Annotated in this window: 56 protein-coding genes and 1 riboswitch (2 of these 57 only partly in view); of the genes, 36 read left to right on the top strand and 20 right to left on the bottom strand. The window is 63.0% G+C overall.

Translation table 11 applies throughout. The features are described from left to right. Positions 1-693: the 5' portion of a cysteine--tRNA ligase gene (gene cysS / locus GHT07_RS08825; protein ID WP_153584717.1), read on the bottom strand. Its footprint begins 684 nt before the window's first position; the window shows 693 of its 1377 coding nt (coding positions 1-693); the start codon lies at positions 691-693; its stop codon lies off the left edge, out of view. Positions 694-861: 168 nt separating this feature from the next. Here cysS and GHT07_RS08830 point away from each other — a divergent pair, with 168 nt between their 5' ends. The 6 genes from GHT07_RS08830 to GHT07_RS08855 all read left to right on the top strand — a co-directional run bounded on the left by GHT07_RS08830 (position 862) and on the right by GHT07_RS08855 (position 5868). Continuing rightward, positions 862-1908 carry a tetratricopeptide repeat protein gene (locus tag GHT07_RS08830; protein ID WP_395685860.1) on the top strand — a complete coding sequence of 349 codons (1047 nt, stop codon included), beginning with the start codon at positions 862-864 and terminating at the stop codon, positions 1906-1908. 67 nt (positions 1909-1975) lie between these two features. Beyond that, positions 1976-3226, top strand: a complete 1251-nt coding sequence (locus tag GHT07_RS08835) for a L,D-transpeptidase family protein (RefSeq protein ID WP_153584718.1) — start codon at positions 1976-1978, stop codon at positions 3224-3226. After that, positions 3226-3801: a peptidylprolyl isomerase gene (locus GHT07_RS08840; protein ID WP_153584719.1), complete on the top strand. Its 576-nt coding sequence runs from the start codon at positions 3226-3228 to the stop codon at positions 3799-3801. Before GHT07_RS08835 ends, GHT07_RS08840 begins: the two co-directional genes overlap by 1 nt. A 14-nt stretch (positions 3802-3815) precedes the next feature. Then, positions 3816-4322 (top strand): peptidylprolyl isomerase, encoded by a 507-nt coding sequence (locus GHT07_RS08845; RefSeq protein WP_153584720.1) that lies wholly within the window; start codon positions 3816-3818, stop codon positions 4320-4322. 14 nt (positions 4323-4336) lie between these two features. After that, positions 4337-5095, top strand: a complete 759-nt coding sequence (locus GHT07_RS08850) for a UDP-2,3-diacylglucosamine diphosphatase (protein ID WP_153584721.1) — start codon at positions 4337-4339, stop codon at positions 5093-5095. Next, positions 5095-5868, top strand: a complete 774-nt coding sequence (locus GHT07_RS08855; RefSeq protein WP_153584722.1) for a M90 family metallopeptidase — start codon at positions 5095-5097, stop codon at positions 5866-5868. The genes GHT07_RS08850 and GHT07_RS08855 overlap by 1 nt, the downstream gene beginning before the upstream one ends. On the opposite strand, the gene GHT07_RS08860 is transcribed toward GHT07_RS08855, so the two are convergent. Beyond that, positions 5865-8582 carry a DUF349 domain-containing protein gene (locus GHT07_RS08860; RefSeq protein WP_323740850.1) on the bottom strand — a complete coding sequence of 906 codons (2718 nt, stop codon included), beginning with the start codon at positions 8580-8582 and terminating at the stop codon, positions 5865-5867. The genes GHT07_RS08855 and GHT07_RS08860 overlap by 4 nt on opposite strands. An 860-nt stretch (positions 8583-9442) precedes the next feature. Between GHT07_RS08860 and GHT07_RS08865 the strand changes: the two genes are divergently transcribed. The 3 genes from GHT07_RS08865 to nrdR all read left to right on the top strand — a co-directional run bounded on the left by GHT07_RS08865 (position 9443) and on the right by nrdR (position 12172). Next, positions 9443-10270 carry a lytic transglycosylase domain-containing protein gene (locus tag GHT07_RS08865; protein ID WP_153584724.1) on the top strand — a complete coding sequence of 276 codons (828 nt, stop codon included), beginning with the start codon at positions 9443-9445 and terminating at the stop codon, positions 10268-10270. A gap of 37 nt (positions 10271-10307) precedes the next feature. After that, positions 10308-10447, top strand: a riboswitch (ZMP/ZTP riboswitch). 19 nt (positions 10448-10466) lie between these two features. Then, positions 10467-11711: a serine hydroxymethyltransferase gene (glyA, locus tag GHT07_RS08870; protein WP_153584725.1), complete on the top strand. Its 1245-nt coding sequence runs from the start codon at positions 10467-10469 to the stop codon at positions 11709-11711. 11 nt (positions 11712-11722) lie between these two features. Next, a complete protein-coding gene (nrdR, locus tag GHT07_RS08875; RefSeq protein WP_153584726.1) occupies positions 11723-12172 on the top strand; it encodes a transcriptional regulator NrdR in 450 nt (149 codons plus the stop codon). Positions 12173-12195: 23 nt separating this feature from the next. On the opposite strand, the gene GHT07_RS08880 is transcribed toward nrdR, so the two are convergent. Then, positions 12196-12768 (bottom strand): GspH/FimT family pseudopilin, encoded by a 573-nt coding sequence (locus GHT07_RS08880; RefSeq protein ID WP_153584727.1) that lies wholly within the window; start codon positions 12766-12768, stop codon positions 12196-12198. Positions 12769-12812: 44 nt separating this feature from the next. Here GHT07_RS08880 and ribD point away from each other — a divergent pair, with 44 nt between their 5' ends. From ribD to tolA, 16 genes are all read left to right on the top strand, one after another. Next, on the top strand, positions 12813-13949 hold the full coding sequence (gene ribD / locus GHT07_RS08885) for a bifunctional diaminohydroxyphosphoribosylaminopyrimidine deaminase/5-amino-6-(5-phosphoribosylamino)uracil reductase RibD (protein WP_194792886.1): 1137 nt from the start codon (positions 12813-12815) through the stop codon (positions 13947-13949). A gap of 76 nt (positions 13950-14025) precedes the next feature. Beyond that, positions 14026-14610, top strand: coding sequence for a GspH/FimT family pseudopilin (locus GHT07_RS08890; RefSeq protein ID WP_153584728.1), 585 nt, complete (start codon positions 14026-14028; stop codon positions 14608-14610). Continuing rightward, the gene (gene pilV, locus GHT07_RS08895) at positions 14607-15158 is read left to right on the top strand and encodes a type IV pilus modification protein PilV (RefSeq protein WP_153584729.1); all 552 of its coding nucleotides are present in this window, start codon (positions 14607-14609) and stop codon (positions 15156-15158) included. The genes GHT07_RS08890 and pilV overlap by 4 nt, the downstream gene beginning before the upstream one ends. Beyond that, positions 15155-16129: a PilW family protein gene (locus GHT07_RS08900; RefSeq protein WP_153584730.1), complete on the top strand. Its 975-nt coding sequence runs from the start codon at positions 15155-15157 to the stop codon at positions 16127-16129. Before pilV ends, GHT07_RS08900 begins: the two co-directional genes overlap by 4 nt. Before the next feature lie 8 nt (positions 16130-16137). Beyond that, positions 16138-16728, top strand: coding sequence for a pilus assembly PilX family protein (locus tag GHT07_RS08905; RefSeq protein WP_153584731.1), 591 nt, complete (start codon positions 16138-16140; stop codon positions 16726-16728). Positions 16729-16738: 10 nt separating this feature from the next. Further along, positions 16739-21661, top strand: coding sequence for a PilC/PilY family type IV pilus protein (locus tag GHT07_RS08910; protein ID WP_153584732.1), 4923 nt, complete (start codon positions 16739-16741; stop codon positions 21659-21661). Between the two features lie 32 nt (positions 21662-21693). Further along, positions 21694-22143, top strand: coding sequence for a type IV pilin protein (locus GHT07_RS08915; protein WP_153584733.1), 450 nt, complete (start codon positions 21694-21696; stop codon positions 22141-22143). Positions 22144-22209: 66 nt separating this feature from the next. Then, positions 22210-22842: a riboflavin synthase gene (locus tag GHT07_RS08920; RefSeq protein WP_153584734.1), complete on the top strand. Its 633-nt coding sequence runs from the start codon at positions 22210-22212 to the stop codon at positions 22840-22842. Then, positions 22839-23960, top strand: a complete 1122-nt coding sequence (ribBA, locus tag GHT07_RS08925; protein WP_153584735.1) for a bifunctional 3,4-dihydroxy-2-butanone-4-phosphate synthase/GTP cyclohydrolase II — start codon at positions 22839-22841, stop codon at positions 23958-23960. The genes GHT07_RS08920 and ribBA overlap by 4 nt, the downstream gene beginning before the upstream one ends. 3 nt (positions 23961-23963) lie before the next feature. After that, positions 23964-24425: a 6,7-dimethyl-8-ribityllumazine synthase gene (gene ribH / locus GHT07_RS08930; protein WP_153584736.1), complete on the top strand. Its 462-nt coding sequence runs from the start codon at positions 23964-23966 to the stop codon at positions 24423-24425. Next, on the top strand, positions 24425-24970 hold the full coding sequence (gene nusB / locus GHT07_RS08935; protein WP_228488257.1) for a transcription antitermination factor NusB: 546 nt from the start codon (positions 24425-24427) through the stop codon (positions 24968-24970). Before ribH ends, nusB begins: the two co-directional genes overlap by 1 nt. A 41-nt stretch (positions 24971-25011) precedes the next feature. Then, the gene (locus tag GHT07_RS08940) at positions 25012-26151 is read left to right on the top strand and encodes a pyridoxal phosphate-dependent aminotransferase (protein WP_228488267.1); all 1140 of its coding nucleotides are present in this window, start codon (positions 25012-25014) and stop codon (positions 26149-26151) included. A gap of 8 nt (positions 26152-26159) precedes the next feature. Continuing rightward, the gene (gene ybgC, locus GHT07_RS08945; RefSeq protein WP_153584738.1) at positions 26160-26561 is read left to right on the top strand and encodes a tol-pal system-associated acyl-CoA thioesterase; all 402 of its coding nucleotides are present in this window, start codon (positions 26160-26162) and stop codon (positions 26559-26561) included. Then, positions 26558-27250, top strand: coding sequence for a protein TolQ (gene tolQ, locus GHT07_RS08950; protein ID WP_153584739.1), 693 nt, complete (start codon positions 26558-26560; stop codon positions 27248-27250). Before ybgC ends, tolQ begins: the two co-directional genes overlap by 4 nt. A 12-nt stretch (positions 27251-27262) precedes the next feature. Further along, positions 27263-27688, top strand: coding sequence for a biopolymer transporter ExbD (locus GHT07_RS08955; protein ID WP_153584740.1), 426 nt, complete (start codon positions 27263-27265; stop codon positions 27686-27688). A gap of 14 nt (positions 27689-27702) precedes the next feature. Then, complete coding sequence (gene tolA, locus GHT07_RS08960; protein ID WP_153584741.1) at positions 27703-28653, top strand: cell envelope integrity protein TolA; 951 nt, start codon at positions 27703-27705, stop codon at positions 28651-28653. Between the two features lie 37 nt (positions 28654-28690). Here tolA and dnaE read toward each other — a convergent pair whose 3' ends face one another. Both dnaE and GHT07_RS08970 read right to left on the bottom strand, forming a co-directional pair. Then, complete coding sequence (dnaE, locus tag GHT07_RS08965) at positions 28691-32149, bottom strand: DNA polymerase III subunit alpha (protein ID WP_153584742.1); 3459 nt, start codon at positions 32147-32149, stop codon at positions 28691-28693. Between the two features lie 42 nt (positions 32150-32191). Next, complete coding sequence (locus GHT07_RS08970) at positions 32192-33895, bottom strand: 7TM diverse intracellular signaling domain-containing protein (RefSeq protein WP_194792887.1); 1704 nt, start codon at positions 33893-33895, stop codon at positions 32192-32194. A 68-nt stretch (positions 33896-33963) separates the two neighbouring features. Between GHT07_RS08970 and GHT07_RS08975 the strand changes: the two genes are divergently transcribed. Then, positions 33964-34692, top strand: coding sequence for a sulfurtransferase (locus GHT07_RS08975; RefSeq protein WP_323740852.1), 729 nt, complete (start codon positions 33964-33966; stop codon positions 34690-34692). Positions 34693-34704: 12 nt separating this feature from the next. On the opposite strand, the gene GHT07_RS08980 is transcribed toward GHT07_RS08975, so the two are convergent. The 4 genes from GHT07_RS08980 to GHT07_RS08995 are packed head-to-tail and all read right to left on the bottom strand — an operon-like array spanning position 34705 to position 37544. After that, the gene (locus tag GHT07_RS08980; protein WP_153584745.1) at positions 34705-35403 is read right to left on the bottom strand and encodes a DUF599 domain-containing protein; all 699 of its coding nucleotides are present in this window, start codon (positions 35401-35403) and stop codon (positions 34705-34707) included. Between the two features lie 37 nt (positions 35404-35440). Further along, complete coding sequence (locus GHT07_RS08985; RefSeq protein ID WP_153584746.1) at positions 35441-36337, bottom strand: pirin family protein; 897 nt, start codon at positions 36335-36337, stop codon at positions 35441-35443. Beyond that, positions 36334-36792 carry a DoxX family protein gene (locus GHT07_RS08990; protein ID WP_153584747.1) on the bottom strand — a complete coding sequence of 153 codons (459 nt, stop codon included), beginning with the start codon at positions 36790-36792 and terminating at the stop codon, positions 36334-36336. Before GHT07_RS08990 ends, GHT07_RS08985 begins: the two co-directional genes overlap by 4 nt. Before the next feature lie 50 nt (positions 36793-36842). Beyond that, complete coding sequence (locus tag GHT07_RS08995) at positions 36843-37544, bottom strand: pirin family protein (protein ID WP_153584748.1); 702 nt, start codon at positions 37542-37544, stop codon at positions 36843-36845. Positions 37545-37657: 113 nt separating this feature from the next. Here GHT07_RS08995 and GHT07_RS09000 point away from each other — a divergent pair, with 113 nt between their 5' ends. Genes GHT07_RS09000 through trmB form a run of 4 tightly spaced genes read left to right on the top strand, consistent with a single transcriptional unit; the run spans position 37658 to position 41289 of the window. Beyond that, complete coding sequence (locus GHT07_RS09000) at positions 37658-38593, top strand: LysR family transcriptional regulator (protein ID WP_153584749.1); 936 nt, start codon at positions 37658-37660, stop codon at positions 38591-38593. Positions 38594-38617: 24 nt separating this feature from the next. After that, positions 38618-39661, top strand: a complete 1044-nt coding sequence (locus tag GHT07_RS09005; protein ID WP_153584856.1) for an NAD(P)/FAD-dependent oxidoreductase — start codon at positions 38618-38620, stop codon at positions 39659-39661. Positions 39662-39664: 3 nt separating this feature from the next. Further along, a complete protein-coding gene (gene gluQRS, locus GHT07_RS09010; RefSeq protein WP_323740853.1) occupies positions 39665-40546 on the top strand; it encodes a tRNA glutamyl-Q(34) synthetase GluQRS in 882 nt (293 codons plus the stop codon). After that, the gene (gene trmB / locus GHT07_RS09015) at positions 40543-41289 is read left to right on the top strand and encodes a tRNA (guanosine(46)-N7)-methyltransferase TrmB (protein ID WP_323740854.1); all 747 of its coding nucleotides are present in this window, start codon (positions 40543-40545) and stop codon (positions 41287-41289) included. Before gluQRS ends, trmB begins: the two co-directional genes overlap by 4 nt. Here trmB and GHT07_RS09020 read toward each other — a convergent pair. Beyond that, positions 41255-42358, bottom strand: a complete 1104-nt coding sequence (locus GHT07_RS09020) for a transglutaminase-like domain-containing protein (RefSeq protein WP_153584750.1) — start codon at positions 42356-42358, stop codon at positions 41255-41257. The genes trmB and GHT07_RS09020 overlap by 35 nt on opposite strands. Before the next feature lie 21 nt (positions 42359-42379). Next, on the bottom strand, positions 42380-42826 hold the full coding sequence (locus tag GHT07_RS09025) for a TlpA family protein disulfide reductase (protein WP_323740862.1): 447 nt from the start codon (positions 42824-42826) through the stop codon (positions 42380-42382). A 177-nt stretch (positions 42827-43003) separates the two neighbouring features. Here GHT07_RS09025 and GHT07_RS09030 point away from each other — a divergent pair, with 177 nt between their 5' ends. Together GHT07_RS09030 and GHT07_RS09035 are read left to right on the top strand one after the other, a co-directional pair. After that, a complete protein-coding gene (locus GHT07_RS09030) occupies positions 43004-44170 on the top strand; it encodes an ABC transporter substrate-binding protein (protein WP_323740855.1) in 1167 nt (388 codons plus the stop codon). Positions 44171-44409: 239 nt separating this feature from the next. Beyond that, a complete protein-coding gene (locus tag GHT07_RS09035) occupies positions 44410-45822 on the top strand; it encodes a hypothetical protein (RefSeq protein WP_153584751.1) in 1413 nt (470 codons plus the stop codon). Between the two features lie 33 nt (positions 45823-45855). Here GHT07_RS09035 and alaS read toward each other — a convergent pair whose 3' ends face one another. Further along, complete coding sequence (gene alaS / locus GHT07_RS09040; protein WP_153584752.1) at positions 45856-48480, bottom strand: alanine--tRNA ligase; 2625 nt, start codon at positions 48478-48480, stop codon at positions 45856-45858. A 116-nt stretch (positions 48481-48596) separates the two neighbouring features. Here alaS and GHT07_RS09045 point away from each other — a divergent pair, with 116 nt between their 5' ends. Next, positions 48597-49556 carry a DUF2268 domain-containing putative Zn-dependent protease gene (locus GHT07_RS09045; RefSeq protein ID WP_153584753.1) on the top strand — a complete coding sequence of 320 codons (960 nt, stop codon included), beginning with the start codon at positions 48597-48599 and terminating at the stop codon, positions 49554-49556. Between the two features lie 21 nt (positions 49557-49577). On the opposite strand, the gene GHT07_RS09050 is transcribed toward GHT07_RS09045, so the two are convergent. From GHT07_RS09050 to GHT07_RS09060, 3 genes are read right to left on the bottom strand one after another with little or no spacing between them, the layout of a single operon-like run. Continuing rightward, positions 49578-50030, bottom strand: coding sequence for a type II toxin-antitoxin system VapC family toxin (locus tag GHT07_RS09050; protein ID WP_153584754.1), 453 nt, complete (start codon positions 50028-50030; stop codon positions 49578-49580). A 7-nt stretch (positions 50031-50037) separates the two neighbouring features. Then, positions 50038-50289 (bottom strand): type II toxin-antitoxin system Phd/YefM family antitoxin, encoded by a 252-nt coding sequence (locus GHT07_RS09055; RefSeq protein ID WP_153584755.1) that lies wholly within the window; start codon positions 50287-50289, stop codon positions 50038-50040. Positions 50290-50329: 40 nt separating this feature from the next. Next, complete coding sequence (locus GHT07_RS09060) at positions 50330-50971, bottom strand: helix-turn-helix transcriptional regulator (RefSeq protein ID WP_194792888.1); 642 nt, start codon at positions 50969-50971, stop codon at positions 50330-50332. A 233-nt stretch (positions 50972-51204) separates the two neighbouring features. Between GHT07_RS09060 and GHT07_RS09065 the strand changes: the two genes are divergently transcribed. The 3 genes from GHT07_RS09065 (at position 51205) to GHT07_RS09075 (ending at position 52437) form a co-directional block, all read left to right on the top strand. Further along, positions 51205-51663 (top strand): hypothetical protein, encoded by a 459-nt coding sequence (locus tag GHT07_RS09065; RefSeq protein WP_153584757.1) that lies wholly within the window; start codon positions 51205-51207, stop codon positions 51661-51663. Positions 51664-51844: 181 nt separating this feature from the next. After that, entirely contained in the window at positions 51845-52132 is a 288-nt protein-coding gene (locus tag GHT07_RS09070) for a YlcI/YnfO family protein (protein WP_153584758.1), read from the top strand. Then, positions 52129-52437, top strand: coding sequence for a type II toxin-antitoxin system RelE/ParE family toxin (locus tag GHT07_RS09075; protein WP_153584759.1), 309 nt, complete (start codon positions 52129-52131; stop codon positions 52435-52437). Before GHT07_RS09070 ends, GHT07_RS09075 begins: the two co-directional genes overlap by 4 nt. Here GHT07_RS09075 and GHT07_RS09080 read toward each other — a convergent pair. The 5 genes from GHT07_RS09080 to GHT07_RS21715 form a co-directional block, all read right to left on the bottom strand. Next, complete coding sequence (locus GHT07_RS09080; protein ID WP_153584760.1) at positions 52434-52757, bottom strand: nucleotidyltransferase family protein; 324 nt, start codon at positions 52755-52757, stop codon at positions 52434-52436. The two genes, GHT07_RS09075 and GHT07_RS09080, sit on opposite strands and share 4 nt — an antisense overlap. Before the next feature lie 343 nt (positions 52758-53100). Then, complete coding sequence (locus tag GHT07_RS09085; RefSeq protein ID WP_153584761.1) at positions 53101-54498, bottom strand: hypothetical protein; 1398 nt, start codon at positions 54496-54498, stop codon at positions 53101-53103. A gap of 5 nt (positions 54499-54503) precedes the next feature. Next, positions 54504-54803 (bottom strand): hypothetical protein, encoded by a 300-nt coding sequence (locus tag GHT07_RS09090; protein WP_153584762.1) that lies wholly within the window; start codon positions 54801-54803, stop codon positions 54504-54506. A 520-nt stretch (positions 54804-55323) separates the two neighbouring features. Beyond that, entirely contained in the window at positions 55324-56208 is an 885-nt protein-coding gene (locus GHT07_RS09095) for a GTPase family protein (RefSeq protein WP_194792889.1), read from the bottom strand. A 46-nt stretch (positions 56209-56254) separates the two neighbouring features. Then, positions 56255-56299, bottom strand: the 3' end of a protein-coding gene (locus GHT07_RS21715) for an ATP-dependent DNA helicase (RefSeq protein ID WP_194792890.1). 3522 nt of this gene lie beyond the right edge of the window; only the last 45 of its 3567 coding nucleotides appear in the window; the start codon falls outside the window, past its right edge — the gene reads right to left on this strand; the stop codon is at positions 56255-56257.

Consider the following 56299-nt stretch of genomic DNA (forward strand, 5'->3'; position numbering starts at 1 on the left):
GCCACCGGCGTGGATGTCGAAGGTCTTGCCCAGGATCTCCTCGCACATGGCCGAGCACTCGATATGCCAGCCCGGCCGGCCCTTGCCGTATTCGCTGTCCCATTTGGCGTCGTCAGGCTCGGTGGCCTTGGCGCTTTTCCAGAGAACGAAGTCCAGCGGGTCTTCCTTGCCTTCGAGCACGGCCACGCGCTCACCGGCGTGAAGCTCGTCGAGCGACTTGCCCGAGAGCTTGCCGTAGCCGGGAAAGCGGCGCACGGCGTAGTTCACATCGCCACCTTCAGCGCGATACGCCAGGCCCTTGTCTTCCAGGCGGCGGACGATGTCGAGCATCTGAGGCACGTAGTCGGTGGCCCGGGGTTCATGCGTGGGCCGCTCAATCGCCAGGGCATCGAAGTCCACGTGCATTTCGGTGATCATCCGGTCGGTCAGGGCGCGAACGGCTTCGCCGTTTTCAACGGCACGCCGGATGATCTTGTCTTCGATGTCCGTGATGTTGCGCACGTAGGTGACGCGATAGCCGCTGGCCTTGAGCCACCGCTGCACGATGTCGAATGCGATGTTGCAGCGCGCATGGCCGACGTGGCACAGGTCATACACGGTGATGCCGCACAGGTACATGCGCACGTGCCCCGGCTCCATCGGGGAAAAAACTTCCATGGCACGCGAAAGCGTGTTGTAGATGCGAAGGCTCATGGGTGTTCGAGTGCGCCCTGTCGCTGGGCTGGGAGAGCGCTTTTTACGGATTCTCTTTGATGGACTTGCTTCGATGAACGCCGTGATCGCCGGGGCCCGCCGCTACAATGCAGCGCAGTATATAGCCCCGTGTCGGGGCTTGTCACAAGGCGAAAGACCCGAGGCTAGATGATGTATCACGGCTCCACGATTCCTTCCTCCATTCGTAAGATCGCGCTTGCCGCTGCCGTTGCCGCCATGGCGACGCTGCCGGCCATGGCATGGGCTGACGACTATGCGGAAGTGACGAAGCTGCTGCGCGCAGGCAAGCCTGCCGACGCCATTGCAAAGGCTGACCAGTACCTGGCGGCCAAGCCCAAGGATCCGCAGATGCGCTTCCTCAAGGGTGTTGTGCAGGCAGAAGCGGGCCGCGTGCCTGATGCGATCAGCACCTTCACCAAGCTCACCGAGGAATATCCCGAGCTGCCTGAGCCCTACAACAACCTGGCTGTGCTGTACGCAGGCCAGGGCCAGTTCGAAAAGGCGCGCGCCACACTCGAAGCTGCGATTCGCACCAATCCCAGCTACTCCACTGCGCACGAAAACCTGGGCGACGTCTACGCGAAGCTGGCCAGCCAGGCCTACAGCAAGGCCCTGCAGCTCGATGCAACGAATACCGGCCTTCAGCCCAAGCTCGCGCTCATCCGTGAGCTGTTCGTGACCACCAGCAAGGGCGCACCTGCCAAGGCACCGCCACCGCAAGCCGCCGCACCGGCACCGGCCACACCTGCTCCAGCGCCTGCCGTCGTTGCGAAAGCACCGGCGCCCGCTCCTGCCCCTGCAGTCGCTGCCCCTTCACCGGCTCCTGCTCCTGCAGCACCTGCTGCAGCGGCAGCCTCGTCTGGCGAAGTGGAAGCCGCGGTGCAGGCATGGGCCAATGCCTGGTCAGCCAAAGACATGGGCGGCTACCTCGGCTCCTACGGCAAGGAATTCGACCCGCCGGGCAAGCTCACGCGCAAGGCCTGGGAGGACGAGCGCCGCTCACGCATCCTGGGCAAAAGCCGCATCAGCGTGAAGATCGAACAACTGGCCGTCAAGGTCAACGGCAACACGGCAACAGCCAAATTCAAGCAGAGCTACAGCGCGGATAGCCTGGCTGTGTCCAGCCGCAAGACGCTCGACATGGTCAAGGCCGGCGATCGCTGGGTGATCGTCAGGGAAAGCACAGGCGGTTGAACGCACAGGCGTTGCGCGGCATCGGCATGCCGCTTGCATTGGCGTTGGAATCTATCGGAATGACCGAATGAAACGGGCTTCGCTCGCGCTCTGCTTGATGTGCCTGGCAGCTGCACTGCCGGGCACTGCGCTGTCGTCAGCGCATGTGCGCAAGAAGCCCGCAAGCGCCGCCAAGGCCGCCAAGGTCGCGCGGCAGGTCGTCCTGCAGGACGGCCACGCCGAAGCGCGCCTGCTCGAGATCTACCGCCTGATCGCGCAGGCCAAGCCGCGTGATGCGCTCGCCAAGGCCGAGTCGCTCGTGAGGGATCACCCAAATTTCCAGCTGGCCCAACTCACCTATGGCGACCTGTTGTCGTTGCAGGTGCGCCCTATCCGTGCCATGGGCGACGTGCCCGATTTCGCGGCCAAAAGTGGCAGCCAGTCGTTGAGCGACCTGCGCGAGGAGTCGCAGTTGCGCATCCGCGCGCTGCTCGAAAAGCCGCCTGCAAACACCATTCCCGCTCAGTTCCTGCAGCTGTCGCCGCAGAACAAGCATGCGATTGCGGTGGACACTTCGCGGGCGCGCCTGTACCTCTTCGAAAACACCTCGACGGGCCTGAAGCTGCTGGGCGACTACTACATCTCGGTCGGCAAATCGGGCATCGACAAGGTGGTCGAAGGCGATTTGCGCACACCACTGGGCGTGTACTTCATCACCAGCAACCTCGACCCGAAATCCCTGAAGGATTTTTACGGCGCAGGTGCACTGCCCATCAATTACCCCAATCCGTATGACGCGCGTCGCGGCAAGACCGGCAGTGGCATCTGGCTGCACGGCACACCGCCATCGCAGTTTGCACGCGCGCCCAAGGCCACCGATGGCTGCGTCGTGCTCGCCAACCAGGATCTGCAGCGCATCATCAGCACCGTTGAAGTGCGCACCACACCCGTGGTGATTGCTCCGGCGCTGCACTGGGTGGCGCCGCAGAGCGTGCAGCCGCAGAGCAGGCAGTTTGCCGATGTGATGCAGGCGTGGCGCGCCGCCAAAGTGTCTGGCGACCCGGCGCGTATCCTGAGTTTCTACTCGACCGATTTCAACGGCTACGGCAAGACACTGGCGGAATGGACACCCACCCTCAAGGCAGAGCTCGACCGCGCACGCGGGCGGAACCTGCAGCTCAAGGATCTGTCCTACCTGCAGTGGTCGGACAACGTGGACACGATGGTCGTGACGTTCGGCGAAGTCGTCGACGGTGACCGCACCGGCGCAGTCAAGCGCCAGTACTGGATGCGCCAGGGGGCGCAGTGGAAGATATTTTTCGAAGGAGTAATTGGTTAATGAAATTCAAGACAATGCTCGCAGCGACCCTGCTCGCCACCGGCCTGAGCGCCATGGCAGCTGACGCGCCCAAGGTGAAGTTCGCCACGACAGCTGGCGACATCGTGATCGAGGTCTATCCGGACAAAGCGCCCAAGACGGTCGACAACTTCCTGAAGTACGTCGAGTCGAAGCACTACAACGGCACGATCTTCCACCGGGTCATCGGCAACTTCATGATCCAGGGCGGCGGCTACGACGAGAAGTTCTACGAGAAGCCGACACGCCCGCCAGTCGCCCACGAAGGCGAAGTCGTGCAGGCCAACAAGGGCCCACGCAACACGACGGGCACCATTGCCATGGCCCGCACCAATGACCCGAACTCGGCCACGGCCCAGTTCTTCATCAACGTGAAGGACAACGCCAGCCTTGACTACGCGACGCGCCCGCCGGGCTACGTTGCATTCGGCAAGGTCGTCAGCGGCATGGATGTCGTCGACAAGATCAAGTCCATGCCCACCGGCGCCGGCGGCCCCTTCCCGACCGACGTGCCCAAGACAGCCGTCGTGATCACCTCGGCCACCATCGTCAAGTAATCCAAGGAAGCCGAATGAGCAACCCCCAGGTGGACCTCCACATCAAGGACTACGGCGTCATCAAGGTCGAACTCGATGAAGCCAAGGCGCCCAAGACCGTCGCCAACTTTCTCGCATACGTGAAGAAGGGTCATTACGACAACACGGTGTTCCACCGCGTGATCCCCGGCTTCATGGTGCAGGGCGGCGGCTTCGAGCCAGGCATGAAACAAAAGCCCACCGATGCACCGGTCGAGAACGAAGCCAACAACGGCTTGAAGAACAACCTGTACACGCTGGCCATGGCACGCACACAGGCCCCGCACTCGGCGAGCGCGCAGTTCTTCATTAACATTGCCAACAACGACTTCCTCAACCACACAGCGCCCAGCCTGCAAGGCTGGGGTTATGCGGTCTTCGGCAAGGTAGTCGCCGGCACCGATGTGGTCGACAAGATCGCCGGCGTCAAAACGGGCAACCGCATGGGTCACGGCGACGTGCCCACGGCCGACGTCGTGATCGAGAAGGCCGTCCTGGCCTGAAGCAGCCCAGCGCCATGCCCCCACTGATGGAGCTGCAGGCTCCTGGCGCATGGCGCGCAGTCGACTTCGTGTCTGACCTGCATCTCGATGCGTCAGATGCGCAGACATTCCAGGCATGGAGCCGCTACATGCGTGACACACCTGCTGATGCGGTGTTCATTCTTGGCGATCTCTTCGAGGTGTGGGTCGGCGATGACTCAGCAGCCCGCGCGGGCTTTGAAGCCGACTGTGTTGCCGTGATGAAGGCCTGTACTGCGCATGCAGCGCTGTTCTACATGCATGGCAATCGCGACTTCCTGGTGGGCGAGGCGGCATTGCGTTCCTGCAATGCCACGCTGCTGAGCGACCCGACTGTCTTCGGCTTCCTGGGCGATCGCTACCTGCTCTCGCATGGCGACTCGCTGTGCCTCGCAGACACCGATTACCTAGTCTTTCGCGACAAAGTCCGCGCACCCGCGTGGCAGCACGACTTCCTGTCCCAACCGCTTGAGCGGCGCGAGGCCATCGGCCGAGACCTGCGCGCGCAGAGCGAAGCGCGCAAGGCAGCCGGCATCGAGTATGTCGATGTCGATGAAGCTGAAGCCGTTCGCTGGCTGGAGGCCGCGGACGCCAGGGTACTTATCCACGGGCACACGCACCGGCCGGCCACCCACGCCATGGCAGGCGATTGCACGCGCGTCGTGCTCAGTGACTGGGACGCACGCGCCACACCACCGCGACACGAAGTGTTGCGGCTGACCAAAGGCGGCTTTCAGCGCCTGCCGCTGGCCTGATGTTCGGCTGGTTGCGGCGGCGGCCCGCTAGCCGCCCGGTACCCGAGGCGCTTTGGCAGACGGTCCTGCAGCGCTTTGCGTTTCTGCGCGCGCTGCCCGGGGATGAAGCACTGCGACTTCGCGAGCTCACCTCGCAATTTCTTGCCGCCAAACAGTTTCATGGTGCACAGGGCTTCGTCATCACCGATGAAGTCGCCGTCTGCATTGCTGCCCAGGCCGTGTTGCCGGTGTTGTACCTGGGGCTGGACTGGTACGACGACTTCGTCGGCATCGTGGTCCACCCCGATGAAGTCGTCGCCAAACGCGTGGTCACCGACGACGCGGGCGTGGTGCACGACTGGGACGAAGTCCTCAGCGGCGAGGCCATGGACGGTGGGCCGGTGATGCTCAGCTGGCGCGATGTGGCAGACGCTGGCCAGTCTGCTGCGCAGGGCTACAACGTCGTGATCCATGAATTCATCCACAAGATCGATATGCGCGATGGCGCTGCCGACGGTTGCCCGCCGCTTCGAGACAACAGCGCCAGGCGCGCATGGTTCGCCGTGATGCAAGCCGAGTACGCGCGATTTCGCGAGCAGGTCATCATCGCCGAGCGCTTCGGCGGCCCCGCACCCTGGCTGGATCCGTATGGCGCCGAAGCGGTCGACGAGTTTTTCGCCGTCGCGTGCGAGGCCTACTTCGTCAATCGCGCTCGTTTCGAAGCCGACTTTCCTGCGCTGGCGCCTTTGTTCGACAGCTTCTTCAAACAACAAGCCGCCGGCCGGGGCGGCTAGCCGCGCAGCAGCGTTTTCAGCACAGTCTGCAGCCGGCGCGCATTGGCCGGGTCGTGCGCAGTGGCCAGCACACGCGCCGCGTCGTCGCCCCACGTCTGCGCGGGTGACGGATCGTTGCGCTTGGTCAGCAACTTCAGCTGCAGTGCACGGCGCGCATTGATGTGCTCGGCTGGCGTCGGCACTTCGGCGGCCATCTCCAGCCGCAACAGCGACTCGGATGCATCGCCCGATGGTGCGGCAGCGACGGCCTTCGACCAAGCACCGCGCACCGCGGGCGTGACTGACTTGCCGAATTCCTGCATCGCCGGGACTTGCTCGGGCGAGCGCTGCTCCCACGCGGTCATCAGCTGGGTCAGCGCCTCTCCGTGCGCCTGCGCGGCGAGCTTTCGCAGCGCCTGCTGCGCGTGTTCGATCGCGTCACGCTGGGCGCGGAAGGCTGCATCGCCCAGACGCGGGCCGCGGTCTTCCATCGCCGGGCGGTCGCCAAAGCGCCCACCACCAAAGCGGCCATCGCCGCGGCTGTCGCCACCGCGGCCGGCATCGCGGGAAGGTGCGCCCTTGCGGTCGCCGAACTTGCCACCGCGCATGGGCGCAGCGGGCTCTGTTTTCTTCATGCCAGGCCGGTCGTCGCCGCGCATCGCGACAACCGGTTTTGCCTTGGGCTTTGGCGCTGCTTGCGGTGCCGGCGGGGTTTCGGCAGTTGCTTCGGCATGAGTTTCCGAAGGAGCGTCCCCAGCGGCAGCGCCTTCAGGCGACACCGCTTCGGTTTCAGCTGGCGGCATCTGCGTGGCAGGTGCCGGTTCGGCCGGGCCTGCTGCTGCCACTGCCGCTTGTGCTTGGGCCTGGCCGCTCAGGGCTGCCTCCAGGCCGGCCATGGCGGCTTTGATCTTCTGCGCGTCGCCGCTGGCATTGGCTGCCTCTAGCGCCTTCGACGCGTCGAGCACCGCGCGATCGCGCTCGCTCAACGCTGCCGACGCCTTCTCGCGCTCTTCGGTCTTGCGATTGAACGCATCGTCGATCGGTTTGCGGAACGCGTCCCACAGCTTTTGCTCATGCTTGCGATCAAGCGGAATGCGCTGCGCCTCAGCCTGCCAGTGCTGCTGCAACGCCTTGACGGCGTCGATACGCAGCTGCGGCGCTGCACCCAGCACCTTGGCCTCTTCGATCATGGCGTGGCGCTGCTCGAGGCTGGCCTTCTGCACGGCATGCAGCGGTGCTTCAGCGGCCTGGATCGTCTGCTTCCACAGAGGTTGCATCTCAGCGAAAGCCTTCTCGCTCAGGTGCCCGGCCTCACGCCAGCGCGACTCGAACTGGTGAATGATTCGCGCAAAGCCCTTCCAGTCGCCGTCCTTCGCGGTTGTGTTTTCCGCGGCCCATGCTTTCACTTCATCGATCAGCGCCAGGCGATGGGCGCGGTGCTCCGCCGCTTCGGACTTGATCTTCTCCAGCCAGGCTTCGACGACCTTGTAGGCCTCGTTGCAAGCGTCGTCGAAACGCTTCCATAGCGCGTGGTTCGGCACGCCGCCCTGGTCGGTCTGCTTCCATTGCTCGCGCAAGGCGCGCAAATTTTCCTGCATCTTGCGGCCGCCAAAACGCGGTTTGCGGACAGGTTCTTCACCTTCGGCCGCCGGGGCCTGCATCTCAAACAGCGACTCGGCCTTGGCCACGAGTTCATTGCGCAACTGGTCTGCGCGCCAGCGCTGCCAGCCTTGCAGTTCGCCCGCCGCGTTCAACGCAGCTTGCGCGTGGCTCTCCAGCTTGTCATCGACAAAACGGCCATGCTCTTTCAAGACACCGCGCAAGGCCGTCGCCGCGCCGGCACTGGCCTTGCCGTGGCCCTGCGCCATTTCTTCCTCAAGCTTGGCGAGCGCCTCGCGTACCTGCGCACTGGCCTTGGCTCGCACTTCCGGATCGACCTTTGGCCGCGCCGGCTTGGGTGCGGCGTCCACCGGAACACCACGTGCCACGCGCAGTTCGTCCGCCCAGACGGGCACGGGTGGCAGAGGCGCAGCACCGTCGGCAGCGGCCGCCACCGCGAGCGACAACGCTGCAGAGAAGGCATCCCACACTGCATTGAGCTGCGCACGCGAGGCCTCCAGCAAAGGCGGGAACTTCGTGTCCACACTGCCCCAGTTCGGATCCTGCAACAGCGCCTGTGCCTGCGATTGCCAGTCGGGCACATCGACACGCAGCGATTCAGCGGCGGCCTGGGCGTCGCGCCATGACTTGGTGGACAGCACCTCGATGCGCTGGGCCAGCAGCACCGCTGCTTCGCGCTGGACCTGCACCCGGTGCTGCAAGTCTTCGATGCCCTTGATGCGATCGGCAAGCTGCGCCTTCATACCAGCGAGCGGTTCGCGGCTGAGGGGCGCTCCTGCCTTGGCTGCATCGCGCTGCCACGCCATGGCGTCTGCAATATTGAGTTTGGGCAGTGCGAGCAGACTCTGGGCCTTCTCGGCCCACTCGGCGGCGATGACCTCCTGGCCTTTGCTGCGCTTGATCTCGTCAAGGCGTTCGCGCAGAAGCTTCGCCGCGCCCTTGTCGCGCCCGCTCAGCTCCCGGAACACCTCCTGCATCTGCTCGGTGGCGGGGTTGCTGGCGAGCCAGTCGCGCACACGCGAAGCGCGCTCGCCGGACGTCGCAGCCGAAAAGGCGCCGCCGGTGAGGGTGTCGAGGGCTTGGGTATCGTGGGTCTTGAGGGTAGCTTGGGTCACTGCGATATCTGTCTGTATATATTTGTGGTTCGCCTGGGGCGCAGACGACTCCGCGCCGTGGCACAGGAACCCCCTATTCTCGCCGCGATTGGGCAGCTGCCGCGACGCGCAGTATCCCGCACTGAATTTTCCAGCTGCAAATGAGAAAGCCCGGACGGGCAGCTAAACCACCCGCCGGGCTTGGCGGCTGACACGAGGCCGGCGCCGCCTGGATTCGCGGCCAGGGAGTTTTGATGTCCAAGGCCGCGATGGAGGCAAGGGATTGCCTCCGATGTGGGCCGGGGCTGCCACCACAAGAGTGGCCCTACCGGCTGGTTGCCCGATCACTCAGGCCTGGTGAAGTTAGGCGATGTGAGGCCGGATTTCAAATCCGCGTTTCAATCGCCACCGCATGAGCGATTGACTGAATTGGCTTGACTTGCCGGGCCAGTTAGTGCGGCGCGCCCAGCACTTGTTACGTTTTGCCCGCACAGCGATCGAAATCATCGGCAACGAGTAGTTACGAACTACTCGTCGTGCCCGGTCTGACCTTGGCTTACGACGTTCTCTTACAGAAAGTGACTCAACAGACCTCGACCGACTGGCATTTAAATGCACTTATTTGCATATTAATTAACGTTGATATTCTTGACTTGATATTAAGAGGGCACCTAGAATCCGCCCGTCCCTGGCAAAAGTACTGGGGACAACCCGAACCCGCTGCCGACCCCGGCTAAGTTGAATTCAGCGTTGAGCCTCCAGAACATGGCTCCCGGAATTTGATGGCGTACCAATCCAAACGATGTGCCCGCGATTTTTGGTGGCGCTTTTCCGGAAAGCGACACACCCCTTCGTGGAGCCGCGCGTAGAAAGGAAGTGCTATGACAGCGTTAGGAAAAGTAGCTGACGGCCTGCGAACCTTCGCAGCAGATGTGGCCCAAGGCTTTTTCGAGATTACGCACAACAGCTTTGCCCTCGTGGGGCTGGCTTGCGTGTTTTGTGTTCTCACCCTGACTGCCCGCCCTGACCTTCGTCAGGCAGGCGAGACCCGTTTGATGTCCTGGTTGCAATCGCGCCAGGAGGCCATGGTGGGCATGCCGGTCCAGCTTGAGGCGATCGACCGCGCCACCGCCACAGACTTGAAGGACCTGCCCAAGCAGCAGGCAGCCGTGGCCTATTGGCTCAGCAAAAAATACCGCGTTGCGGCTGAACCCGTCGGCGCCCTGGTTGCCGAGGCTTACGACATCGGCGAGCGTTCGCACCTCGATCCCATGCTGATCCTGGCCGTGATGGCCGTCGAGTCGGGTTTCAACCCGTTCGCCCAGAGCCCCGTCGGCGCCCAGGGCCTCATGCAGGTCATGACCGGCGTACATAAAGACAAGTACGAGCACTTTGGCGGCAAGCTTGCCGCGTTCGATCCGGTCAGCAACCTGCGCGTCGGCACCAAGGTCTTGCAGGAATGCATCAGCCGCGCCGGTGGCCTGCAGGCAGGCTTGAAGTTCTACGTGGGCGCAGGCATCAGCGGCGAAGACGGCGGCTACGCTGACAAAGTGATGGCCGAGTACTCCCGCCTGAAGCTGGTGGCAACCGGCCGTGCAGTGCCCCTGCCTGCAGCCGCGCCCGTGATTCGCACGATTGCGCCGCTCGCCGTCGAACCGGCACCGGTTGCACCGTCCGAAGAGAAGATCGCCTTCGTTTCAGTTTCCTGAAACTTGCGCCGGATGCGCGGAACACGTCCGCTACACTAGCGCCGTACGCGACTGGCGATAGGCGCGGCCACCCGGCCGGCGCTGACGTGGGAACCACCACTGGGGAGCGTGCCGCTGGCAAACCTGTCGAGCCTGTCAGGTCCGCCCAGTGTTGAGCCGTTCGCCTGGGCAGCCAATCCCGTTAACAAGGACTGCCATGTTCCACCGAAACATCCTCGTCGAGCAAACCGATCCCGAACTCTGGTCCGCCATCGTGCGCGAGAACCAGCGCCAGGAAGACCACATCGAGCTCATCGCGAGCGAGAACTATGCGTCCCCTGCCGTCATGTTTGCGCAGGGCACGCAGCTGACGAACAAGTACGCCGAGGGCTATCCCGGCAAGCGCTACTACGGCGGCTGCGAATTCGTCGACATTGCCGAGCAACTCGCGCTCGACCGCGTCAAGCAATTGTTCGGTGCTGCGGCGGCTAACGTTCAACCCCACTCGGGCGCACAGGCCAATGAAGCCGTGTTCCTGGCCTTCCTCAAGCCCGGCGACACGATCATGGGCATGAGCCTGGCCGAAGGCGGCCACCTCACGCATGGTATGCCGCTGAACATGAGCGGCAAGTGGTTCAACGTTGTCTCTTACGGCCTCGACGCAAACGAAGCGATTGACTACGACGAGATGGAGCGCAAGGCGCACGAGTCACGCCCCAAGCTGATCATCGCGGGCGCTTCGGCTTATTCGCTGCGCATCGACTTTGAGCGCTTCGCCAAGGTTGCCAAGGATGTCGGCGCAATTTTCATGGTCGACATGGCGCACTACGCGGGCCTGATCGCTGCCGGCGTGTATCCCAACCCGGTACCTTTCGCTGACGTCGTGACCTCCACCACACACAAGAGCCTTCGCGGCCCGCGTGGCGGCATCATCCTGATGAAGCCCGAGCACGAAAAGGCCATCAACAGCGCCATCTTCCCCGGCCTGCAAGGCGGGCCGCTGATGCACGTGATCGCCGCCAAGGCGGTCGCTTTCAAGGAAGCACTGCAGCCTGACTTCAAGGCGTACCAGCAGCAAGTCGTGAAGAACGCGCAAGTCATGGCCGAAACACTCGTGCAGCGCGGCCTGCGCATCGTGAGCGGCCGCACCGAAAGCCACGTGATGCTCGTGGACCTGCGCTCCAAGGGCATCACCGGCAAGGATGCAGAGGCGATCCTTGGTGACGCCCACATGACCATCAACAAGAACGCCATTCCCAAGGACCCCGAGCGGCCCATGGTCACGAGCGGCGTGCGCATCGGCACACCGGCGCTCACCACGCGTGGCTTCAAGGACGAGGAAACGCGCATGACGGCGAACCTGATTGCCGACGTGCTCGACAACCCGCGCGATGCAGCCAACATCGCCGCCGTGCGCGAGCGCGTGCACGCCCTCACCAGCCGGTTCCGGGTTTACTCGTAATCGCCTGACTGATGAAGTGCCCTTTCTGCGGCCACAGCGAAACCCAGGTGGTGGAAACGCGCGTGTCCGAAGACGGGGACTTCATCCGCCGCCGACGGCAATGCCACAGCTGCGAAAAGCGCTTCACCACCTATGAGCGGCCCGACGTCACGTTTCCTGCGATCGTCAAGAAAGACGGCCGGCGCATTGAGTACGAACGGGTCAAGCTTCGTGCATCGATGAACCTGGCGCTGCGCAAACGCCCCGTCAGCACCGAACAGATCGACAGCGCTGTCGAGCGCATTGAAGAAAAGCTCCTGAGCCTTGGTGTGCGCGAACTGCCGTCGAACCGTATCGGCGAGCTGGTCATGCGCGAACTCAAGAAGCTCGACAAAGTTGCCTATGTGCGCTTTGCCAGCGTCTATCGCAGCTTCGAGGACATCGACGAGTTCAAGACGCTGGTTGACGAAGTGCGGCGCTGAAGGCGGGCCCTGCGCGGCCCATGTCAAACGCACTGGCCGTCACGCACCTGATGCGACCTGGCACGGCCACCGCTGCTGATCACGATCTGCCGGCCGTCTGCAGAAGAGCCTGAGACATGGCACAGCGTCAAGGTGCCGGCGAGCAAGGCACCCGTCGCCATCCGCGCAGGGCCTCCCGACACGTAGCCGATATAGCGCGAAACATTCTGGTTGCCCGTCAAGCGGATGCCGGAGCTCAACGCGTCGGCCCGCTCGATCAGTTTCTCGCTCGCATCCATCTCGCCATTGCCGTTGACGTCCAGAAACACGATCCAGCCCTGGTCCCAGCCGCCGGTCGCGCTGCACGAAGCGCCGTCAGCCGATTTGCACAGCGCCACACGGCCGCCTCGCTTGAGCGACTCGGCGCGCGCCAGGCGCATGCTCGACATGAACGCATTGGTCGCCGTGCTCAGACGCACGGAATCGACGAGGGAAGTCATCGATGGCAGCGTGATGGACATTAAGATGCCGATGATGGTCACCACCACCATCAACTCGATCAGCGTGAAGCCGCTTTGCTGGCGGGCCGGTGCATGAATGTTGTGTTGTGTTTTCATGACCGGAATTGTTGGATTCGCATCCTTGAGCGGCCCTTCGCGCCATGACAACTACGCCCATTGGTTTCGGTGAAGAAATTGCCCCGCACATGGCGCGCGCGCTCGCGCTTGCGCGCCTGGCTATCGGCCTGTCGGAGCCGAATCCGCGAGTGGGCTGCGTCATCGTTTCAGCCGACGGATCGCAGCTGCTCGGCGAAGGCCACACACAGCAAGCCGGCGGGCCGCACGCCGAGGTGATGGCGCTGCGCGACGTCGCCCAGCGCGGCAACTCGGCGACGGGCGCAACCGCCTATGTGACGCTCGAGCCGTGTTCGCATCACGGCCGCACACCGCCGTGTTGCGATGCACTCGTGCAAGCCGGGGTCTCCCGCGTCATCGCGTCGATTGCAGACCCGAATCCGCTGGTCAGCGGCGCGGGTTTCGCCCGGCTGCGCGCTGCTGGCGTCCAGGTCGAAACAGGCGAAGGCGCGCAGGCGTCGCGTGAGCTGAACCTCGGTTTTTTCAGCCGCATGGTGCGCAGGACACCCTGGGTTCGACTGAAGATCGCCGCGTCGCTCGATGGACAAACAGCACTTGCGAACGGCGCGAGTCAATGGATCACCTCAGAGCCGGCGCGCGCCGATGGACATGCGTGGCGCGCGCGGGCGACCGCCGTGCTGACCGGCATCGGCACCGTGCTCGAAGACAACCCCCGCCTGGACGTGCGTCTGGCCGAGACAAAGCGGCAGCCAACGCTGGTGGTGGTCGACAGCCGGCTGCAGTTGCCGCCGGACGCGAAGCTGTTCATGCCCGGCCGCGCCTTGCTTGTCTATCACGCCACCCCCGATCGCGACGCACGGCACACCGCGCTCGAAGCCGCAGGCGCGCAGCTGGTCTGCCTGCCCGGACAAGGCGGCAAGGTTGACTTGGCCGCCATGCTGCAGGACCTCGCCCGGCGCGAGGTGAATGAGCTGCACGTCGAAGCCGGCCACCAGCTCAATGGCTCGCTCCTGCGCGAAGGGCTGGTCGATGAACTGCTCGCCTACCTGGCGCCCAAGCTGCTGGGACCAGGACGCCCGATGGCCGCATTCGGGCCGCTGGACGACCTGGGCGATGCCCTGGCCCTGACTTTCACGTCCGTCGAGCCGATCGGCGCTGACCTGCGCGTTGTCGCCCGCGTGACCGGCCGCGACCGGTTCTGAACCGCCGGTCGGTACGGCAGCGCCACCTGTCAGGGCGCAGGCGGTGGGTCTTGCGGGCGCGACCATACTGCGCCATATGCAAAAACAGCGCGGCTTCACCCTGATCGAGCTGCTGATCGTCCTGGCGATCACGGCGATCCTGATCATGCTCGCGGCTCCATCGTTCAAGACGATGATCCAGTCGAACGCGATTTCCAGTTCGGTGAATGGTTTCCAGGCAGACCTGCGATACGCCCGAAGCGAAGCGATTCGACTGGGCGGCAACGTCGTCATGTGCCGCAGCGATGCGCCAGACGCTTCTCCGCCCGTTTGCGGCGCTGGCGCTGGCCCCGGCAATAACGGATGGGTCAGCGGCTGGATCATCTTTCACGACCGCACCGACCCGATCGTCTCGCCCGCTGCTTACGACTCCGGCACCGACACCCTGCTGCGAGTGCAGGCAGCTTTGACGAGCCCCGGCTCCATCATTGACGACCCCGCCGGGACAGTGTTCAGGTTCACCGCGACCGGGCGTTTGCAGAGCGCTGCGGCCACTGCCAAGCTTACCTTCGGTGGAAGCGGATATGCATCTTCTGTCCAGCGCGTCGTTTGCGTGGGCGTAGGCGGACGCGCACGAATCGCCGGCGACGGCACCAAGTCCTGCGGAGCGGACAACGAATGAAAACCACCGCGCAACGCCAGGCCGGCGCCTCGCTCATCGAGGTGCTCGTCGCTGTCCTGATCCTCTCGTTCGGCATGCTCGCGCTCGGCGGAATGCTGGCGTATGCGGTGCAGTTGCCCCGCTTGTCCGCCTACCGCGCCGCCGCGGTGACGATTGCAGCAGCACACATCGAACGCATGCGGGCCAACACCGTCGGCTTCGCAAATGGCTCATACAACGAAACAATGAGTTTCCGCCAGCCGCTAGCGCCGTCCGCCTGCGCTTATCCGAATTGCACTCCGGACACCATGGCCACCGCAGACAGGTACGACACGAATCTTTTGTTGCGCCATGACCTGCCCGGCGAGGCCGGCTTGCGCATGGTCTGCAACGGCGGCGACTGCTCCACGCTCGAAGGCGATGTCTGGGTCATGTGGACAGAGCCGGCCACGCTCGCATCGCTCAGCGCCGCGAATTCCGACGAGTGTCCGCTTCCAGGTTCCGCCCCTGCCTTCGCGGCATTCATTGCACCCGCGCCGCGATGCCTGCACATCAAGTTCAAGCTATGAAACGCGATCCCAACTTCAATTCGCCGCGCGCACGCATGCAGGGCTTGTCCCTGATCGAGCTGATGGTGTCGCTCACCATCGGGCTGATCCTGATGGTGGCAGTGGTGTCGGGCTACCTTGGCACCGCCTCGGCCAGCCGCATGGCCGACGCGCAGGCCCGCATGAACGAGGATGCACAGGCAGCCCTGAACATCCTGACGCAGCACCTGCGAATGACCGGCAACAACCCCAAGCAACCGGATTACGCACCCGCCACCGACCGAAACCCCGTTTTCACCGGTGGCGGCGTCGACATCATTGGCTGCGACGGCACCTTCACCAACACGGCAGCAGCGGCCGACCTGGCAACGCTCACTTGCCCGGTCGTCTCGCCTGGCGCCACGCCCTCCGACTCGATCGCCGTGGCGTATGAGGCCGACGCGTTCAATACTGTCAAAGACGCTGCGGGTGTGCCGACGGATTGCCTGGGCCAGGCTATCCCTGCCACGACGATAGCGGCGGCCGTCAACCGCTATAACGCGGCGCTGCCAGCGCCGAAGCTCGAAGCCATCGACGTGACCTTCCGGCTGGCCGACAACCGTTTTTATGTGGCGAACCTGTCGGGCATTCCCAATCTCTATTGCAAGGGCAACGGCTCGGCGACCCCTCAGCCGCTCGTCGAGAACATCGAGAGCATGCAGATCAAGTACGGCCTGGACCAGGCCGCTGCGGCCACGAACGCGGTCGTTGGCTACCTCAGCGCGACAGACATGGCCACGACGCTCGCGGCCCTGACGCTCGACGCTCGTGCCAGGAAGGTGCTTTCTGTTCGCGTCTGTGTGATTGCGCGCAGCGAATCGCCCGTCAATCCCACTGCAGACCCCCTGTCGTACTGGGACTGCGAAGGCACGCTCACGACGTCGACAGACCAGTACCTTCGTCGTGCGTACATGACCACGGTGGTCCTGCGCAACCACGTCTCAGGCTCATGAGGCATCGCATGAACAGCATCACTTCCCAACGACGCTCCACACCACGCGGCAGCTCCACGCCGCGCGTCAAGCAGGACGGCGTCGTCCTGATCATCGCGCTCATCATGCTGGTGGTCGTGTCGATGCTTGCGACGCTGAGTATCCGCAATGCAACTTCCAGTGAGGCCGTGTCGGGCGCCGTCCGCACGACGCAACTGGCCAGCCAGTCCGCCGAGATTGCACTGCGCTATTGCGAGGACACGCTGTATGGCGTGCAGAAGGGCACTATCGCCGCCCCTGCCAACTGGGCGGCGGCGGTCCGTGCCTATGACGGCACGGTGCATTACAGCGACCCCAAGAACAATTGGGACAAAGTCACGGCCGAAGTTTTTGTCGTGCCACTTACCTCGGTCAACGGCGGTTCGGCGACGTTCAAGCGCGCCCCTGAATGCATGATCGAGAACATGCGAGTCGCGACAAGCACGCCTCCGTACAACTCGACCTCCACCACGTACATCATCACGGCTCGCGGTTTCGGCCCCGAAGTCTCCAATGACGCGACGCGCGGCCGTCCTGACGGCACAGAAGTCTGGCTGCAGTCGACAGTCGAATTGAATTAGGGAGCTTTTCATGTTCCAACGAACACTCAAACTGATCGCGGCAACGCTGGTCATGGCCGGCACGGCACTATCGCTCCATGCGCAGATGGCGCAAGACCCGCTGCTGTCGCGTACAGCCACCGTCCAGCCCAACATCGTCTTCATGTTCGACGATTCGGGTTCGATGAGTGCCACGGCTATTTACCAGTACGGCGGTGGCACGGGTTACCAGGGCCAGCGCGGCCCGAACAACGACTCGGAATGCACATCCGGCAGCGGGTGCGTCTGGATCCTGCCCCCCACCACGTTCCATGGCCGCTCTCCCGACGTGAACCTGATCTACTACGATCCGCGCGTTACCTATTCCAGGCGCATCAACGCCGACGGCACGTTCCAGGCGGCCGGCTCGACTTCCGGCATTTCGAGCTTCAACGTTTACTTCTACAAGCCTGCGTCCTTCAACACCTATTCCGTCTCGGGCGTGAACGTCGTGAACCGCGGCAGCAACTACCCGGTCGGCTCCAGCATCGTCGCGTCCTTCCCGGCGCCACCGGCAGGCGGCTCGCAAGCCACGGCGACGGTGCAGACGGCATCGACGCAGAATGTTGCATCGGTCACCGTCGATGCGGGCGGGCGCGACTACAACGCCGTGCCGACTGTCACTTTCGGTGCGCCACCAGCCGGTGGCATCCAGGCGACGGGCACGGTTCAAACCAGTTCATCGAGCAAGATTTCGACCATTGCCGTGACGGACGTCGGACGCGATTACGACCCGGCAACAACCGCTACGGTGTCCGCTCCTGGGGCAGGTGGCACGCAAGCGACCGTTACCCCTGTATTCGGGTCCACCAGGAAGGTAACTGGCGTTTCGTTCTCGGACATCGGATGGGGCTATCCCGCAGGTTTGACGGCCACGTTCGCCGCAGCACCGGCAAACGGCCTGCGTGCCACTGGCACGCCCGTCATCATTCCAACTCAGCGCATCCTGAGCGTTGCCTGCTGCGGCACAGGGGGTGCTGGCTATCCGGCCGGCGTGACGGTGACGTTTTCCCTTCCGCAAATCCCGGGTGGCGTGCGCGCGACCGCAACCCTGTCGAGAAACGGTTCCGGTCGCTTGACCGGTGTCACCATCACCAACAAGGGCTCAGGCTACACAAGCCCTCCCACGATGACGTTTTCGGGGGGCTCGGGTGCAACCGTCACCTTGACGATGCAAACGGGCAACAGCATCACCGGCATCAATATGACGGAGGAGGGGTACGGCTATACGGGCGTGCCCGCCTTGACGCTGTCCAGCTCGGCCACCGATGCCGCCGCGTACACAGTCGACACCGTCAACACCAATTCGATCACAGGCTTCAATATCACCAACGCAGGCGCGGGGTATTCGGGAACACCGGTCATCACGCTGAATGGCGTTGGCGCGGGAAACAGCGCGGCGTGGACCGTGACGCCAGGCGGCACCAACAGCATCAGCGGCATCACGATCACGAATCCTGGTGCGGGCTACACGAGTACGCCCAGCATCAACATCGGCAATGCGGGTAGCGGCACCGGGTTCGCTGGCACCGTGAACATGGGCACGACCAACCAGATCACCGGCATCACGGTCACCAGTGCCGGTGGCGGGTACGTCACGCAGCCTGCGCTCACGTTGTCGAACACCGGGTCTGGAGCGGGTGCGACCTACACGGTTACCTACACCTCGACACCCGTGTCACCCGCAAATATGCCCTGGAACGGCGCGGGCACGCCCACCACTGCGGCGAGCTACTTCACGCCGAGCTATACGCCCGACAGCGGCAGCCCGCTGGCCGCGAGCGCCACGCCAGGGGTGGTCTATCCGAACACTGCGTCATCCTCTACCGCGGACTATCCGCTGTTCAAGAATCGTACCGATTGCACGAGCACGGCAGGCGTCTGTACGTGGAGCGAAGAGCAGCAGAACTACGCGAACTGGAAGACTTATCACAGCAACCGGCTCGACCTGGCCAAGACCGGCATCGGCCTGGCGTTCCAGCCACTGAACCCGACGTTCCGCCTGGGCTGGGGCACCATCAACCGGCTCAACAGTACGAGCGCGCTCGACAAGGGCGTGCGCACGTTCTCGGGCACCGTGGTCAGCGACTTCATGACGTGGCTGTATGCGCGTACGCCAAACGGCGCCACGCCCAACCGCATTGCGCTCGACAAGGTGGGCCAGTACTACCAGCGCAAGGACACGAACGGCCCGTGGGCCGACTCGCCCAACGGCGACGGCGCCGTGAGCAGCGCAGGCACCGAATCGACACATGCCACTTGCCGCCGCTCGTACTCCATGCTGATGACGGACGGCTACTACAACGACACGTTCACCAGCCTGGGCGACGTCGATACCACCAACGGCCCGTCGATCACCTCGCCGACGTCGTACCAGTACATCCCGATCGGCCCGTACAGCGATACGAACAGCACCAAGGTGCAGAACTCGTTTGCCGACGTCGCCATGAAATACTGGGTGAACGACCTGCGCCCCGACCTGACCAACGCCGTCAAAGCCGTGCCGGGGGACGAAGCGTTCTGGCAGCACATGAACTTCTATGCGATCGGCCTGGGCCTGATCGGCACACTCGACGCGACCAACCCCGCCGTGCTCACGAGCCTGACCGGCAATGCCGGCACCACCCCGCCGCGCTCGCTCAACTGGCCCACCGCAGCGCCCGATGACCCGCGTTCGATCGACGACATGTGGCACGCCACTGTCAACGCCCGCGGAAAGATGCTGAACGCCAAGACGGCCTCGGAGCTGAACTCCGCCATCGCGCAGATGATGTCCGACATCGGCGGCAAGGAAGGCGTGCAGGCCGGTGTGGCCGTCTCGACCGCCACCCTGACCAAGGACACAAAGAAGTACACGCCGACGTACACGCCGATCACCTGGAACGGCAACGTCACGGCCTACAACCTTGACCCCACTACAGGCCAGCAGATCGGCACGGCGTGGCAGGTTGAAACACTGACGGCGATCGATCCGACGACCGGCAAGAAGACCTTCAGCTCAATCATCCCGCCCTTCGGCACGCGCAACATCGTCGTCGGCAATGGCGCCACGAGCGGCGCGCGCGCCGTTCCCTTCACGCTGGCATCACTCACCTCAGCCGGTTTGAACACCAAGATGACCGGCACGGTCAACTCGAACCTGATCGATTACCTGCGCGGCGACGCGACGAATGAGGACACCAGCGCCGCATCGGCCAGCGCTACGGCGATTTACAGGGAACGCCTGACGCGCCTGGGTGACATCGTGAACTCCACGCCGACGTTCGTGAAGGACAGCTTCGATGGCCATTACGAGAAGCTGCCTGTGGGCACAACGGGCCAGTCGACGTACCAGACGTTCGTGGCTCAGAAGAAGGCGCGTGGCGAAGGCGTGCTCTTCGTGGGCGCCAACGATGGCATGCTGCACGGCTTCCGCGACGGTACCTTCGACCCGCTGACGGGTGCTGTGGCCGACCCTGGCGGCATCGAAATCTTCGCGTACATCCCGTATGCCCTGTTGCCAACGATCAGCAATCTGGCCGACAAGGCGTATGTGCACCGCTACTACGTCGACGGGCCGACCGTCGAGGTCGACGCCTACCTGGCCGGTGCCGGCCGCTGGGCAAACCTGCTGGTTGGCTCGACAGGCGGCGGCGCAGGCGCTGCCAGTGCTGCAGGCGTGAGCCCGAAGGCTGCGGTCTTCGCAATCGACACGACCTCGTTGAACAGCTCGGTCTCGACGATGAGCTCTTCCAGTGTGCTGTGGGAAATCAGCTCCAACCTGGCCGCTTTCTCCGAACTGGGCTACATGCTCACCGATGTGCAGGTCGGCATGACGATGGGCGGCACCTGGGTTGGGATTTTCGGTAACGGCTACGAAAGCAAGTCGTGCCAGGCTCGCCTCTTTGTGGTGAATATCGAAACAGGCGCGCTCATCAAGGAAATCAATACGGGCTCAGGCAGTTGCGGCTCCGCATCGACCAAGAACGGCCTGGGCGGTGCGCGCATCGTGCTGGACGACAAAAAGCGCATCCTGGGCGTGTATGCCGGCGACCTGCTGGGCAACGTGTGGAAGTTCAACCTGAACAACGCATCGTCCGGCTCGTGGACCGTTGATCTCGCAGGCCAGCCGTTGTACAAGACCGGCTCGTCGCAACCCATCACGGCAGCGCCTTCGGTGTTCACATTGCCGCTGGTCGGCACGAGTGATCCGGCGACTGGCTACATGGTCGTGTTCGGTACCGGCAAGTTCTACGAGGTGGCCGACATCACCACGACGGCGACACAAACCATCTATGGCGTGTGGGATCCGGTGGCATTCGGTGCTGGCACGATTCCGCCAGGCACAGCTCTGACGTCGAACGCCCTGCTGGTCGGCCAGACGATTGGTTCGGCCCAGACAGGCGTCGACGGCAACACTTACTTCGGCGTCTCGAACAACACCGTTGACTATGTCGGCTCGACCACACCGTCTGTCGTCCCGCCGCGCCGCGGCTGGTACTTCGACCTGCCAAACTCCGGCCAGCGGCTCGTGTATCCGCTCGACACGCTGGTAGACCGCTTCGTCATCGCCGACACGATCTCGCCATCGAACGTTTCGCTCGACCCCTGCGCGAACGTGACAGGCGGCGCCGGCTTCGTGTACATCGTCGATGCACTCAACGGAGGCGGCCCGACTGGGGCGATCCTGGACACCAACGGCGATCAGGTCGTTGACGAAAACGATCTCGTGGTGAGCGGCTACTCAAGCAGCGCAGACGGCCGCAATAAGGTGGTGAACACCAAGTCGGAACGCGACTTCGTGATCCTGAGTAGCGACGTCGGTGGCAAGCAGCTGGAGTTCAAGTGCGAGATGATCGATCCGTCGAAATGTACGCCGCCCCCAGGCGCTGGCAACTTCAAGAGCCGCCAGTGGCGCCAGCTCTTCTTGCGGTAGGCTATGCACTTGATGTCAAGGAGCGATGCGCAATGAAACAACGAGTGCTGTCCAAAGGGTTCACGCTGATCGAAATAATGATCGTGGTCGCCATCATTGCGATCATTGCTGCCATCGCGCTGCCTTCGTACACGAGCTACGTAGCTCGTGCGCGCCGCGCCGACGCGAGGACCACCCTGCTCCAGGCAGCCCAGTTCATGCAGCGCTTTTACTCCGCCAACGACCAATACGACAAGACGCGCGACGGCACGAAAGACGCGATCGACGTCATTCCGGACAACCTCAAGCGTTCGCCGATCGATGGCACCCAGCTGTACACACTCTCATTCAGCGGCACGCCCACTGCCTCGACCTACGTCCTGCAAATGGTCCCTGTTGCCGGCTCCAGCATGGCGTCGGATGAGTGCGGCACGTACACCATCAACCAGGCAGGCGCGAAGACCGTGAGCGGCAGCAAGAGCGTGGCAGAGTGCTGGAAATAGCGCCTGCCTGACCGGTGGTGACCCCTTTGCGCGGGGCTCGCCCCTTTCCTGCGAAAATGCGGGGATATGTTCACCGGAATCATCACCGGCGTGGGGCGCATCGCCGCCGTGCACGCCTTGGGAAGCTCATTGCAGCACGGCAAGCGCCTCGACATCGAGGCGCCCGCTGGCTGGCTCGATGACACAGGCTTGGGTGACAGCATCGCCATCAACGGCGCCTGCATGACGGTCACCTCCTTCGACACCGCCTCCCACCGCTTCACCGTCGACATATCGGCCGAATCGCTCGACAAGACATCAGGCCTGGGCGAGCCCGGCCCCGTCAACCTCGAAAAAGCGCTGCGCGCCAACGACCGGCTCGGCGGGCACATCGTGTCCGGCCATGTGGACGGCATCGGCACCGTCACCCACTTCGAACAAGTCGGCGAAAGCTGGCAGTTGCGCGTGCTGGCACCACCCGGCATGGGCAAGTACCTTGCCTACAAGGGCTCCATCACGATCAATGGCGTCAGCCTCACCGTCAATACCGTGAGCGATTCGCCCGCCGGCACCGAGGCGAGCATCAACCTCATTCCCCATACGGTGCAAAACACTGCGCTCGGCCAGCTGCGTGCAGGCAGCACCGTCAACCTTGAAATCGACACCGTCGCGCGCTATGTCGAGCGCATGTTGTCGAGCGTTGGAGACTCCACTCAATGACAGCGCCCATCTCGCCTGTGCAGGACATCGTGGCCGACCTGCGCGCCGGGCGAATCGTCATCCTTGTTGACGAAGAAGACCGTGAGAACGAAGGCGACCTGGTGCTCGCCGCCGAGCACGTCACGCCCGAGGCCATCAACTTCATGGCGCGCTACGGCCGCGGGCTGATCTGCCTGACGCTCACGCGTGAGCGCTGCGAGCGGCTGAACCTGCCGCCCATGGTCGCGCGCAACGGCACAAAGATGGGCACGGCCTTTACCGTGTCGATCGAGGCGGCTGAAGGCGTGACGACGGGCATCTCCGCCGCCGATCGCGCGCGCACCGTGCAAGCCGCTGTCGCGCGCGATGCGCACGCGGGCCACCTGGTGCAGCCCGGGCACATCTTTCCGCTGCAGGCTGTCGATGGCGGTGTGCTCATGCGTGCGGGCCACACGGAAGCGGGTTGCGACCTGGCTGCGATGGCCGGGCTGGAGCCCGCCGCCGTGATCTGCGAAATCATGAAAGACGACGGCACGATGGCGCGCCTGCCCGACCTGCAGCAGTTTGCTGCCGAGCACGGCCTGAAGATCGGCACGATCGCCTCGCTGATCGAATACCGCAGCGCCAATGAATCGCTGGTGCAGAAAGTCGGCTCGCGCCCCCTGAAGACTGCCTATGGCGACTTCATCGCCCACGCCTGGAAAGACCAGCCCAGCCAGGGCCTGCACCTGGCGCTCGTCAAGGGCGAATGGGCTGCGCACGAGACCGTTCCGGTGCGTGTGCATGAACCACTCTCGCTGCTCGACGCGCTCGAAGTCAACCGCTCGATGCACTCGTGGAATCTCGACGCGAGCCTGCGTCACATCGCGGCCGAGGGCAAAGGCGTGGCTGTGTTCCTCAATTGCGGCGAAGACGCTGCACAACTCTTCGCTCAGTTCGAAGGCACTGCACGCTCAGCGCAGGCACCCGAGCGCGGTCGCATGGATTTGCGCACGTATGGCATTGGCGCGCAGATCCTGCGCGAGTGCGGCGTGCAACGAATGAACCTCATGGGCAATCCGCGCCGCATGCCCAGCATGACGGGCTACGGCCTGGAAATCGTGGGCTATGTCGCCCCCGACACACAACCAAGAAAGTAAAGAATGTTTGGCGCAGACAAAGGCAAAGCCGGGGAGCTTGACGGCAAGGGCCTGTACATCGGGATCGTGCAGGCACGCTTCAATGAAAGCATCACGAACGCGCTGCACGAGGCGTGCGTGGCCGAGCTGAAAGCGCTCGGCGTCGAAGAAGACCGCATCGATCACTTCACGGTGCCGGGCGCTCTTGAAATCCCGGTGGCGCTGCAAGCGCTCGCCGAGAAAGACCACTACGACGCGCTCATCGCGCTGGGCTGCGTGATTCGCGGCGAGACCTATCACTTCGAACTCGTTGCGAACGAGTCCGCTGCTGGCGTGACGCGCGTCGCGCTCGACTACCACCTGCCCGTCGCCAACGTGATCATCACGACCGAAAACCTCGAGCAGGCCGTTGCCCGCCAGAGCGACAAGGGCCGCGATGCGGCGCGCGTCGTCGTCGAGATGTGCAACCTGCTGGACGAAATCTGATGAGCACTGAAGAGAAATCGCCCAACGCCGCAGGCTCTGCCGCCACGGCAGCTGTCCAGCAACCGGGCCGCACCGCCACAGGCGCGCGCAAGGCATCGGCCAAGTCGTCGCGCAGCCGCGCTCGCGAGTTCGCGTTGCAAGGCCTCTACCAGCACCTGGTGGGCGGCAATGACGCGCAGGCGATCGACCTGTTCACGCGTGACCTGTCGGGCTTTCACAAGGCAGATTCGGTTCACTACGACGCGCTGCTGCACGGCTGCATCACGGAAGGCGCCGAGCTCGACGCACTGATCGTTCCCCTGCTCGACCGCAAGCTCGCCGAGATTTCACCGGTCGAGCATTCGATCATGTGGATAGGCGCTTACGAGTTCAAGCATGCACGCGACGTGCCGTGGCGCGTCGTGCTCAACGAATGCATCGAGCTCGCCAAGGAATTCGGTGGCACCGATGGCCACAAGTACGTCAACGCCGTGCTCAATGGGCTCGCCGCCACGATGCGGCCTGCCGAGGTGCAGGCCGACAAGGCTTCAGGCAAGGCACGGTGAGAGTCTCCAGCCTCATCGAGCGCATCGAGCCCTTCTACGTGATGGAAGTGGCCAAGGCCGCGTCGAAGCTTGCGCGCGAAGTCGCCCATACGAGCAAGCCGATGATCTTCCTGAACATCGGCGAGCCCGACTTCACGGCGCCGCCGCTCGTACAGGAAGCTGCGGCGCGCGCAGTGAGCCAGGGCCTCACGCAATACACACACGCCACCGGTCTCGATCAGCTACGCGAGCGCATCAGCCAGTGGTACAGGCAGCGCTTCAACGTCGATGTGCCCGCGCGCCGCATTGTCGTGACAGCGGGCGCATCGGCCGCGTTGCAGCTCGCGTGCCTGGCGCTCATCGAGCAGGGCGAGCAAATCCTCATGCCTGACCCGAGCTATCCGTGCAACTGCCACTTCGTCACGGTTGCCGGCGGCGAGCCGGTGCGCATTCCGTCCACTGCGGCAGAGCGCTTCCAGCTCACGGCAGAGAAGATCGAAGCGCATTGGGACCCCAAGACGCGCGGCGTGCTGCTCGCCTCGCCTTCCAACCCCACAGGCACGTCAATCCACCCCGGCGAGCTGCGCCGCATCCATGAGTTCGTCAAGAGCAAAGGCGGCATCACGCTGCTCGACGAGATCTACCTCGGCCTGTCTTACGACGACACATTCGGGCATTCGGCGCTTGCGATCGACGACCAGGTCATCAGCATCAACAGCTTCTCGAAGTACTTCAACATGACGGGCTGGCGCTTGGGCTGGATCGTCGCGCCTGACGATGTCGCGCTCGCCATCGAGAAGCTCGCGCAGAACCTGTACATCTGCCCCAGCACGATTGCGCAGCATGCGGCTGTGGCCTGCTTCGCGCCGGACAGCATTGCCGAGTACGAGCGCCGCCGCGCCGAGTTCAAGGCGCGGCGCGACTGGTTCATTCCGCAACTCAACGCCATGGGCCTGAAGGTGCCGGTGATGCCCGACGGCGCCTTCTACGCCTGGGCCGACTGCACCGAAGCCTGCCGCCGCCTGGGCGTCAAAGACAGCTGGGATCTAACGTTCGAGCTGATGAAGCGCGCGCATGTGGCAGTGACACCGGGGCGCGATTTCGGCGTCGCGGAAACGGGCCACTTCATCCGCTTTTCCACAGCCAGCTCGATGGAGCACCTGCAGGAAGCGGTGGCGCGCCTGCGGCAGGTGCTGGCCTGAACCATACGATGTTCGAATTCCCGATCCGCGTTTACTGGGAAGACACCGACGCGGGCGGCATCGTCTTCTATGCCAACTACCTGAAGTTCTTCGAGCGCGCGCGCACTGAATGGCTGCGCTCGCTGGGCGTCGAGCAGGGCAAGCTGCGCGAGGCGACCGGCGGCATGTTCGTGGTGGGCGAGACGGCGGTGAAGTTCCACCGCCCTGCCCGGCTGGACGACGAACTTCTTGTTACGGCCTCGGTCGAAGAAACAGGCCGTGCGTCTTTGATAATCGCGCAACAGGCTTTGCTCAAGCACAGCAGGCAACTCCTTTGCGAGGGCACCATCCGGATTGGCTGGGTAGAAGCCGCCACCGTCCGGCCCTCGCGAATTCCTCACACCATTCTGGAAGCACTACAAACACGATGAATCAGGAACTGTCGATCCTGCAGCTGGTCCTGCATGCCAGTTGGGTGGTGCAGCTGGTGATGCTGCTGCTGGTCGGCATCTCGATCGCCAGCTGGGCCGCGATTTTTCGCAAGCTCGTCACGCTGCGCCGCGTGAAGACGCTCAACGATGACTTCGAACGCGAGTTCTGGTCGGGCACGAGCTTGAATGACCTGCTCGCAGCCGCAGCGCAGAACGCGAAACACTCCGGCCCGATGGAACGCATTTTTGCCAGCGGCATGCGCGAATACCAGAAGCTGCGCGAGCGCCGCATTGTCGATGCCGGCACGCTGCTCGACGGCGCGCGGCGTGCCATGCGCGCGAGCTACCAGCGCGAGCTCGATGCCATCGAAACACACCTTTCCTTCCTCGCATCGGTTGGCTCCGTGTCGCCGTATGTGGGCCTCTTCGGCACGGTGTGGGGCATCATGCACGCCTTCATCGGGCTGGGCGCGCTGCAGACAGTCACGCTTGCCACCGTTGCGCCCGGCATTGCGGAAGCGCTGGTCGCGACAGCCATCGGCCTCTTCGCAGCGATCCCGGCCGTCGTGGCCTACAACCGTTTCGCGCGCGACATTGACCGCGTCGCGATCAAGCTGGAGACCTTCATTGAAGAGTTCTCCAACATCCTGCAGCGCAACCTGGGGGCCCAGTCGGCCTCCGGCCACTGAAGCCCGCACGCGATGCCCTCCATGGTCTCCCGCGGTCGCGGCCGCCGCACGATCAACGAGATCAACATGGTCCCGTTCATCGACGTGATGCTCGTGCTGCTGATCATCTTCATGGTCACGGCGCCGCTCATCACGCCCAGCATGATCGACCTGCCAAGCATGGGCAAAGCCGCGAAGCAGCCCGACCAGGTGATCCAGATCGTCATCGGCAAGGACGAGCAGCTCGAAGTGAAGGTCGCGGAAAAATCAACGAAGGTCTCGCTGGCCCAGATTGCCGCGCAGGTCACGCAACTGCAGCGCGGGCAGACACCCGGTTCGAGCGCCGTGGTGATCAGCGCTGACCGCAACGTGCGCTACGAAAACGTGGTGAAGGTGATGGACACCCTGCAGCGCGCGGGCGTGCAGCGCGTGGGCCTGTCGGTGCAACTCGCGAAGTAACGACAACGATGGCGATGGACACACACGCCGAGCGTCTTGAATTTGCGCCACCGCAAGAGCCTGCGGCTATTCGCGCCTTTGTGGTGGCCGTTGCCGTTCACCTGCTGCTGGCTGCGGCGTTGACGTGGGGCATCAACTGGAAGAAAGACGTCGAGAACGTCACGGCTGAGGCTGAGTTGTGGACGGCGATGCCCAGTGCGGCAGCGCCTGCGCCGCTCGTTGTCACACCCCCCGCCGTTGCGCCGCTGGTGCCAGAGCAGCCACCTGCGCCCGAGCTGAAAGTCGAGGCACCACCACTGCCGCCGCCGGTCGTTGCCGAGCCTGACATCGCCCTGGAGCGCGAGAAGCGCAAGCAGGAACTCGCCCGGCAGCGTGCGGAAGAGATCGAGCAGCAAAAGAAGCTCGAGGCGAAGCAGCGGCGCGAAGAGCTGGAGCGCGAGAAGAAAGAGCTGCTCGCGCAGGAGAAGGCGGCTGCCAAGAAGGCTGCGGAGAAGGCCGCAGAGAAAGCGTCGCAAGACAAGCACCGCAAGGAAGAACTCGCGAAAGCGCAGGCGAGCGAGAAGACAGCAGCGGCGCTGCGCAAAGATCAACTCGATCGCATGCGCAAGCTGGCAGGTGCCGACCCGAACGCAACGGGTGATTCAAGTCCCACACCTTCGGCAGGCAAAGGCAAGGGCAGTTCGGCAGGCGCCCCGTCAGCCGCTTATGCCGCCCGAATCGCCGCGCGCATACGCCCGTACATTCGCCATCCGCAGGAAGTGCCGGGCAATCCGCCCGTCGAGATCGAAGTCAGGACGTCGCCTGACGGCACCATCGTTGGCCAACGCGTGACGAAGTCGAGCGGCAATGAGGCGTGGGACGAATCGGCCATTCGCGCCGTGATTTCCGCGACGACGCTGCCGCGCAATGAAGAGGGGCGTGTGATCTCGCCCATCACGGTGATCTTGCGGCAGCGGGATCAGTAGCGCCTTTTTCAGGGCGCTCGTCGCGTACAACTGCAAGTCACTCGTAAACGATAGAAACTTGCCCCTGCCCCGCCTGCGCCATCCAGCTCGCCAGCGCCGCGTCGCTCGGGAAAAACTTCGCCTCATCGCCCAGCTGCAATTCAGCCGTCGCAGCGTCGCGCTTCAAGGCCAGCCGCACATTCAGGCCGCGCAAAAACTCACCCTGCTCCGACTGCACGCGATGCGGCGGGAACTCCTTGACCAGCCGCTTCACGTCAGGCGCCTTGCCGTTGACCGACACCCGCAGGAACTTGCCAAAGCGGCAACGCGCCGTCGCCAGGTCCCACACCTGGCTCACGTTCAAGCGATAGCCGCCGTTGAACCGATCAGGCTGCATCTTGGCCATCACCACCACAAACTCGTCATCCTTGAGCAGGTTGCGCGCGGCGTTGATCACGGCCTCATCAGCAGTCGCCTCCAGCGTGCCCGACTTGTCGTCGAGCTTGAAGATGGCGAGCTTGCCGCGCTGGCCATTGATCACACGCATGTCGTTCACGATGCCGGCCAGCAGCTGCGGCTCGCGCGAGTCGATCAGGTCGTCGATGCGGCGCTTGACGAAGCGGCGCACCTCCAGCTCCACCTCGTCGAACAAGTGGCCCGACAGGTAAAAACCAATCGCCGTCTTCTCCAGCGTGAGCCGCTCTTTCACGCCCCACGGCATGGCCTCGACCAGCGGCGGCTCTTGCGTGCTGGCCGCGTGCGAGTCGCCCGAGTCGAACAGCCCGCCCTGGTTCGCATTGGCCTGCGTCGCGTTCGCGAAATCGAATGCCCTGTCGAGTGACGCCGACAGCGAAGCGCGATTGAGCTGCAGCGAATCGAATGCGCCCGCCTTGATCAACGCTTCGACCGTGCGCTTGTTAATGCGCGTGCGGTCCACGCGAACGCAAAAATCGTAGAGGCTCTTGAAGGGCCCGCCCTCTTCCCGCGCCGCCACGATCGCATCAATCGCGAGGTGCCCCGTGCCCTTCACCGCACCCAGCCCGTAGCGAATCACCTTGTCGGAGATCGGCTCGAAGCGGTACACGCCGCGGTTCACATCTGGCGGCTCGAACGTCATGCCGAAGTTCTTGATGGCGTCTTCGAACAAGGCCTTGAGCTTGTCCGTGTCGTCCATTTCCACCGTCATGTTCGCGCAGAAGAACTCGGCCGTGTAATGAACCTTCAGCCAGCCCGTGTGATACGCGAGCAGCGAATAAGCAGCGGCGTGCGACTTGTTGAAGCCGTAGCCCGCAAACTTCTCCATCAAGTCGAAAATCTCGTCGGCCTTGGCTTCGCCGATGTTCTGCTTGGCCGCGCCATTGCGGAAGATCTGCCGGTGCTCGGCCATCTCTTCGGCCTTCTTCTTGCCCATCGCGCGGCGCAGCAAGTCCGCGCCGCCGAGCGAGTAGCCGCCCAGGATCTGCGCGGCCTGCATCACCTGCTCCTGGTACACCATGATCCCGTAGGTTTCCGAGAGCACGGGCTCGAGCAGCGGGTGCGGATACAGCACATCCTCGCGCCCATTTTTGCGTGCGCAAAAACTCGGGATGTTCTCCATCGGGCCGGGCCGGAACATGGCGTTCAGCGCAATCAGGTCTTCCAGCCGCGAAGGCTTCGCGTCTTTGAGCATGCCCTGCATGCCGCGCGATTCAAACTGGAACACTGATTCGGTCTTGCCATCCGCAAACAGCCGGTAGGTATGCGGATCGTCGAGCTTCACGGCTTCGAACGTGAAGCCCTCTTGCCCCGCATGCCGCGCACGGATCATGTCCTTGGCGATCTCCAGAATCGTGAGCGTAGCCAGACCCAAGAAGTCGAACTTCACGAGGCCTGCGGCCTCCACGTCGTCCTTGTCGTACTGACTCACCGCCGACTCACTGCCCGGCTGCTGGTACAGCGGCGTGAAGTCCGTGAGCTTGCCCGGCGCGATCAACACACCGCCCGCATGCATGCCGACGTTGCGCGTCATGCCTTCCAGTTTTTGCGCGAGCGCCAGCAGCGTCTTGACGTCGTCTTCCTTCTCCAGCCGCTCGGCAAGCACGGGCTCCTGCGCGATGGCTTGCGCGATCGTGATGTGCGTGCCGGGCTTGTTCGGGATCAGCTTGCTGATGCCATCGCAGAACGTGTAGCTCATGTCGAGCACGCGGCCCACGTCGCGAATGGCAGCGCGTGCGGCCATCGTGCCGAAGGTAGCGATCTGGCTCACTGCCTCCTTGCCGTACTTGTCCTTCACGTAGTCGATCACGCGGTCACGATTGCCCTGGCAGAAGTCAATGTCGAAGTCAGGCATCGACACGCGCTCCGGATTCAGGAAGCGCTCGAACAGCAATTCGTATTGCAGCGGATCAAGGTCTGTGATCTTCAGCGCATACGCGACAAGCGAGCCCGCACCCGAACCGCGGCCCGGCCCCACCGGGCAGCCGTTGTTCTTGGCCCAGTTGATGAAGTCGCCCACGATCAGGAAGTAGCCCGGAAACCCCATCTTCACGATGGTGTTGATCTCGAACTCCAGCCGCGCCACATAGCGCGGCATTTCTTTCTCTCGCGCTGCCGCGTCGGGGTAAATGACCTCCATGCGCTCGACGAGACCCTCATGCGAGAGCTGCTTGAAGTAATCGTCGATAGGTATGCCGCCGGGCGTGGGGTAATCGGGCAGGCGCGGCTTGCCGAGTTCGAGCACCAGGTTGCAACGCTTGGCGATCTCAGCGGTGTTGGCAAGCGCAGAAGGCACGTCCGCGAACAGCGCCTCCATTTCCTTGCTCGACTTGAAATACTGCTCGCGCGTGAACTTGCGAACGCGCCGCTGGTTGCCCAGGATCTCGCCTTCGGAGATGCACACGCGCGCCTCGTGCGCTTCGTAGTCGTCCGCTTCGGTGAACTGAACCGGGTGCGTCGCGACCACCGGCAAATTCAAGCTGGCAGCCAGTTGCACGGCTGCGACCACATGCGCTTCATCATCCGTGCGGCCGGCACGCTGCAGCTCGATGTAGAAGCGGTGCGGGAAGATCGACGCCAGCTGCAGCGCCACTTCGCGCGCGCGGTCAGCGTCGCCTTGCACCAGCGCCTGGCCCACCGGCCCCGCCTGCGCGCCCGCCAGCACGACAAGGCCTTCGTTGAGCTCACGCAGCCACTCCAGTTTGCAGATGGCCTGCGCCTTCACCACGTTGCGCGTCCATGCGCGCGCGAGCAACTCACACAAATTGAGATAGCCCTGCCGGCTTTGCACCAGCACGACGATGCGCGAGACCACCAGCGGGTCTTTGCCAAGCCCCTGCACCATGACTTCGGCGCCGATGAGCGGCTTGACGCCCGCACTGCGCGCGGCCTTGTAGAACTTGATGGCGCCGAACAGGTTGCTCAGGTCGGTGATCGCCAGGGCCGGCTGCTTGTCGCGCGCTGCCGCTGCAACGATCTCGTCGATCCGGTTGGTGCCGTCGACGACGGAGAATTCGGTGTGCAGGCGCAGGTGGACAAACATCGCCTCATTTTACGGTCGCGACTGTCACGCAGACCGTGCATCTCATGCCATCGCGATTCGCCTGCCGCCAGCCAGGCCGCTCGCGACTTCATCGAGCTGGCGCCACACATCAGCGAACGTATTGCCCTCAAGCCCTCGCAGGCGAAACACGATGCGCAAATCAAAATCTGTCAGCGCTGCAGGCAACTCGGATTGCCTGGACGACCTGCTGAGAATCAGCGTTGCCAGCTCAACCAGCTCCTCCTTCTCGCGGGGGCGCACGCTGATGGCACCGAAGCGCGTCTTGCTGAGCCGGCCGATCATCCACTCCTGCCCCAGTCGTTCCTGCAACGTTGCTGCAAATCGCACAAGCGCGCGTTCGGTCAGCACGTGGCCGTACTCTGCGCCAGTGCGGTCCAGCCCCGGCAGCAGGAACAGCATGACGGCGGGATGCCCCTGCCCCGCCGCCTCGCTCAACAGCGCCTGTGAGTAGCTTTGCTCCAGTCCGGCGTAAGACAGCATGGCTGTGAGTGGATCGCGATCTGCCCTGATCGCAGCACGGCTCATCACATCGCGCCCGTAGCGCGCGCGCAGGAACTGGGTATGCCGCATCAGCAGCGCGGCTGCGAACAACATCAACGCACTGGTCGCCGCCGACCAGTCCAGTCCGGCATAGAGAGGCAAGCGCAGCCACCCCAGCACGGCCGCGCACACAATGGTGATGACCGAGGCGGTCATCCACACCGCATAGCGAGCACCGTTGCGATAGCTCGCGATGCACATCCCCAGCGCCAGCGCGGCTGCCACACCAGAGGCTGCGATGACGCCGACGCCGCGCCAGTTGCCAGGCAGCAGCGTCGCCTGGACAGTTGCATACGTCAGGGCCAGCGCGGCAGTCACCGGGCCGGCCAGCTGCAGCAATTGCGTTGCCTCCAGGCGATCGAGCAACTCGCCCACCGTCCATACCGTCAGGCCCGCGAGCACGATGACGCAGAAGGCCTTGCTTTTGTCGGTGAGCTCGGGCCAGTCCGGCAGGAGCCAGATGGGTGCATAGCCATTGGCGCAGACGACCGTGAGCATCACCCAGACTGAGAACAGCAGCAGCAACCAGCCCGGCCGCACGCGCAAGGACGCTGCCGAAAGCAGGCAGACCACGCACGTCATCAGGCCCATGCCCGTGACGAATCCGGTGAGGTTCGCCTGGCGCAGGCGCCCTTCCTGGAAGTCCTTCTCGGTCTTGAGCAAAACCGGCACACGAATCGTGCCGTTGTTACGCAAGACGATGATCACATCGATATCGCGATCATCGACAGCAATACCGAATGCCGGAAACTGGCCGTAGAAAGGCCACTTCGCAAGCGGCACGGTATCGCCCGCTTCCGCACTGCTCCATGCTCCGCCAGAAGGACGCGTCCAGAGCTGGACGTGATCAACGCGACTGGTAGGCACCTGCACGAAGAAGATCGACTTGCTGCGCCCGGCGCTCAGTGTCGCGCGGCCAATGACTGACATGTCCGGCTCGACCTCAATTGCTTCCTGCGCCTGCGGGCCCGGTGGCTTCACCGCGGTCGCCCCCCACAGCTGGTCGGGATTGATGGCAGCGCTGGCGGGCAACGCATGCAGACTCAGGGCTGCCGCCAGATTCAACTCGCGAGTTGCCTCCGACAAAGCAACGACGGGCATACTGGATTGAGCCAGGGCTTCAGGCACCATACCCAGAGCCGAGACCACGCCGATGAGGAACACGATAATGGAGCGAAAGGCCACTGCGGCTCCTGGTGAATCTGACTCGAATCTAGTTGGTTGCTGTGCCCCCATCAAGCGAAAACTCTCCTGTGCTCAATATTGCGGGCTACCGCTTCGTCACGATTGACGATGCGCCCGAGCTGCGCGATCGCCTTCATGGCCAAGCCCGGCATCATGCACTGCTCGGCACCGTGCTGCTCGCGCAAGAAGGTATCAACTTCTTTCTCGCGGGCGCGGCCGACAGCGTGCGCGCCTTTCTTGATGAGCTTGGCGCAGACCCGCGTTTCACGGGGCTCGAAGTCAAGGAAAGCTGGTCTGCCAAGGCGCCCTTTCGCAAGCTGCTCGTGAAGGTCAAGCGCGAGATCATTCGCATGAACCATCCGGCCATCCAGCCCGCCTCTGGCCGCGCGCCGGCGGTCGATGCAACCACCGCCAAGCGCTGGCTCGACCAGGGCCATGACGACGACGGGCGCGAAGTGGTCACGCTCGACACGCGCAATGCGTTCGAGGTTGATCACGGCACGTTCGAAGGCGCGATCGACTGGCGCATCGACAAGTTCAGCGAGTTTCCGCAGGCGCTTGACGCCCACAAGGCGCAGCTGGAAGGCAAGACCATCATCAGCTTTTGCACCGGCGGCATTCGCTGCGAGAAAGCGGCGATCTACATGCGTGAAGCCGGGCTCGACCATGTGTGGCAGCTCGATGGCGGCATCCTGAAATATTTCGAGGAAACCGGCGGCGCACACTTCAAAGGCAACTGCTTTGTGTTTGACGAGCGCCGCGCGCTCGATGCGGATCTGGCACCGCCTGCGAATTAGGGGCCGTTGAGGCTAGTCGTCGCGCAGCACGTGCAGCACCTGCGAGCCGAATTCGCGGGAATACAAAATGCCCACGACAACTGCTGTCGCAATAGCAAAGACGAGCGGCGAAAAAATCCACGCCATCGCCGCGAATGAAAAGTAATAGGCGCGAATACCGTCGTTGAACGTTTCAGCGGCCAGGCCGAGCAGCGTGCCCGCGCGATTGGCATAGTGCTCACGCGCGAATTTGCCTGACTCGAATTCGGCGGGCGGCGGCATGGCGCCCAGCACAAGCGAGGCAAAGGTGTACTGCCGCATCGACCACGTGAAGCGAAAGAACGCATTGACGAAAATGCCCAGCAGCACCAGCACCTTCAGCTCGAAGACGAGCATCGATGTGCGCGTGACGAACGGAATCTCGCGCACGAACTCCGCTGCCTTGTCGGTCGTGCCGAGTGCGGCCAGCAAACCGCCAATCACGATCATGGTGGCAGAGGCAAAGAACGACGGGCTGCTTGCCAGGCTCTGCGTGATGATGCCGTCGATCATGCGCGGGTCGCGATAGGTCGCCTGCAGCATCCAGTAGCGGCGATAGCGATTGGTCGTCGCCAGCAACGACGGCCGCTTGCCGCCCCAGTACCTGGCAAACCACGCGTAGCCCATCCAGGCCGCGAAGAAAAACAGCAGCGCGAGCCAGTCGTACCAGGGAAGGATGGCAAAAACTTGCATCGCAGGATGATAGAGAGTCGGCGCGTGCCCGCCGGCCTCAGGACATCGGCTCTGGCGGTATGAACCTCACCGGTGGCAACGGGATGAATTCAGCGTCGCCCGCGACAGCGCCCATGCGCTGCGCCTCCCAGTCTTCGCTCGCCTGCACGATGCGCTCCTTGCGGCTGGACACGAAGTTCCACCACATGTGGCGCGGCGCATCGAGCGGATCGCCGCCGATCACGACGAAGCGCGCGCCTTGCGCGGACTCGATGTGCGCGGGCGCCGCCGTGTCGAGCACGCCCAACGCGCGCAGCGGCAACGCTTGCCCGTCAACGGCGACTTCGCCTTCAACAACATAGATCGCCATCTCGGGCACCAGCGGCGGCAGTTCAAGCCGGCCGCCCGCTGCAAGCGCTACATCCAGATAGAGCGTGCGCGAAAACGCCTTGACGGGCGACACGGCGCCAAACGCTTCTCCGACCATCACACGAATGCGTGCGGTGGCAAGTTCAACTTCAGGAATGTCTGCCGCAGGCGTGTGGGTGAACGACGGCTCGATCTCTTCGTATTCGACGGGCAGTGCCGTCCAGAGTTGCAGGCCGTGGTTCACGAATGATTTGCCCCGCAGGTCGTCGGGCTTGCGCTCGGAATGCACGATCCCGCGGCCCGACGTCATCCAGTTGATCGCGCCGGGCTCGATGCGCTGCTCGCTGCCCAGGCTGTCGCGATGCATCATCGCGCCCTCGAACAGATACGTGACTGTCGCCAGGCCGATATGCGGATGCGGCCGCACATCGTGATTGGCTTCGGGCCGCTCAGTGACCGGCCCGAAGTGATCGAAGAAGATGAAAGGCCCGACGCTGCGCTGCCTGGCTGCTGGCAGCACGCGCCGGACGACAAACCCGCCGCCCAGGTCTTTTTCATGGCCGGCGAGTTGGAGCGATAGCGTCATGCCGCCATTGTCGCTCGACGCGCGCCGGTGCCGCGCATGCCGTCCAGGCTCCAGCCGCCGGCGCCGAATGTGGCGATCGCCAGCAGGCCACCCACCACCGCGATGTTCTTGAAGAACGCCTGCTGCTGCATCATCACCTGCGCTGCATCGGCGGACCAGTAAGCGTGGAAGATCGGCGTGATCACCGCGACAAAGATTGCGAGGCCCAGTGCGGCCCAGCGCGCCTGCCAGCCGACCAGCAGCAGCAGGCCCAGCCCCAGTTCGGCCACGATGGCAATCGCTGCGCAGACTTCCGGCAGCGGCACACCCATCGACTGGATGTAACCCACCAGGCCCGAGAAGCCGGCGATCTTGCCCCAGCCGGCGGGCACAAACAGCAGCGCAATGAGCGCGCGGCCAATGAGTGCAAACAGGTCCTGCACGGGCGGTTTGGAGAGCGGGTGGGTGGTGTTCATGAAAAATTCCCTTTGAGGTTGGTGAAGAAAAAAACAGGTGGCAGAACTGATCAGGCTTCCAGGTCGAAGACCAGCACTTCTGCCTTCTGGCCGTTGGACAGCGCAATGCGCGTTTCGTTCTGGAGCATGGCGGCGTCACCGGCGCTGAGCTTCTGGCCATTGACTTGCAGCTCGCCCTTGACAAGGTGCACGTAGCCCTTGCGGCCCTCGGCAATTGCCAGCTCGGCATGTTCGCCACCATCGAAGAGCCCGGCATACAGGCGCGCATTGGCGTGGATGAGCACCGAGCCTTCAGCGCTGTCGGGCGAGGCGACCAGGCGCAGCTTGCCGCGCTTGTCGCTCTCGGGGAACGACTTCTGCTCGTAGCTGGCAGGAATGCCTGTGACGTTCGGCATGATCCAGATCTGCAGGAAGTGCGTCACCTGGTTGTCGGCGTGGTTGAACTCGCTGTGCTGCACGCCCGTGCCGGCGCTCATGCGCTGCACATCGCCAGGCGGGATGCCCTTGACGTTGCCAATCGTGTCCTTGTGCGCCAGATTGCCTTCGAGCACGTAGCTGATGATCTCCATGTCGCGGTGGCCGTGCGTGCCAAAGCCGGTGCCCGGCGCGATGCGGTCTTCATTGATCACGCGCAGGTTGCCCCAGCCCATGTGCTTGGGGTCGTAGTAGTTGGCGAACGAAAAGCTGTGGAACGACTTGAGCCAGCCATGATCGGCAAAACCGCGATCGTTCGATTTGCGAAGTGTGAGCATGGCGGGGTTCCTTTCGTCTCTGTGAAGCACCCACTGTAGGTGCGCGCTGGCACGCCGTGTGTCACCCGGCTTTGATGGCATCATTCAAAAAATCTGAACGCGCCAACCCATCCATGCAAAAAGCCAGAGAAGCCCTCACGCCCGACGCGCTCGCGTTGCTGCAAGCCGTTGCGCAAGCGGGCAGCTTTGCATCGGCCGCACGCGAACTCGGGCTTGTTCCCAGCGCCGTGACTTATCGCATCCGGCAGATTGAAGACGCGCTGGATGTGCTGCTCTTCGATCGAAGTTCGCGGCAGGCCCGCCTGACGGACGCCGGCATTGAGCTGCTGCGTGAAGGCGGCCGCCTGTTGCAGGAGATGGACGCTGTCGCCAATCGCGTCAAACGCGTGGCGACAGGGTGGGAGTCGCAGTTGACGATCGCAGTGGACACCGTGATTTCGTGCTCGACGATGATGGAACTCGTCCAGACGTTCTTCGGGCTCGCCCCCACCACACGCGTGCGGCTGCGCGACGAATCACTCTCCGGCACGCTGGAAGCCGTGACGACCGGCGGCGCCGATCTGGCCATCGGCATTCCTGTCGAGCCGGGCAATGCGCTGGGCGTTCAAACCGCCGTGCTCGGTGAATTGCCTTTCGTCTTGTGTGTTGCGCCGCACCATCCACTGGCGGCCATGAGCGATCCGCTGTCTGATGAGTTGCTGCTCAAGCATCGCGCCATCGCCGTGGCTGACTCGGTCAAGCAAGGCACTGCCGTGACGTTTGGCCTGCTCGCCGGACAGGATGTGCTCACGGTGCCGACGATGGCTGCCAAGCTCGACGCGCAGTTGCGCGGGCTCGGTGTCGGCTTTGTTCCCGAGCCGATGGCGCGCGCGCATGTGGAACGCGGCACGCTGGTCGTCAAGCAGGTCGTGCGCAGCGAACGCATTCCACGTATGAGTTACGCCTGGCGCACCACGCCGCCGCCTGGCCGCGGGCTGCAATGGTGGCTGCGGCAGCTGGAAAGCCCGGCCACGCGCCGCGCACTGCTCGAAAGACATGCGCACGCCTGATCGTGGTGCACAATGACCCGCATGATGGGAAAGAGGAACATCGCCGTTATCGGCGCCGGCATCGCGGGTCTCGCGTGTGCCCGCACGCTCATGCAGGGCGGGCACAACGTCACTGTCTTCGAACGCAGCACACACGTGGGGGGTCGCGTCGCCAGTCGCGAGACACCCTTCGGCAGTTTCGATCACGGCGCGCAGTACTTCACGATTCGCGATCCCCGTTTTGAGCAAGCGATTGCCACAACGCGTGGCTCTTGCAAACCGTGGAGCGCCAATGCCGTGCGCGTGCTCGACCCGCATGGCCGCGTCGCGGAAGCCGCGCTGCCCACGCGTGAGGCGCATTGGGTGGGCGTGCCCTCCATGAGGTCGCTGCCCGAACGTTGGGCCGAGCCGCTGGCCGCTGCCGACCGGCTTGTCTTGCAGACGCGCGTGACGCGCATCGAGCGCGATGCGATTGATGCCAAGCGCTGGCAATTGCAGACGAGCGGCCCGGAAGATTCGGTGCATGTGTATTCCGGCTTCGACCACGTGCTGGTGGCAACGCACCATGCGGTGACGAGCGCCATCCTCTTGGAGTCAAAGGCCACTGCACTGCTGCAGCAAATTTCGGGCGTCGAAGTCTCGCCCTGCTGGACGCTGATGCTGACCTTCCCGCAGGCGATGCAGGCAACGCTCGGCCACCTCGGCCCGCAGTGGAATGCGGCGCTCAGCACGCACCACCGCGTGGCCTGGCTCGCGCGCGAATCGTCCAAGCCGGGCCGCGCCCCCATCGAGCGCTGGACAGTGCAGGCCAGTGCCACATGGTCTGAAGAACACCTCGAAGATGACGCACCGCGCGTGCAGGCCAAGCTGCTGAAGGCGTTTGCGGAAATCACCGGCATCCTGACCGAGCCTGACGACGCACACGTGCACCGCTGGCGCTGGGCCAAGACACGCACACCACTGGGCCGCAGCCACCTGTGGGACCGCAAGAGCGGCATTGGCGTGTGCGGCGACTGGTGCCTGGGCCACCGCGTTGAAGACGCATTCGTCTCTGGCCTGGAACTCGCGCTGCACGTCCACAAGGGCTGACGCGTGAGCGGCCGGCGTTACGTCGGCCGGTTCGCGCCCTCGCCAACCGGCCCCCTTCATGCGGGCTCGATGGTGGCCGCGCTGGCCAGCTGGCTCGATGCCCGCGCCAGCAATGGCCTGTGGCTCGTGCGTATCGAAGATGTCGATACGCCGCGCTGTACACCGCATGCGGCAGCAACAATTCTTCGCCAGTTGTCAGACTGCTCGCTCGTGGCCGACGAACCACCGCTGTGGCAGTCGCAGCGCGGGCATCTCTATCAACACGCGCTGGACCAACTGGTTGCCGGGCACCGCGCCTACCCATGCAGCTGCTCGCGCAAGGATATCGAGCTGGCACTGGTCGCCATGGGCCGCACACGCGAGCGCAACACCGAATTGATCTACCCCGGCACCTGCCGCGACGGCCTGCACGGCAAGCCCGCACGCGCGTGGCGTTTTCGATGCGATGGTGGCGTGGTGCACTGGCTCGACAGGCGCATGGGCGCGCAATGGCAGGACGTCGCGCAAGACGTGGGCGACTTCGTGCTCAAGCGTGCGGACGGCCTGTGGGCTTACCAGCTCGCCGTGGTCGTTGATGATGCGGACCAAGGTGTCACGCACGTGGTGCGCGGTGAAGACCTGGCGGACAACACGGCGCGGCAAATCCAGTTGCAGCAAGCGCTCGGCCTGCCATTGCCCTCGTACCTGCACACACCGCTTGTGCTGGGCGACAACGGCGAGAAGCTGTCCAAACAGAACGGCGCACAGGCCATCGACACGTCTGATCCGTTGCGCGTGCTCAATGCTGCTGCGCGTGTCCTGGGCTTGAATCCGCACGCGGGTCAGGCTGCCGATGCGTTGCTCGCGTGGACCGCCCAGTGGCGACTTTTACAATCGACGGTGTGACAGAAGACAGCAACACCCCCGCGGCGCCTGCAGGCGTCGCCCATCCCCGATCAATCCGCAGCTTTGTGACGCGCGTGGGCCGCGTCACCACCGGCCAATCACGCGCGCTCGAAGAACTCGGGCCGAAGTTTCTTGTGCCCTACAAGGCAGAGCTGCTCGACCTCGCCAGCACCTTCGGGCGCGAGGCGCCGACGATCCTCGAAATCGGCTTTGGCATGGGCGAGGCCACCGCGCACATCGCAGGCCTGATGCCCGAGAAAAACTTTCTGTGCTGCGAGGTGCACTTGCCCGGTGTGGGCGCGCTGCTCAAGCGCATTGGCGAGCAGGGGCTGACGAACATCCGCATCATTCAGCACGACGCCGTCGAGGTGCTCGACCACATGTTGGCCCCCGCTGTGCTGGCGGGCGTGCATGTGTTCTTCCCTGACCCGTGGCACAAGGCGCGCCATAACAAACGCCGCCTGTTGCAGCCGCCGCTGGTGGCGAACCTGGCGCGGCATTTGATGCCGGGCGGCTACCTGCATTGCGCCACCGACTGGCAGCCTTATGCCGAGCAAATGCTCGAAGTGCTGGGCGCTGAGCCAGCACTTGAGAACACGGCGTCAGGCTATGCCGCCAAGCCCGACTACCGCCCGCTCACCAAGTTTGAAAATCGCGGGCTGAAGTTGGGGCACGGCGTGTGGGACGTGGTGTTCCAGCGGCAGACCGCTAGACAATCTCTCGCGCAGAAATCTGGTACTTGAAGTCATCGGGCGCATAAGAGTCATACCGCCCATCTGCGCCTTCTGCGATGGGATACATGACGAATCCCATCTTCGGGCCTCTGGAATTCGGCAGCTTCACATCGTGCGCCGAATTCCACGCGAGCCAGTTGCCCTCCCAGCCGCCGAAGAGCGCCTTGTTCACTGGCGCGACCAGCGAGTTCTGCGTGGTCTTGATCCACTCGGGCGTCTCCTGGCGCATCACCTTCGCCACATCGGCCGGGTCCATCGCTGTCCAGCCGCGTGCCTGCAAATACACCTCGGCACGGCAGTGCTGCGCGCCCTTGAGGCTGGCGGAGTTGCCGCCAAGTTCGCGATAGCCGAAAGCTGATGGCGCGAGACGCAAGCCGTAGAAGTCGCGCGCCGGAAGCTTCACCGCGCGGCACAGGCCCACGAACAACGCATTCAGGTCAGCACACTTGCCGCCGAGGTTGCCTGTCTCGAGCATGGACTTGATGTCGCCCTCGCCGCAGCCGCGCACCTTCGGCTCGCGGTAGGTGTTGGCAACGATCCAGTCGTAGATGGCACGTGCCTTCTCTTCGTCGGTGCGGGCGCCACGCGTTGCCTCAAGCGCCGTCTTCAGCACGATGCCGTCAGTCGGGATCAACGCGGTGGGCCGCGTGTGATACGCGAGCGTGTCCGCGTCTTCATTCACGGCGGTGCGGCTTCGCCAGTCAGTCGCGCGGTTCCTGGTGCGCACGCGGCTTGTCACCTCGACATACGGAGCGGGCTCGTTCGCATCAAATTCGGCGTAAACCATGCGAGCGCCACTCACCCCGTCGCTGGTCATCTGGATCTTGCCGTTTGTTATGGAGCGGCTGTCGAGCGAACTCTGCCACTCGCTATCGACCGAAGGCACCGGCAGCCACACGCGCGTGACGCCCTTGGGGGCCAGCAAATCGACTCGCGTCGTCACGTCGAACGTGCGCCAGTCACCCGGCTTGGGCTCGAACGTTCGCGCTTGCGCAAAGCCTGGCAATGCAAAGCCAGCGGCAGCGGCGGACACGGAAAGGGAAACGGAACTCTGGATGAATTGGCGGCGTGTTTTCATGCGCCGATTGTCGCTGACCGCCTATTGGAAGAGCAACTCGACCTGGCGCCCCGCTTGCGCCGTGGACCAGTCGAATTCGCCGCGCATTCGCCAGCGCGCAACGCCACCAGCGCTCAGGCCAATCGTCGTCGGGAAGGCGCGCACGCCGCACTGCGCCGCGAACTTGCCTTCAGCGTCGAGCACGATGGGCAGCGCCATGCCCGTGCGCCGTGCGAAGCCCGCTGCCGTCAAGCGTGACTCCTTGAAGTTGATGGCGAGCACGACCAGCTGTTTGTCACCGTAGAACTCGCCCAGCTGCTGCAGCGTCGGCATTTCAGCGCGGCACGGCTCGCACCAGCTCGCCCAGAAGTTCAGCAGCACGGCACGCCCGCGCAGGCCCGCAGACGTCCAGTGCCGGCCGTCCAGGTCCACCAGGTCGAGCGGCGCCAGCGGCTGCTTTGCTGGCCAAGGCGTGAATTCAGCTGCCACTGCGGGCAAGGCCGCACACGCTGCCCACGAGAGCGCAGCGCGAAGATATGTCCTTCTCGTATGTGCAACTTGCATGAGATTGCGCGGCGCGTGCTGCATCCACTGATTGTCCTGCCATTGCCGCTGGAGTATTGTCAGGCATCGAAATTGCAGGGCACGTCGCCGAAGGGGATTGACATGCACATGACGCACCGCACCATCTCACGCCGGGCCCTGATCACCAGCTCTGCCGCTTCTGTCGGCCTTGCTGCACTGGGTGCCAGCACCACTGCCTGGTCACAAGCCAAAGGTGCCGCACGCAAGATCATCCTGGGCCAGTCCGTGCCGCTCACCGGTGTGGCGAGCGAAATCGGCATTGCATTTGCCGGCGGCGCCAAGCTGTACATGGATTCATTCAATGGCCGCAAGAACAACCCCGGCTACACCTTCGAGCTGCGCCAGGTCGATGACGGCTACAGCCCCGCCAAGGCCAGCGAGAACGCGAAGAAGCTGCTCGCCGATGGTGCCGACCTGCTGTTTGGCTTTGTAGGCACGGCCAGCAGTGACGCGGTTGCCGCCATCGCCCAGAAAGAGGGCGCCATCTTCTTCGCGCCCTTCGCCGCCTCCGACACCTTGCGCGACGCAGCGCATGCCAGCGTCTTCCACGTGCGCCCTTCGATGTTTGACGAGGCGTTCAAGATGGTCAGGCATTGCGCGACGCTCGGGCAGTCGCGCATTGCCGTGGTGGCCGAAGATGATGCGATGGGCCGCGCCGGGCTCGACGCCGTGCAAAAGGCACTGGCCGACCAGAAGCTGCCGCCACTCGTGGGCTCTGCGTTCGTGCCGGTGAACAGCGACAAGGTGGACGCCGCCGTGGCTGCCATTGCCAAGCTGCAGCCGCAAGCCATCATCCAGGCGTCGCTTTTCAACTCAACCGCTGCCTTCATCCGCAAGCTGCGCAAGACGGGTTACGGCGGCGCATTCCTCAACTTCTCCGTGGTCGGAATCGACCCGCTCTTCACGGCACTGGGCAAGGAAATTGGCGGCGTTGTGGTTTCACAAGTTGTGCCGTCACCCAAGAGTTCGGCGACGCCCATCGTGAAGGAATATCTCGCGGCCATCGATACATCGGACCAGACGCCTTCTTATGAGAGTCTGGAAGGATTCATCGCAGCAAAGACGCTCGCCGAAGCCGTTCGCCGTGCCGGCAAGGGCGCTGACCGCGCAACCATGCAGCGGACCATGGCGTCGATGACCGACTTCGATATCGGCGGCTTCCGCATCAACCTGCGCCCCGGCCTGCGCGACTCGATCCGCGCGATTGACCTGGTGACGATCACGCCCGACGGCAAAGTCGTGCGCTGAGCGTTTCAGGCGCCTGCTGAGGGCCCAATCCGTACGGCGCGTACCTGGGCCGCTCGCTCGGCCAACGTAGCCGCAGTTGCCAGTTCAGACCGTTCCAGCATCGGAACTATTTACCGACACCCGTTACTCAGTGCGTTCCGCAAACAAAACGGGAAGTCGCCATGCGCCCAGTCGCGCCACCACCAACCAGATCCGCGCCTGCGGAGGGTTTGCGACCAGCCGGCGACCCATTTCGCCGCGTGACTGCCGCCACGCCACAGCCGCGGGTCCGGATGCACATCGCCCAACACGCCGCGCAGCAGCAAATGGAAAGCGACCTGCCGAACCGGCCTTTGCAGACGTCGCAAAGCCAGCTCTCGCAGGCGGGGCACATGGCTCGGCTTGGCGGCGACCTCGTCATCTCTGTCGCAAACTTCCTGCGGCCAGATGAAGTCGCCAGCCTTGGTTCGACGTCGCAACACCTGCGCGCCGCCATCGGCTCCGATCCCGGTCACCAGCGCATGCTGGTAGCGGCAGCAAATTCCCACGCAAATCCGAGTGATGCGAATTCAGATCAATTGGCAGCAGCCAATGCGCACAGGCTGGGTCTGCAACCCACGTCGCTTGTGGATGCGGAAAGTGCAGTCGTGGCAGTGCGGCTTCTCTGCATGAAACTGCTTGAGATGCTGGACAAAGACGAGGTCAATTTCGCCAGAGTATCGAACGCGTGCAGTGTACTGAACCAGCGGTGTCGCATCATCGAATCCCGAGGATGGGACTCTGTCGAGTTGCTGCGCCAGACATTCGATGGAGAGTTGCGGCCCTGGATCAGGAGCGACAAGTGCGAGAGGCTTGCGCAACGCCTTGCGCCGCTCAGGGGAAACGACGAGGCTGGCGAGGCCAAGTTCATCGTGGCTTTGATGTGCGAGGTGGCCGAACAGCATGTTCACGACCCAAGCAAAGCCGTGATCAAGCCTTTTGTCGATACGGTGTTCGCGTGCGCGGCTGCATCGCAGGACACGTCGTTGCCGCCTGATGGGCCAACGTCCTGGGGCTATCGGATTCTTGTTGCAGCAAAAACAGTGAATGACATCTTCGACGGGTTGCCCACACCGCAGAATTTGACTAACGCCCGACAGTATTGCTACGCGCTCCTGAGCAAAATGCACATGAGCGACACAATCTCACATCGCAACTTCATGGACGGTCTTCGTCAAAATGCGCAAGCTGACAGCCCATTCGCTCGCCTGATCGACCTAATTCAAAGTGTCGGTGGTGAAGTCGTTCCCATGACCACCGCTGAGCGCTCCCGGCTCGGTGAAAGCCTGGTGCAAGCATTGCGCAACCGGGAAATATCTATGAGCATTCTCGGCAAGGTCCATCCGGAATTCGACATCGCGCCGGTATTGGAAGCGGCGCTGAAGACGCGGTCGCTCGGGACGCATGACGTTCAAGCAATGGATATCAACTGGCAACTAATTCGGGAGGAACTGCTTCAAAGCAGGATTGAAAGTCATTTCCGCCTGGTCAGGAATCAGGACGACCAAGTTCAGGAAGTGATCCTGCGTCTCTACAACGCGGTGGACGATAGCGAGGACGATGACGGGGGCGATATCGAGGACGAGAACGATGTGCACGTGCGCGGACTCATGAACGCGCCTTTCACATCTTGACCCAACCTGGGTTTCGGCTAAGCACCATCCGACTCAGGCGCGCTCAGCCACCCAGCCCTGTACCGACTGCAACGCACCTGCCAGCTTGCCTGGCTCTGTGCCGCCGGCCATGGCCATGTCGGGCTTGCCGCCGCCCTTGCCGCCAACTTGCTGGGCGACGAAGTTCACGAGGTCACCCGCCTTCATCTTGCCCATGCTGTCAGCGGTGACGCCAGCTGCGATCTGCACCTTGCCGCCATCGACGGCGGCGAGCACGATGGCCGCTGTCTTGAGCTTGTCTTTGAGCTTGTCCATGGTGTCGCGCAGCGTCTTGGCGTCAGCGCCATCGAGCAGCGCAGCCAGCACGCGAATGCCCTTCACGTCGACAGCTTGAGCAACCAGTTCGTCGCCCTTTGAAGAAGCCAGCTTGCCCTTGAGCTGCGCGACTTCCTTCTCGAGCGCACGCACCTGGTCGAGCACTTGCGACAGGCGCCCCTGCACTTCCGTCGGCGCCGCCTTGAGCGTGCCCGACATGCTGTGCACGGTGGACTCCAGCTGTTGCAGGTAGGCCAGCGCATTGGCGCCCGTCACGGCTTCGATGCGGCGGATGCCGGCGGCCACACCGCCCTCACTCACGACCTTGAACAGGCCGATGTCGCCCGTGCGATGCACGTGCGTGCCGCCGCACAGCTCGCGGCTCGAACCGATGTCGAGCACACGCACCGTGTCGCCATATTTCTCGCCGAAGAGCATCACGGCGCCTGTGGCCTTGGCGGCGTCGATCTCCATCACGCGCGCCATCGTCTGCTGGTTGGCGAGGATTTCCTCGTTCACCCGCTTTTCAATTTCACGGATCTGCTCGTCGCTCACGGCGTGGTTGTGCACGAAGTCAAAGCGCGTCTTGTCGGCATCGACCAGCGAGCCCTTTTGCTGCACGTGGTCGCCCAGCACTTCACGCAGCGCCTTGTGCATCAGGTGCGTGACGCTGTGGTTGCGCATGGTGGCCTGGCGGCGCTGCGCATCGATCTTTGCCACGACAGCGTCGCCCACCTTGAGCGTGCCCTGCGTCTGCGTGCCGTGATGGCCGAACACATCCGACTTGATCTTCTGCGTGTCTTCCACACCGAACTGCACACCCTCAGCCGCGATGACGCCACTGTCGCCGACCTGGCCGCCGCTCTCGGCGTAGAACGGCGTGACGTCGAGCACGACGATGCCCTGCTCACCTTCATGGAGCTGCTGCACCGACGCGCCGCCGTGATACAGCGCAACCACGCGCGCCGACTCTTCGAGCTTTTCATAGCCGGTGAATGCGTTGCCGATGCCCGCGTATTCAAGCGCGCGGTCCATCTTGAACTTGCCAGCCGCGCGGCCTGCCGCCTTCTGCTTGTCCATCGCGGCGTTGAAGCCCGCTTCATCGACCGTGACATCACGCTCACGGCAGACGTCTGCCGACAGGTCGAGCGGAAAGCCGTACGTGTCGTGCAGCTTGAAGGCCACGTCGCCGGGCAACTCCTTCTGGCCGCCGGCAAGCGCGGCATCCAGAATTTCCATGCCGTTTTCCAGCGTCTCGAAGAAGCGCTCTTCTTCTGCCTTCAAGGTGTCGATGATCTTGTTCTCGTTGGCCTTCAGGTTCGGGTACGCCTCACCCATCAGCGCCACGAGATCGGGCACGAGCTTGTGGAAGAACGGCGTCTTCTTGCCGAGCTTGTAGCCATGGCGGATCGCGCGGCGGATGATGCGGCGCTGCACATAGCCGCGGCCTTCGTTCGACGGGATCACGCCGTCGCTCACGAGGAACGACGTGGCGCGGATGTGGTCGGCGATCACGCGCAATGATTTGTTTTCAAGATCGGTCACGCCTGTCTCGCGTGCGGCGGCCTTGATCAGCGCATCGAAGATGTCGATCTCGTAGTTGCTGTGAACATGCTGCAGGATCGCTGCGAGGCGCTCCAGGCCCATGCCCGTATCAACGCACGGTGCGGGCAAGTTTTTCACGCTGCCATCGGCCTGCATGTCGAACTGCATGAACACGTGGTTCCAGATTTCGATATAGCGGTCGCCATCCTGCTCGGGCGAGCCGGGCGGGCCGCCAGGGATGTGCGGGCCGTGGTCGTAGAAGATTTCAGAGCACGGGCCGCACGGGCCGGTGTCGGCCATCATCCAGAAATTGTCGGACGCGTACTTCGCGCCCTTGTTGTCGCCGATGCGCACCACGCGGTCAGCGGGCAGGCCAATGACCTTCGTCCAGATGTCATAAGCCTCGTCGTCGTCGATATAAACGGTGGCCCAGAGCTTTTCTTTCGGCAGCTTGTACACCTCGGTGAGCAGCTCCCAGCCCCACACGAGTGACTCGCGCTTGAAGTAGTCGCCAAAGCTCCAGTTGCCCAGCATCTCGAAGAAGGTGTGATGCCGCGCGGTGTAGCCCACATTTTCAAGATCGTTGTGCTTGCCGCCGGCTCGCAGGCACGCTTGCACGGAGGCAGCACGCACATAGGGGCGCTTGTCGGTGCCCAGGAACACGTCCTTGAACTGCACCATGCCCGAGTTGGTGAACATCAGCGTCGGGTCGTTGCCCGGCACGAGCGGGCTGGAAGCAACGACCGTGTGCGCCTTGGACGCGAAGAAGTCCAGGAAGGTCTTGCGGATGTCGGCGACTGAAAAATTGGGCTTGCTCATAGGGCTGTGGATGCGGGTGGCAAACGCCGCAGAATGGAACGGCGCAAACCCGCGTGAATGCTTGATCTGACTCGGTTCGGGTGAACTTTTCATTATAGGTGTCGCTCTTATTTCCCATGCTCAAGATCGCCCGTTCCCTCTTCACAGCCCTGGCCCTGGTTGCGGCCTGCATGGCACATGCCGCAGACCCCACCTACCGCGTCATCAACACGATGCCCGACTACTGGAAGTACGAGGCCGCAGCCAAGGGGCTCGATGCCAATGCGCAGCTCAAACTTTTTCGCGAACTCGTCATCGAGCGCTACCCCGAGATCTACACCGCCAGGGTGATAGGCCTGGACGAGACCAAGCCCGTTGATGTGGAACTTGCGAAGCGCTTTGTGCGCACGCAAAGAATGATGGGCGACAAGACCGCGCAGATCCGAGCAGTCTCCGATTCGATCGCGGCCGACCTGCCACGCTACGAAGCAAAATTTCGCCAGACATTCCCGGACCTGGACTTTCGCGGCAACATTTACTTCATGCACACGCTGGGCGGCTTTGACGGCGGCACGCGCAAGATCGACGGCAAGACCACCTTGCTCTTTGGCGTGGACATGATCGGCTACGTGTATGGCGCGGATGTGGACCCGCAGCCCTTCTTCCACCACGAGCTCTTTCACCTGTACCACGACCAGTTCAAGGGCAACGGTGCGCACAGCACGCTGTTCGCGGGTGCGCTGTGGCGTGAAGGGCTGGCAACCTACGTGGCGCAGGCGCTCAACCCGCAAGCCAGCGGCGTATCGATCTTTGCCCTGCCCAAATCAACACCCGACCGCGTCAAGGCCGACCTGCCGCGCATTGCACGCGACATGCGCCAGCTGCTCGATTCACGCGACAAGAAGGACTACCAGCGCTATTTCACCGGCGCGCGAGAAAACGGCGAGCCGCCGCAGCGTGCCGGCTACTACGTGGGCTACCTCATCGCATCAAAGCTCGGCAAGACGCACACCCTGCAGGAACTGGCCAAGATGCCGTTTGCGCAGGTGCGTGTGAAGATCGAGAAGGCGTTGGAGGAGATGGAGGCGGGGCGGTAGCGCGCCACCAAGGCAAAAGCCCTAGTGACCGGTATCGCCTGGTAAAACGTTCAGGCCTTCCAGCTTTGAGAAGTCCCTGTCATGGGTCACAAGCGCTGCGGCACCAACCTCAAGCGCCGTCGCCGCTTGCAACGCGTCCGGCAGTCGCAAGCCCGTCGCGGCCCGCAGGCGAGCTGCAGTCACTGCAATTTCTGTAGAAACCGGAACGACTTCAAAGCTCTCCAACGCCCTTTCGTAGCGCTTGGCCAATGCGTCGAGGCCTTGCTTGAGCGGACCTACGAGGACCTCGGCCATTGTGATGGTTGATATGGCAACGCGCAGCCGCCCACCATCGACGGCCTCAAACAAGCCCTGGAACAACTTGAAGTAGCGTGCGTTGTCTTCCAGCATGTAGATGAGGGGCGCGGTGTCAACGACGACAAGATCGCCGTCGACCAACCCGCCCCACAGGGGCTGAACCTTGCGTGTGGCCATTTGCGCGTCAGCTCCAGTCGTCTCGCAACTCAGCGACGTACTTGGCTGCTGACTTGCCCCACAACCCCTTGCCAGTCCCGCGCAGGGACAGAAGCGCCGATTTGCGGCGCGACTTCACCAGCAGGTCGGGCGACACGATGGCTGCGTAAGGCTTTCCGTGCTTGGTAAGCAAACTACCCTCGCCCGCATGGGCAAGGGCTGCCAACTGTGGCAGCTGCTTGCGGCCTTCTTCCAGGCCGAGGGTGCGCGTTGCTCGCATGATTGACTTTCTGTACAGACTGTACGGATTGTCTCACAGGCTACGCGTACCTCGCCCCCAACTTCAGCGCCACCACCTGCGGCTCGACTTCGATGGCGTCTTCATCCATCGCCTGGGCGCTGCCAAGCCAGCTGACCGGGAAGCTGCGCAGGTTGTCTTGCTGGTGGCACCACGCATCGATGTACCAGTTGTCGCGGTAGTGCACCAGGCGCTGCGGCGAGATCTCGCACTCCTGCACTTCGCCAGTCTGCCTGTCGCTGTGCGTGACCTTCATCCGCTTGCGGGCCAGCGTTGCGCTGGCAGCAACCACGAACAAAGGTGGTGCCGGGCCGCGCTCGTCTGGCGGGACGACATGCAGGCGATCAGCAACGGCGCTCTCAGGCAACCCGTTCGTGGCCATCAACTGGTTCAGCTTTGCGCCCAGCGGCCGCAGTTTGGCACCGAGCTTGCCACCCGACAGTTCAGCCAGAACGCGTTGCATGGTCAACAGGCCAAGCACTTCATCGCCGCTGAACCACAGCGCTTGCGCGGCGGTGGCTGGCTGCGACGACTCGACACGGTAGCGGCCCGTGGCGCGGTCAAAACGCACGGGCACCTGCATCTGCTCGCGCAGCTTGACCAGGTCGCGCTTGAAAGTCGCTGGAGAGATGCCGTGGCGCGACATCAACTCGCGCCGCGTCATTCCGAGTCTGCCCCCAAGTAATACCGGGTACTGCGACAGACGTACAAACTCACTCATTGGCTAATCCCCACTTCATTTTTTGATTACTTCTTCTTCCCTGAAGTGATTGCCGCTTTGAAAGAGGCACCGCAAGAATCGCAGGAATCGTTGACTGAAACAATAGGGACTGCCCGCGCGGCCTCCTTCATTTGTAGGAGATGCGGCCAAATCCGGCCAGTAGACGAGAATGGCCCATGAACGTCCTTTACTACTGGAAAAATTTCGAAGCCGATTTGAAGGCGGGCCGCTTGGGCTACTTCAAGGCGGATGCCGGCAAGATGCAGGCGCTGCTAGACGGCTACCCTGACTACATCTGGGTCCTGAAGACCCCGAAGGGGCGCAAGGGCGAGGTGCAAGTGCTGGCGCGGCTGAAGTGGCTCGACAAGGCGCCGCCAGGCGTCAAGCCAGAGCCGGGCCGCGTGTACATGCACTACGACTTCAAGGACGACAAGTCCATCCAGTTCACCGACAGCGACTCAGAAGAAGCCATTGCCGCGACCACCAAATGGGTTGGCCTGCACTTCCCGCGGATGGTGTCAGCGAACTTCCAGGGGGCGCAGGGGCAGGAAGAGCTGCGTGGTGGGGCGTTGAAGGAGCTGGAGCAGATTGCGAGTGGCTGGCAGCACACGGCGTTCAGGGAATTGGTGGCGTAGGTGGTGGCGCAGGGGCGAGGCCTGACGACCTAGCTGGTCTTGCCCCCTCCCCCTCTGGGGGAGGGTTGGGGTGGGGGCACAGCGGCGCGGGCCAAACACAGCAGCATCTCCACCTCACTACTCATGGCCAGTCGATCCAGCCCACGCATTACAATTGCGATGCAATGATCAAGGAGCGACCATGAAGACCGCCACACTGCCCGCCCTGCGAGTTGAACCCAAGCTGCGCGCCGCAGCCGAACGTGCACTCCGACAAGGCGAAACGCTGTCTGGACTCATGGAGGCTGCGCTGACCAGCTATGTGAGCCATCGCGAAGCCGATCGCGATTTTCTTGCGCGGGGCCTGCGCTCAGCGAAAGACGCTCGCGAACAGAACCAGTACATCAGCGCGGAATCCGTCATAGGGAAACTGGAAAAACGGCTCGCCGCTGCGAAGAAAAAAGCCGGACGATCCATGGCAGGTCGATGAATAGCTACAAGGTCCGATTCACGGCGCAAGCCGAAGCCGATCTTCTGCGCCTGTACGACTTTCTCCTGGAGCATGACCTAGCAACTGCGGAGCGCGCACTGAACGTCATCAAGGACGCACTGCGCCTGCTGGAGCAGTTTCCGTTTTCGTGCCGCAAGGCGGGTGATGGCGAGCACGGTCCCAGAATCCGGGAATTGGTGATCCCATTTGGCGCGACAGGCTACGTTGCCCTGTTTGAGATTGACGATGCCACCACCGTCACCGTGCTCGCCTTACGGCACCAAAGAGAAAACGACTATCACTAACGGGTATTGCTTGCCACGCAGCACGCAAACAGCACCTCAGCCGTTTCCACGACCTCGGCCCTGAAGTAGCGCGACAGATCGCCGGCGGTGCGCAAGTCCACCCTGCGCCCACCCAACAAGTCCGATAGCTCGATCTCCATGGCGGCAACGCCGAATAGACCGGGCATATGCGCAGCGTCGAACTCCACATGCAAATCGACATCACTGTCAGGCCGAGCCGTGCCCTTGAGCTGGGAACCAAAAAGCGCGAGGCGCCGAATGTGACGCGCCCCGCAGAATCGGGCGACTGTCGCTTCGTCGATGTTCAGGCTTGGGTGCATGTTGATTGAACTTTGCGGCCGCCACTTGCACGTGCGCGCAACGCTGCGAAATACGGAGCATTTGCCTCGCCGGTTCGCGGGGACGATGCGCCGTCCATCACAAGCCGCCTCAGTTCCTGCCTGTCTTGCTCCCCTTGCGAATCGACAAGACGATTCATCTCGTCCGGAAGGTAAGTGTTCTTCTTGGTCATGAGGCCGATGCTAGCGGCCTTGGCAACAAATGGACACCCAATGCAATTGAGCCTCAGTCCGCCATCGCAAGCAAGCGATCCGCAAACTCGCCTTCACCACTGACAGTAATCAGCACCTTAGCCGTTTCCACGACATCGGCCCTGGCAAGCCATCACGGATCGAGGGCACGCACCCGATTCAACACGTTCTCCATCAACTCCGACACCCTGCCCTCCCCCACCTCCCGATTGAACCGCCCCTTGCATTGATCCGCCACCCACAAGTGCGGTCCGAGCGCAACCTTGAACGAAAACATAGCGATCGACTTGTCGCTCTCATCGCGCACCACAAACACCAGCAAGTCCCCTATCGACACTTCGTCAAGCAAGTCAGCCACGCAGTTGCTCAGCGCCTGCCCCTCGCTCCACAACCAGTGGCTGTTGTCGATTGCATAGGCCACTAGCCCGCGATGCTCAACCGAGGCGATGGGCACACTCCATCGCACGAGCGGCCCACGATCTGCACCAATCGACACACGCCACGCCCTCTCAAGCGCGACCCACCCAGCGCGCCGCTGATTCACGTCTGGCGCCCATCCGAAATCGACCAACCACTCCATCACCAGGCGAAAGGTCGAATGCATGAAGTGGTCGCGGTCGTCCACGGCTTCAATCGCATCAAAGTGCCGCCACGCGGCGTGAATCACCTGCGCGATATCCGATGGCTGCCAGCCCGCCACCTGTAGTTCAAGAGCGGGCTCCCACACAGACCCGCAGAAAAAATCGCATGGCGCGAAGTGCGGGCCGATCGCACCAAACACATTGGCCAGCATGATTTGCAAGCTAGGCCCGTTGTTCATCGACTCATACAGCCGATAAGGCGCATTCACCGCCAACCAGCGCCAACCGGCGTTCGTCAGACCCTCGGAGCGGAGCACATCGCGCATGTCGCGCATACCCGTGAGCGGCACCCCGGCACCCGCCAGCGCATGCACGCCCGGCATGAACCAGACGAGATGTGGTGCATGCACCAGCAGCTGGTCATAAAGCCGGCGCGATCTGCACACACGCAAGAGCGCATGACCATCGACCGCTGGCAGGCACGCGAGCTCATGCACACGTTTGGCCAGTGGCAGGCATGCAGATGCCGCGCTGAGATCGTCCAGCAAACGGCGCAAAGGCTTCGTGCGCCGCCACACGCGCAGGTATTCACCACCGTGCCCCTCGCGGTCTTGAAAGAGCGCCAGCGTGTGCGCGCGCAGCAGCAAGTCGGGCAGCGCCGCGCGATGGGTGCGAACAAGCCCGCCATCGACGCGTGGCTCATCGCCACTGACGATGAGCTTGTGCCATTCGACAAGCGCATCGCCATGCAAGCCGAATGCTTCGCCCAACATCCGCAAAGCACGAATCGCCTCAGCTTCGCGCAGCGTGTGGCCGTTCAAGCCATTGGCTTCGATAGGCAGATCGAACAAACCCGCGGACCGAGCGTTCGCGCCGATGCGCTTTGCTTCGCGCACGAAGCGCCCGGCGTGGGCGAGCAGCGCGGGGTGGTGAATGGTCGAATCGCGCATGGCCACTAGTGAATGCACCGGCGCCTGGTGCGATGCGCCGCCGTAACCACCACCTCTTCGCCGACCACCACGGCATAGACATCGAAGAACCGTTCGGCCTGCGCGTATTGCGTGCGGCTGAGCACGCCCTGCAAGCGGCGACGCGTGTCCTTGTTCACCGTTTTGAGCACAGCGCCATGCCCGTCGTGCATCGACTTGCCGTGCTGCATGAGCAGCGCGAGAAACCACGACGGACTGCCGTGCTGCTGGAGGCGGATGGAGGCATGAGTGGTGAGGCGGATGCCGGAGGCGGGATCGGGTGGCATGGGTGACTCCTGGGGCGGCGGGGGAGCCATGGTGCGGGTGGGTGGGCTCAGGGGGTGAGCCTGGGGGCTGATCGCTTGGACAGGGGTTGGGAGCGAACGCGTGGGATGCGAGGCTCACGTCATGGCTGCGTGAAAAACTGCATTGAGCGGATGGATGAACCAGACCTCAACACACCATCGATTCAAGCTCCTACACGATGCCGGCCCGGTGACCTTGCACTGGTTGTGCGCGCTGTACATGAAAAAATCTCGGCTGCATCGTCGAGGTGATCTGTGCCGACACGAGAAGCGACTTCGTGGTTTTCAAGAAGGACGCGGGACCCTTGTGGACGTGCGAGAGTCGAAGCGTGATGAAGTGGACAGATCGCGACAAGACGTTCCGCAGGAAGCGCGGGCCAGTGCCGGATTGTTGTTTGGTTCCGATCGCCAGCACGCTAGGACCAGCACTTCAGCTCAAGGGAAAGTCTGTCCCATCTCGGTTGAGCCTCAGTCGATAGTCGGAACCGAAGGGTGTCGCAACTTAGATCACGATGGTCTTGGCCACCTTAAAGAGCCACTTCAGTGCGGCGATGATTTCCGGAATATACGGTTTGATTTCTTTGTAGGCGTCCTTGAGGTACTCGACGATTCCCGCAAAGGCCGACTGTTCGCTCTTTTCAGTCGTGACGTCCTCCTCCATTTGATTTAGGAATCCGAGCTTCTTGTCGTTTGGGACGATGTCAATGATTGCCTCAACAAGTGCTCCAAGGTTGTACTTCTCGACGGCGGAGATGGCAATCACTTGATGTGTTGGAACACGAAACTTGTCAGACGCCCAATGCGTCCGCTCTCCGATCGTTTTCATCTGGGCGAGCCCGGGCTGGTTGGCCTCGGTGTTCCAATCTCGAATTGGATTGAGTCGATCAACCTGGTTCACCACGACAAGAAATGGCGTCTTGGCGAGCTCAAGTTGGGGCTTGATGACCTCGTCGTAGAAAGACTCGTCTACCGTGAACGTTCTGTCATCCGCTTTGATGACCCAAATGATGAGGTCGAGCTTCGGAATCACTTGCTGATAGAGCGCTTTGTACTCCGCGTCGCGAAGCTTGTTTTCGCCCACGCCGGGTAGGTCAATGACAGTGATGCCCGACCCGTCCTGACTCATTTGAATAAACACTTCTTGAGGATGCCTTGTGCACGCATCTATATCTGCAACCCTTGCTGTGTCCTTTCCAAACAGGGCGTTGCACAAACTCGATTTACCAACTCCGGTCTTGCCAAATATCCCGACTGTAGGAATGAATTCCCCCAGTTCGGCAATTTTTTCTTCGAGATTCTTAATCATTTCCTCTGGCACTTTGTTCTCACGAAAGGCCTTTAACAAATCTGCTTGTAGAACACGCTTCAGTTTCTTTCGATGAATCATGGAATCCTCCTTTGGTGTGGATCGATAAACAGTCATAGCGAGACACTCATCGATTCAGGGCAGTTTTTACCTTCTTCGCCACGCTCTCAAC

Origin of the sequence: Caenimonas koreensis DSM 17982, assembly GCF_009646335.1 — a bacterium.
Lineage (GTDB): Bacteria > Pseudomonadota > Gammaproteobacteria > Burkholderiales > Burkholderiaceae_C > Ramlibacter > Ramlibacter koreensis.

Excerpts from the sequence above, each read along its gene's own strand:
- GHT07_RS08990 (WP_153584747.1), bottom strand. The coding sequence starts at position 36,792 with ATGAACACCACCCACCCGCTCTCCAAACCGCCCGTGCAGGACCTGTTT.
- nrdR (WP_153584726.1), top strand. The coding sequence starts at position 11,723 with ATGAAGTGCCCTTTCTGCGGCCACAGCGAAACCCAGGTGGTGGAAACG.
- GHT07_RS08985 (WP_153584746.1), bottom strand. The coding sequence starts at position 36,337 with ATGACGCTATCGCTCCAACTCGCCGGCCATGAAAAAGACCTGGGCGGC.
- GHT07_RS09070 (WP_153584758.1), top strand. The coding sequence starts at position 51,845 with ATGAAGACCGCCACACTGCCCGCCCTGCGAGTTGAACCCAAGCTGCGC.
- GHT07_RS08955 (WP_153584740.1), top strand. The coding sequence starts at position 27,263 with ATGCCCTCCATGGTCTCCCGCGGTCGCGGCCGCCGCACGATCAACGAG.
- alaS (WP_153584752.1), bottom strand. The coding sequence starts at position 48,480 with ATGAGCAAGCCCAATTTTTCAGTCGCCGACATCCGCAAGACCTTCCTG.
- tolQ (WP_153584739.1), top strand. The coding sequence starts at position 26,558 with ATGAATCAGGAACTGTCGATCCTGCAGCTGGTCCTGCATGCCAGTTGG.
- ribBA (WP_153584735.1), top strand. The coding sequence starts at position 22,839 with ATGACAGCGCCCATCTCGCCTGTGCAGGACATCGTGGCCGACCTGCGC.
- GHT07_RS09000 (WP_153584749.1), top strand. The coding sequence starts at position 37,658 with ATGCAAAAAGCCAGAGAAGCCCTCACGCCCGACGCGCTCGCGTTGCTG.
- GHT07_RS09095 (WP_194792889.1), bottom strand. The coding sequence starts at position 56,208 with ATGATTCATCGAAAGAAACTGAAGCGTGTTCTACAAGCAGATTTGTTA.
- GHT07_RS08865 (WP_153584724.1), top strand. The coding sequence starts at position 9,443 with ATGACAGCGTTAGGAAAAGTAGCTGACGGCCTGCGAACCTTCGCAGCA.
- GHT07_RS08940 (WP_228488267.1), top strand. The coding sequence starts at position 25,012 with ATGGAAGTGGCCAAGGCCGCGTCGAAGCTTGCGCGCGAAGTCGCCCAT.
- GHT07_RS09030 (WP_323740855.1), top strand. The coding sequence starts at position 43,004 with ATGCACATGACGCACCGCACCATCTCACGCCGGGCCCTGATCACCAGC.
- ribH (WP_153584736.1), top strand. The coding sequence starts at position 23,964 with ATGTTTGGCGCAGACAAAGGCAAAGCCGGGGAGCTTGACGGCAAGGGC.
- GHT07_RS09055 (WP_153584755.1), bottom strand. The coding sequence starts at position 50,289 with ATGCGAGCAACGCGCACCCTCGGCCTGGAAGAAGGCCGCAAGCAGCTG.
- GHT07_RS09080 (WP_153584760.1), bottom strand. The coding sequence starts at position 52,757 with ATGCACCCAAGCCTGAACATCGACGAAGCGACAGTCGCCCGATTCTGC.
- glyA (WP_153584725.1), top strand. The coding sequence starts at position 10,467 with ATGTTCCACCGAAACATCCTCGTCGAGCAAACCGATCCCGAACTCTGG.
- GHT07_RS08850 (WP_153584721.1), top strand. The coding sequence starts at position 4,337 with ATGCCCCCACTGATGGAGCTGCAGGCTCCTGGCGCATGGCGCGCAGTC.
- GHT07_RS09060 (WP_194792888.1), bottom strand. The coding sequence starts at position 50,971 with ATGACGCGGCGCGAGTTGATGTCGCGCCACGGCATCTCTCCAGCGACT.
- dnaE (WP_153584742.1), bottom strand. The coding sequence starts at position 32,149 with ATGTTTGTCCACCTGCGCCTGCACACCGAATTCTCCGTCGTCGACGGC.
- GHT07_RS09020 (WP_153584750.1), bottom strand. The coding sequence starts at position 42,358 with ATGAAAACACGCCGCCAATTCATCCAGAGTTCCGTTTCCCTTTCCGTG.
- tolA (WP_153584741.1), top strand. The coding sequence starts at position 27,703 with ATGGACACACACGCCGAGCGTCTTGAATTTGCGCCACCGCAAGAGCCT.
- GHT07_RS09005 (WP_153584856.1), top strand. The coding sequence starts at position 38,618 with ATGGGAAAGAGGAACATCGCCGTTATCGGCGCCGGCATCGCGGGTCTC.
- GHT07_RS08835 (WP_153584718.1), top strand. The coding sequence starts at position 1,976 with ATGAAACGGGCTTCGCTCGCGCTCTGCTTGATGTGCCTGGCAGCTGCA.
- GHT07_RS08845 (WP_153584720.1), top strand. The coding sequence starts at position 3,816 with ATGAGCAACCCCCAGGTGGACCTCCACATCAAGGACTACGGCGTCATC.
- GHT07_RS08890 (WP_153584728.1), top strand. The coding sequence starts at position 14,026 with ATGCAAAAACAGCGCGGCTTCACCCTGATCGAGCTGCTGATCGTCCTG.
- GHT07_RS09050 (WP_153584754.1), bottom strand. The coding sequence starts at position 50,030 with ATGGCCACACGCAAGGTTCAGCCCCTGTGGGGCGGGTTGGTCGACGGC.
- GHT07_RS08980 (WP_153584745.1), bottom strand. The coding sequence starts at position 35,403 with ATGCAAGTTTTTGCCATCCTTCCCTGGTACGACTGGCTCGCGCTGCTG.
- GHT07_RS08880 (WP_153584727.1), bottom strand. The coding sequence starts at position 12,768 with ATGAAAACACAACACAACATTCATGCACCGGCCCGCCAGCAAAGCGGC.
- GHT07_RS09065 (WP_153584757.1), top strand. The coding sequence starts at position 51,205 with ATGAACGTCCTTTACTACTGGAAAAATTTCGAAGCCGATTTGAAGGCG.
- nusB (WP_228488257.1), top strand. The coding sequence starts at position 24,425 with ATGAGCACTGAAGAGAAATCGCCCAACGCCGCAGGCTCTGCCGCCACG.
- GHT07_RS09045 (WP_153584753.1), top strand. The coding sequence starts at position 48,597 with ATGCTCAAGATCGCCCGTTCCCTCTTCACAGCCCTGGCCCTGGTTGCG.
- ybgC (WP_153584738.1), top strand. The coding sequence starts at position 26,160 with ATGTTCGAATTCCCGATCCGCGTTTACTGGGAAGACACCGACGCGGGC.
- GHT07_RS08840 (WP_153584719.1), top strand. The coding sequence starts at position 3,226 with ATGAAATTCAAGACAATGCTCGCAGCGACCCTGCTCGCCACCGGCCTG.
- GHT07_RS08915 (WP_153584733.1), top strand. The coding sequence starts at position 21,694 with ATGAAACAACGAGTGCTGTCCAAAGGGTTCACGCTGATCGAAATAATG.
- GHT07_RS08905 (WP_153584731.1), top strand. The coding sequence starts at position 16,138 with ATGAACAGCATCACTTCCCAACGACGCTCCACACCACGCGGCAGCTCC.
- GHT07_RS09085 (WP_153584761.1), bottom strand. The coding sequence starts at position 54,498 with ATGCGCGATTCGACCATTCACCACCCCGCGCTGCTCGCCCACGCCGGG.
- GHT07_RS08920 (WP_153584734.1), top strand. The coding sequence starts at position 22,210 with ATGTTCACCGGAATCATCACCGGCGTGGGGCGCATCGCCGCCGTGCAC.
- GHT07_RS09090 (WP_153584762.1), bottom strand. The coding sequence starts at position 54,803 with ATGCCACCCGATCCCGCCTCCGGCATCCGCCTCACCACTCATGCCTCC.
- GHT07_RS08855 (WP_153584722.1), top strand. The coding sequence starts at position 5,095 with ATGTTCGGCTGGTTGCGGCGGCGGCCCGCTAGCCGCCCGGTACCCGAG.
- GHT07_RS08995 (WP_153584748.1), bottom strand. The coding sequence starts at position 37,544 with ATGCTCACACTTCGCAAATCGAACGATCGCGGTTTTGCCGATCATGGC.
- GHT07_RS08900 (WP_153584730.1), top strand. The coding sequence starts at position 15,155 with ATGAAACGCGATCCCAACTTCAATTCGCCGCGCGCACGCATGCAGGGC.
- pilV (WP_153584729.1), top strand. The coding sequence starts at position 14,607 with ATGAAAACCACCGCGCAACGCCAGGCCGGCGCCTCGCTCATCGAGGTG.
- GHT07_RS08830 (WP_395685860.1), top strand. The coding sequence starts at position 862 with ATGATGTATCACGGCTCCACGATTCCTTCCTCCATTCGTAAGATCGCG.
- ribD (WP_194792886.1), top strand. The coding sequence starts at position 12,813 with ATGACAACTACGCCCATTGGTTTCGGTGAAGAAATTGCCCCGCACATG.
- GHT07_RS09075 (WP_153584759.1), top strand. The coding sequence starts at position 52,129 with ATGAATAGCTACAAGGTCCGATTCACGGCGCAAGCCGAAGCCGATCTT.
- GHT07_RS08910 (WP_153584732.1), top strand. The coding sequence starts at position 16,739 with ATGTTCCAACGAACACTCAAACTGATCGCGGCAACGCTGGTCATGGCC.